Below are 56067 nucleotides of genomic sequence, written 5' to 3'. Positions count from 1 at the left end.
CGGGTGCGAGCATGGATAGCGAGCCCAGACTGCTCGAGACATTGACGACACTTGCGCCGTTCGCCTTCCGCAGCAAGGGCACGAAGGCTTGGGTGACGGCAAGGACACCGAAGACATTGGTTTCCCAGATGGTCCGGACTTCGTCTACCGAGATCAGTGTCGCCCGCGAGCGCTGGATATAGTCCTGCATGGTCTCGCTTTCCGGGCCGTTGGCCCGGGAAATGGCGGCATTGTTGACGAGAATGTCGAGGCGGCCGAACTGCTGCTCGACTTGCGCGACAGCCGCGCGGATCGAAGCCTCGTCGGTGACATCGAGCTGAATGGGATGAACATCGCCGTCAATACCTTGAGCGGCGGCCTTGCCCCGGTCGAGATTGCGCGAGGCGAGCAGCACCGTGAGGCCACTGGCGGCAAGGTCCGTTGCGATCTGAAGCCCGATGCCCTGATTGGCGCCGGTGACGAGTGCGATGCGAGAATTTTCGGTCATGGCATGATCCTGTGCTTGATTGGCCGAACAGGAGATAGTCACAGGCGGTTGGACGTTCTATATTTTATCGTCCAAGATTATTTCGAGTGAGTCCAGAATGGCTGATCCTCTCGCGCAGATTGTTGGCTTGCTGCAGCCGGGCGCGCCGTTTTCCAAATGCGTCACCGGATCGGGGCCCTGGCGGGTGAGGCGGACGCAATCGCCCAACCCCTATTACGTCGCGGTGCTCAAGGGGAGCCTGCGCTACAGGGATCACCAAAGCGGTGAGGTTATCGTCAATGCCGGCGATTTCATTCTGATCCCCTTTGCGCAGGACTTCATGATGTGGAGTGACGTGCCCAGCGCAGACAATGACCTGGTGATCGATCCGGTGATCCTGCCCGGCGGCGGATATCGCGTCGGCAGTATCGATGGCCCGGTCGATATGCGGGCGCTGGTCGGCTACTGCATTTTCCGGTCCGACGATGCGACCCTGCTGTCGTCGCTGCTTCCCAAATTGGTGGTGGTGCGGGGCGAGCATCGTCTGGCCATGTTGATGCAATTGCTGGGCGACGAGGCAGTGGGCAACAAGCCGGGGCGTGAAGTGGTGTTGCAGCATCTATTGGAAGTGCTGCTGATCGAGGCGTTGCGCTCGACTGCCGAGCTGGCCAATTCACCGGGATTGCTGCGCGCCCTGTCGGACGATCGGCTGGCGACGGCAATAAGGAGCATGCACGCAAAGCCCGAGCGCGGCTGGACGGTTGCCGAACTGGCAAGGGAGGCAGCCCTGTCCCGGTCGGGTTTTCATGAGCGCTTCCAGAGCACGGTGGGCATGGCGCCCATGGAATATCTGACCGCATGGCGGCTGGCTTTGGCCAAGAACCTGTTGCGCAAGCGCGAGGGGAGTGTGAGCGAAATCGCCCGAAAGGTTGGATACCGCTCCGCAAGCGCCTTCAGCGTGGCCTTCCTGCGTGACGCCGGCATATCCCCGGCCCGCTACGCACGCGACACCCCGGCAACATCGCCCGGCATGGCGGCGGAGGAATTCGAGGGGGCTATCGCCTGATGGGCTAACGCTTGGCCAAGTGCGCAGTCGGGCGCTGCTCTGCCGTTGGCCGGACGAACTACGAGATGTGATGCTCTCGCATGCGCACCAACGCCCGCACACGGTCGGCATCGTCGCTGGACGCCGGATTGTAGATCACCATGCCGAGTTCGGGACGTCCATCAACGGCGAAGGCTGAGAACTCAAGCTCCAGCAGGCCAACATCAGGGTGGTGAAGGCGCTTGAGCCCCTCGTGATGTGCGGCGATCTCGTTGTCGCGCCATAGCCTGTCGAACACCGGGCTGGTTCGGCAGAGTTCGTCCACCAATTGGGTAATTTCCTCGGTCGCCCCGGCGCGCGCCACGTCGGCGCGGAACGAGCCTACGACGTAACGGGCGACGCTCTCCCAATCCTCCTGTATGGCCCTGATCTGCGAATTGCCGAACATGAGCCGAAGAATATTGCGCTGTTCAGGTGGAAGCTGGCCGTAGTCCGTCAGCACGGCCGCGGCGGCACGGTTCCAGGCAATCACGTCCCAGGTCGCCGTCTTGATGAAGGCCGGGCTGCTATCCAGGGCGTCAAGCACCCGCTGCAGTCTCGGTGTCACTCCCTCAACCGGCTTGTAATGCACCTCGGGCGGACGGCCGAGCCCAAGCATGAAAAGGTGTTCCCGTTCGGGCTCGGTCAGCATCAGGCCCTTCGATATCCGGTCAAGCACATCGGCCGATGGTGCCCCGCCGCGTCCCTGTTCGAGCCACGTATACCAGGTTGGGCTGATGTTGGCGCGCTGCGCCACTTCTTCCCGGCGCAATCCCGGTGTTCGGCGACGACCGCCGATGAACCCGAACGTGGCGGGATCAAGCCGCGTCCGGCGATCTCGCAGATAAGTCCCGAGCGCATTGGCAGTGGGGGAGGGCATGATTATCCTGTTGGCGTTTATACCATGATAAAGTCACTACTTTAACAGGAACGAACATAGGTCCACTTGGCTGATCCAACAATCAGAAAGGTGTTTTCATGCGTGTTTTCCTGACTGGTGCGACGGGCTTTATCGGCTCGAGGATCGTGCCTGAACTCATCGCTGCGGGACATGAGGTTCTCGGCATGACCCGATCGGACCACGGGGCGGAGGCGCTTGCCCGCGCGGGTGCAGAGGTCCACCGCGGCAGCCTGGAGAATCCCGAAACTCTAGCCAGCGGGGCGGCACAAGCCGATGCGGTCATCCACGCCGCCTTCGATCACGACTTCGCCAATTTCCTCGCGAACTGCGAAAAGGATCGCCGCGTGATCGAAGCCATGGGTGACGCGCTCGCCGGATCGAGCAAGCCGTTTCTGATCACCTCCGGTGTCGGGATGGGGAACGGAGCCCCCGGCCAACCGGCAACCGAACAGCGTTTCGATCGCGACAACGCCAATCCGCGTCGCCTGTCCGAGCTGGCCGGAGAAGCTGTGGCGGCGAAGGACGTCAGCGTTGCGGTTGTGCGCCTGCCTCAGGTGCATGATGTCGAAAAGCAGGGGCTGCTCACGCCGATGATCGAGGTCGCCCGCGCCCGAGGGTTTTCAGCCTATGTCGGGGAAGGCAAGGAGCGCTGGTCCGCCGCCCATGTCAGCGACGTTGCTCGATTGTACCGCCTGGCACTCGAGCAGCATGAGCCTGGAGCGCGCTACCATGCCGTCGCCGAGGAGGGCGTCTCGGCGCGCGAGGTGGCAGAGGCAGTGGGACTCGGCCTGGGTATCCCCGTGCGGTCTTTGTCGCCGGAAGAGGTGCCCGGTCACTACGGCCCGCTTGCCCATTTTGCGACCCTGGACCTGCCGGCATCGAGCGAATGGACGCGCGAGAAACTGGGTTGGCAGCCGACCGGTCCCAGCCTTCTCTCCGACCTCCAGCACATGAATTATCATGTGGCAGCAGCCCACTGACGAATGGCGACGCAGCGGCCAGTCGGTTGCGGCGTCGCTGATCATGCGCCGCAATGGGGCATTCCGGCAACCATCCCACCCCGTGGAGTTTGTAGTCCAGAAAGTTTACCGCCTGTTAGCTGGGGTCTTGCATAAGGCATTGTCGTGCAATAGTTACTGCGGACGTGAGGCCACGTGGCGGAGTGGTTACGCAGCGGATTGCAAATCCGTGTACTCCGGTTCAATTCCGGACGTGGCCTCCAAGAAATTCTTCAATAATCGCAAGGGTTTGTAGTCGGGCAGGGTGCTCCGAACCGCCGGTTCATGTCGCAGCTGTGTTGCACGCAAATACCCAGCATTTCCGGGCATTTCCCTAATGGCCCCGCGAATCCATGCGACATGGAATGCGACATAGGAGCAGCGATGCACGTCTACGTTTTCCATGGCCAAGGATCCGTGGTCGCCTACACCTCAGACCTTTCCGGCAGCAATTTGCCGGAGCGCTTTGCGCCTTGGAAGATGATCCGGGCACTGGTTATGTCAGATGGTGAGCTCGATCGACCTGCGGTGGATACCACTGCCTGCCTCACTGATATTGCGTCAATCGGATATCACCTCACCAAACGCGGTCTACGGATCACCGCTGACCAAGCTGACGTGCGGGTCACGGCTCCGGTGCGCCGTACGTCGGCCTGACGTACGCCTCCAGGGCGTCAGAGGCCAGTCGATGAGCATGGGCCTGTCGCAAGTTTATGGACAACGCAGCCCAAATCATTGCACATCGCCGTTGCGCAACGGAGGTCGGGGGACCCGCACCGCACACGTGAAGCAGCCTGCGAGAAAGACCGATGCCTCCAGATTACCTGCTCGCCATTTTTCACTGGCGTGATCGCGCCGGCGATCTGGATGACCAGCACCCAAGGGCAAGCCTTCAAACCTTGTTATTCGGCTGTGAGAGGTGGCTCGAGCTCAATCCCACAGCCTCGGAGACCGATGAAGGTCGCCGGCTGTTAATGATCAAGTGCGAGTTGGAAGAGCTACTTGAGCGCTCCGGGAGGCCGCCGGGCGCCGGCGCCGTCCCGGCTGCAACGATAGCACCTGAGCAAAATGGGAATGACCAATGAGCCTTCAACACTACCTAGAGGGCTCAGCGGCAAGGCGTGTCCTGGTGGCGCTGACAGTCTGCTCATGTCTTACGCCGCCGGTATTCGCAGAGAATCCAGTCCTGACTGTGTGCGGCAACCGTCCGAACACTGCTAACAAGACCTGCTTGGTCGACGGCGACACCCTCTGGCTGCAGGGCGAGAACATCCGATTGAAGGATTTCGACACGCCCGAACCTCAGTCCTCTATTTGTGGCGGACAGGCTGAGAAGGAGCTGGCGCACCAGGCTAGCGCTAGAATGCTCGAGCTGCTGAACGGTAACGAGTGGACCATCGAACGCCTCGGTTATGACAGCACCAGCAGTAAGCGTCGATTGGCTACAATCCGCATTGGCAGTCGAGATGTTGGTGATATCCTGATTGAGGAACGGCTCGCCCGGCATTGGCCCGACGGTGAAGAGTGGTGGTGCGACTGAGAACGTTGTCTACTCGGCCCACCCATGTTCCCGTCTCTCGAAGACGGGCGGCACTGCGTAGCCGTGCTGATTGCTCTCGATTGGAGCGTTAGGTAGGACGAGTAACTCGTCCTACCTCAAGAGATCACTGGAATTATTCCTGGCCCTTAGACGATGTCGAAATCACGCTAGCCACAGCCCCGCGTCATCTGCCTTGATTGTCCGCCCTTCGTGAACTCCGTAGTTCAAAAAGTGGTCGAGCGGGTTTATCCCGGCCAAGAAAACATCCTCATTGTCAGCAAGATAGCTTTTGAGGTCCATCCAAGTTGAAGGGTTGCGACCCTCGTTCCAGCCATAGACTTGGAAATGCTCGTATGCACTAGCAAAGGCGCCCTGAAGCACTCCAGCAGCGACATCCGGATTCTGATCAAGGTACCATTGCTCGTCGAATAGTACGTTGGGGCTACGCCCTTCTGCGGCTCCATGAAGAAGATAATGCTCGAGCGCCGAGCTGAATTCACCGCGCTCGACGGCTAGCGCAACGTCTTCGTTCTGGGACAAATAGAATTGCTCGTCCATAGCAACCATCGGCACCTGGCGACCTTCCGCCATTCCCCATTGCGTATAATGGTCAAAGCCGCTCGAAAACTGGCCCTGTTCAACGGCATCCGCGACATCAGGGTTCTGCGCGAGATAGGCCGTTTCATTGAATGGAATGGAGATCGGCTGACTAATTGGAGCGGACGGTGGGTTTAGCAGTTCAACGCTGTCGTCGAAGCGGATTAGCTCGACGTTCTCAAGGACATCGGTGCCGTAATCGGGGTGCGAAATTGCAAACGTGCCGTCAGCCAGTGGGGTGATAGTCACCTCGTCTCGGTTTGCCGCTACACGGAAAATGTCGGTGCCGCCACCTCCGTTGATCTGGTCATCGCCCGGTGTACCCTGCAGCAGGTCGCTGGAAGGGGTACCAGGCGGCTGTGGCGGCAGCGGAGGTCGTGGCGGTGGCACTACGGGTGCCTGAACATCTAGCGCAATCGTATCTGCGTCGGTTTGAGTGCCGCCACTCCCGCTCAGCCCTAAATCAGAGGTGACAACAGATAGGCTGGCAGGCCCGTGGTAGCCCAGGTTGGGGTTAAAAGACATGCCATCCAGGGCGGCGTTGATGTCGGTCAGTGTGCCCTCAAAGGTCATAGTAAGATCGCCGCTGCCAGAACCCAAAACGAAGGATAGGCCAGCAGTGCTGCTGAGGGTGAGTGCCCCGTTCGAAGCCGTGAGGGAAACGCGCAGCGTACCACCACCAGCATCCACGTCGCTCACCGACACTCCATTTCCGTTAGCGGAGCTAAAGACGAGGGCGGAATCCTGATCAACGCTCTGCGAAGACGGGACTTGGTTGACAGGAGCATCGTTCACCGCGGTTACAACCAACGTGGTCGTGCTCACATCAGCTTCAGAGGTCGCCGTCCCACTCGTGCCGGGATCGGCGCCCGTGTTTCCACCATCGTCGATAGACGCGGTCAGCACTACGTTGCTCGTTGAGTTTTCAGCCGATGTATATCCCAGGCTACCTGCTGCTATGAAAGCGTTGATGTTCGCGATCGTACCGCTGAGTGAGATCAGACCGCTCTCCGATCCGGTTACCCCAACTCCTCCCCCGGAAGATGCAGAGAGCAGCCCGCTCGGTACACTGAAGGTGGCGGTAACAATCGAGGCTCCCGCATCAACATCGCTAAAGCTCATGCCGCTTATGGGCGTTGTGACATCTTCATCTACCGAAATCGAAAGGGGCGCTGTTACAATGGGAGCATCATTGACCGCGTCGACCTGAAGAGACACTGTGGTCTGACCAGTCAGCGCGCCCCCGGAACCGGTGTTGCCGTTATCATTGATGTCGATCGTCAGATCGAGATCGCCTGTCGCATTGGCCGCGGTGACGTAGTTCACGTTGGGCGCCGACAAGTACGTATTGATGGCAGCAATGGACCCGGTGAGCGTAAGCGCGCTCGCTGTCCCTCCCACGGTCACACCACCGCCGCTCGTCGCACTCAAGGATCCACTACTGATCGTGAACGATGCGGTGACTGACCCCGCGGATGCATCGATATCGGAGAATGATATACCTGTGAGCGGGGAAGCGGTGTCTTCCCGAACAGAAAGACTAGCAGGCGCTGCTATGTCAGGAGCGTCGTTGGAGGCTGTGACCGACGTGGATATCTGGGCAGTGGCCGCCGATAGAAAGCTTTCTCCACCGTTGGTGCTCGTATCGATGGTCACCCGCGCTTCCGTCGCATCTCCAGCGGAGAAAGTCGTGACGTTCCCGTCCAATGCGCGGATTGCCAAGGGGGAAGGCGTACCGTTGAAATTCTGGACTGGAACAAACCTTACCAGTGTAGACGCGGATATTGCGAGCGCGGCTCCACTGTCGTTGACAGCACCGACGGCATGCCAGTTGGCTCCGCCATTTGTTGAGTACTGCCACGCGCCCTGGGTCGTTGTATCTGCCGAATTCCCCACAACGGCATAGCCCGCAATGGAGCCTCCATCGACAGCGTCTGTCGCAGCAATGCCCAACGAGTTTAGGGCCGCTCCTGAGGGAGATAGAACATCCTCGGCAATCGCCGTTAGGACGCCACCGCCTGTTAGGACCGGAGCATCATTAACGGAGGTGAAATCCAGCGAAATAGTGCCATCTGCTGGTCCAGAATTTGCTGCATCTCGGACCCTGGTAGTTATGGTGACGTCTTGGTCCCAGTTGGCGGCCGAGTTGAAACTGACCGCGGCCAGTGCGGCGTTGACATCGGCTACGACACCGCTAACCGTCCAGACGCCAGTTCCAGCATTGTAAGTCGATGTTGCTGAACCGTAGGTACCGGTGCTCAGTGCTCCAGCCGCTGAATTGCTCAGGTGGAGCGACGCGGTTATCGCATCCCCGGCATCCCCATCGACGACTACGATATCGGCAAGATCCAGTGAACCACCATCTTCGGATATTTGAAGAGTCTGCGTTAGATTGGAAGCCGTCGGCGCCGCGTTGACAAACATCGTGACGGGGCCCGTAGCAAAATCGATTTGGCGCAAATCAGAATTTGTCGTCACGATCATCACCTGGCCATCAGCATTGATAGCGAAATCGGTGTCTGAGCCGATCACTGCCTCGGTGTTTATCTGCCAGCTTCCTCCGGCTGCCTTGCTGAACAAAGAGGCACTGTCGTCTCCTTTGGCGACCAAGAGATATTCTACATCTGCGGCGCGATAGTAGCCGCGCACCGTAGCTATGTTTTCGGTGTCTTCGATTATCACTGACTTGCTAAATGCACCCTCGCTTCCACTCAGATCATACACGGCTCCGTTAGAGGCGTAGAAAAGGTGAACATTACCGTCGCCGTCCAAAACCGCGTTGGAATAGCTCCAGGGGTTAATCTCACCGTATGTGCCATCTATCTGGGACTCAGCTGTCCAGGGAGAACCTGAAGCTTTTGACTGATAGTAGGGGTTACCTTGCGAGCCATTGATGTTGTCTTCGCGAAAATAGGTGAGATGAAGCGTTCCGTTATCCGCCATATTCAGGATCGGACGATGAATCTCGTTGATACCGGCGTTTACATCCGCCGTGTAGCTGGCTCGCACCTCCGAGGCGAACGAGCCGCTAACGTTTGTCGCATACTTGACATAGTAGTCGTGCGACGTGGCATCGGCGAAATTGTAGGCTATGTGAGCCTTACCTGAGCCGTCTACGACAAGGCTTGGATTATCGAAGTTGTGCCATCCGCTGGGATTGCTCCCTTGGTCGACCCGTGAGAACGACCAGCTAGTACCGTCGAACTCGCCGTATCCAACGCCCCGGGGCTCATCAAAGGGATACTGTCCATCTCCATTGTCGAATTTGAACGCGATGTGCAGTCTGCCATCCGAGGTGGCAACAAGATCAAGGTCATCGGATAGCGAGACATTCCCGGTTTCTGCGGCAGTAAATCCAGCGGCATTGCTCCAGGTCTTCGTGGCTGGGTCATAGACATCCACGGCAATGCCAGTGGAGCCCGTCTTATAGGCCACGTAGAAGCGACCATCGGCCCCAGTGACCAGATCCGCAAACGCATGCGTGTTGGTAGAGTAGGTATGAAGGTCGCCAGTAGTAAGTGCCATAACAGGTTTCCCGCCCAAAATTGTTCTCTCGGCGGTAACATGGGTGCCCTAATTCGACCGCCGACGGCAAGGATTATTGCGACATGGGGGTCCGTCGTTGCGGTTATGATGCACAACAGTGCGGCGACGAAGTTGATGTGCAGACACTTCACCAATGAGATGACTTAGATAAGCAAGTACAAGCGAGAACCGGTTTATCTATTTCTAGAAGGGCTGCAGTAGGCTTCGTCAACCTGCGTCCACTAGCTGTCGAATCCATTCCCATACGGCATCCCTCCATACCCATCAGAGGAGTCACCAGCATGCCACCTTCGAAGCATTCAGCCTGACCGCAATCATCTTTGCAGCCGCTAGCTTGTGCCGCTTGAACGTAGCCAGGCTCCATCCCAGCTGACGGCAAAGAGCCACTTCAGTCATGCCCCTGGACTTGGCGATGATGAAAGCCACCAGGCAGAGCCGCGGGCGCTCGTAGGCCATGAGGTTGCCGTTCAGCCAAGCTGAGTGGCTGCCCTTAGCATCAGTCCAGCCCAGCAATACCATTTCCATTCTGCTGACCTCGACAGACGACGGCCGGCGCTTGACCCGCCACTTCGCGGGCTTGGCTTCCATACGATCGGCAAGGTCGGCCAGGTCTGCGTGGTACTCAGGCCAAAATGCTTTCATTTTCTTCGGCCCGACCCTGCCGGTGGTGACGCTGAGCACGGCAAAAGAATCGATTAGGGCACGGATCACTGCCTGCGGTGTCCAGAGCGTAGCGGATGCTTCAACATCGGCCGTGGGTAGCTTGTAGAGCATCAGCAGGCACCCCGCTGCTCATCCGCCCACCACCCCTTCACTGCACATCTTTCCACGTCAGCTACTCCGTTCAAGATTATTGAACGTAGATAGTCTCATTTGGACGTTTTCGGAACCGACATTTGCAGCGGGCGGAGAGAATTCTGCTTTTGCCTCAACGGCGGGCGCTGGATGGCGCTGAACCCCCTATGAAGAAAAACTTGAGCGATGATGCGCGGTCGGGTGCCGCCCCCATGGCAAATGGTCGAGGTACGGTCCCTAAACCCCCAAAAAGTCCACAGCGCGGGTCACTGGCAGGCGTTAGCACTGTGTCGGTCACTTGCCTCCCACCTGCGCTGCCTCGCCTGGTGGCGCGGCTCTGTGCGTGCGCCCTCTCGACCATCACCATCAGTAGGGCCATGCAGCAGCGCGAGGGTGCAGGGCATCACCCGGGCGGGCACATGTCACACCCTCACCCACCAGGCTGGCCGGGTTAGTCGGGACAAGCGGTCAGCCAGGTCATGTACGCGGAGAGGTCCGGCCTATGGCTGCAATGCGCGCCATGAACAGGTCATTGTCCGTCTCTGCCTCGCTCTGAGAATTGGGGGCGATCAAATCGGGATTACGCCTGTCGACATACAAATCGATAGCATGAAGGTCATAGTTGCCGGTAACTACATCAGCCATGGGAAAGCCGTTCCCCTGCAGCGCTGGAAGGAGATCTCTAAACCTTGCTTCGGTCAAGCCAATTCGCCTGGCGGCACCAGCAGGCGGAACGCAGCGCGGCTTGATGTGAAATCGCATCGGCCACCTTCGCCAAAACAGAGTTCGCTTGCGTCTTGGCTTGCCAGAGTCCTGGCATGGAGACCGGGCGGCACGAATTAGGACCGCGGCTACAAACAGCACCTGAGCCGCATCTATGTGGAGAGAAAGGGAGAAGGCGAATTCTGTAGACATGGCACAGCTCTTTCGAGTTGTGGCACGTCCATGCGCCGGTGTTGAATACCAGAGGGCTAGAGCGATTCTGCACTGCCTTCAACCCACAAGGCTGCTGGCATGCAAGTACTTCAGATCGTGCAAGCTCTTGGCTCAGCGGCCGGGCTCTTGTCCGCCCTCTATCTAGGCTGGCAGTTTATCACTCGGCGGCTGCCGGCAGCCGTGATTGTCGTTCGGAAAGCGTATGAATTTAGCCCAGCCAAGACGCATTTTCTACGCATCAAGAACCCTTCGGATCGTCCGATGATTGTACGCTTCGGCGACAACATAGAGCCTACCGAACTCAGGGTAATCTTGGATGACAGCATCCGAGCTGCAGTGGTTGCGGCCATGGGCGAGAGTGTTGAGGTCGTCATCGATGCCGAAGAAGCCACGGAGTTTCGCCTCGCCAGGCGTACCGACCACGAAACTATAGACCCAGAGAACCACGTGTTTGCGCAGTTTGCGTGGAGATACCCCCAACCTTTCGTCTGGCAACTTGAGCGTCGTCAACGCGTACAGATGCGCCGTCGCGACTATGACGCGCTGATTGCAGATCCCCTTAGAGACGACGACCTCTAGTACCTTCAGCGTTGCTGGGCTTCCGCTGCGACAACCTTGCTTTCTGGCTTTGTGCGTAGGCCGGGCCCCTTGCCATCGTCAGCCAAGAATGTCACCCCTGCAACTTCAAGCGCCGCCTGAAGCGCTTTAAGGGTTGTCTCCCTGGGCCATCTCGCTTCCCGCTCGAAGTCCACGATGGTGCGCAAGTGGATGGACGAGGCTTCTGCTAGCTCTTCTCGTGCCCAGCCAAGCATTGCCCGTGCAGCGCGGCATTGAGCAGCGGAAATGTTTACATTTTCAGTCATTTACTCGCCGATTTACATTGACCCAGACTACGCATGAGTTACACTTTTTATGCACACAATCAAGCGCGATCGGATTTCCTGATGAACATCGATCTGGGTCTTACTGCAGACGGACGGAAGGTTTCACTTCCTCTCAAGTTCGCCAACCGCCATGGCCTGATTACGGGTGCAACTGGGACGGGTAAGAGCTGTTCACTTCAACGCATGGCCGAGCAGTTCTCCGCGGCCGGCGTGCCGGTGTTCGCGGCCGATATCAAAGGCGACCTTTCAGGGATCGCCACCAATGCTCCCGTGACGTTCTGGGACGTCTTCGGCGACAAGGGGCACCCGATCCGGACGAGCGTGCAGGAGATGGGTGCGGTGCTGCTGGCCCGCATGTTGAACCTGAACGAGACGCAGGCCGGTACGCTGTCGATCGCGCTCAAGCGCGCGGAAGACCAAGCCGACTTCCTGCTGACTCTGGATGACCTGCGCTGGCAATTGCAGGACATGCAGGATGATCGGGAAACGGTATGCCAGGTCTATGGCAACATCACCGCTGCCTCTATTGCCACCATCCAGCGCAATGTGCTGACGCTCGAGCAACAGGGCGGAGCAAAGCTATTCGGCGAACCGCCTTTCGAGATCGCCGACTTCATGCGCGCGGCCGATGGCAAGGGCATGGTCAACCTATTGCACGCCGATGGGCTGATGGAAGCACCGAAGCTCTACGGCACGCTGATCTACTGGCTGCTAACTGAATTGTTCCGCAAGCTGCCGGAGGTAGGCGACGTCGAAAAGCCCAAGCTGGTGTTCTTCTTCGATGAAGCGCACCTGCTGTTTGCCGATGCTCCCAAGCACCTCCTGGACGCCATAGAGCGCATTGTGCGCCTGGTGCGATCGCGCGGTGTGGGCGTCTACTTCGTCACTCAATCCCCGTCCGATGTTCCCGACGGCGTGCTGGCGCAGCTGGGCAATCGGATCCAGCACGCATTGCGCGCCTACACGCCCAAGGAGCAGCGCTTCGTGAAAGCAGCGGCACGCGCCTTCCGGCCCAATAAGGACGTGGACGTCGAGAAGGCTGTGCTGGAAATGGGTTTGGGCGAGGCACTGGTTTCCACGCTCATTGATGACGGCGTGCCTATGCCGGTGGAGCGCATCAAGGTGGGGAAGCCTGCCGGGCAGATCGGCGCGCTGTCGGACATCGAACGGCAGACGATCATCGAGCAATCGCCGATGCGCCAAAAATACCCGTCGGTTATCGAAGGGCAACGCCATAGCCACGACTTCCAGAACCGGCATCGCGCAGCGCGTGGGCTGGTGGTGAGGGAATGGCAGGGAGAGCGGTCTCAGTCCGGAATGTCGGTGCGGGAGGCTCTGGCGCCGGTGCATGCGATCGGTGCTCGTCCGGTGAAAAGCTGGCAGAGCGAGCTTTACTGGGGACTGGGCTATCTGACCGTTGCCGGAGCCTTGTTTATGGCGTCAGGCTTCGCCGGTTAGCTCCAAGGAATCAGTCAATGGTTGATCTGTCTCTGCTTGCCGGCGCGGCCTCATCTCTCCGTATCGCCTCCGATGTGGCCTCGAGCTTAGTTGGGCTTCGTGATCATCAGCTGCTTCAAACCAAGGTCATTGAACTTCAGCGCCTGATCCTTGATGCGCAATCTAGTGCCACTTCGGCCCAGATGCAGCAAATGGAACTGGTGCAGCAAATTCGCGATCTGCAGAAAGAGATTGAGGCGTTCAACAACTGGCAGGCTGTGACACAGCGCTACGAGCTCGTTGACATGGGCGGCGACACCTTCAGCTATCGGTTAAAGGGAAATTTGACCGACGAACCGGCTCATCTACTCTGTACCAACTGCTTTGAAGATCGGCGAAAAAGCGTGCTGCAGAGGACCTCTAGCCATGGCACGCAGAAGCAATATCAGTGCCCGGCGTGCAAATCGACTTACTGGCTCGGGCAGCACACCCCTTCACCGCCCAGGCAGGTACGTAGATCCAGCGAGTGGTAAGGAGAGGCTCGAACCGTCGACCAGCTCTGTTCAGCCGGCCGGCGATTACGCCGGCTGGGGCAGATGCAAAGACGGTGTTAAAGCAGCCCGTACTGACGGCAATGCTGGGCGGTGCCTTGTCCGCCGATACCAACGACCGAGAACACGCTAACGCCGTTTTGCCCCCTGAATAACGCGCCCATGTACGCTTCTGCGCCGACGTATGCGCCGAAAGCGTTCTTACCGTTCACAGCACCGCAAACGTAAACCATGTCGCTGGAACGGTCGATGACAGCTCGTGCCCCGCCGAAAATGGGAGAGGTCGGATCTCTCAGGTTGTTCGCTACTTCTTGTTGTATAGCGGCCATTTCAGCTTGGGTGAGCTGATAATACTCCATCGCAGTCACCGGCGACGAAGCGAGAAAGCCAAGAGCTGTTGCAACGATAAGTTTTCTGAGAAGCATGGAAGGACCCGATCACACGTTGCGTCTGATCATGATGGTCGCAATCGTGTATCGGTTGAATAATTTGCTTGGTATTTGAACAAAATACCAGGCGCCCGGGAATAGGTGCGTTGACGATGTGGCAGCGATGATCCTGAGAAGTCCGCGGTATCCAGGGGGTTGGCGCCTCTTGCCGGCCTCGTCAGTGTCACGAGCTGGTCGGCTTGTTCTTGGTTCAGGCGGGACTCAATGCACCCGGCCTCACCTTGAAACTGAATGGCTGACTTGCGGCATGTGCGAAATATTCGCGCAGTACCCGTAAACTAGGCGCCCTGATACTTTCCGTCCGTCACTGCGTCGTAAAGATCATCCAGGATCAATGCGGACTCCAGAACCTGGCAGATCAGCTCATCGAGGCTGAGGCCGCGGGCTTCAGCATGCCGGCTGAGAATGTCTCGCCACCAGTGCGGCACGTTGATCGGAATCACTGCGCGCAGGGGAACGTCCGACAGAACACCTGCTTTGCGGATTTGACCTCTCACGGTTGCCTCGCTCGTGCCCTCTCCAAGCTTCTCCGCTATCACCCGGGCCGAGTAACCGCGGCCGTGCCAGTAACCCAGCCGCACAGCCCAGAGATTTGAGCGGCGGGGCAGTGGCTTGCCCCGCTCGTCCATCTCCACCGCATTCCCGCGCACCATGACGGTGGTCAAGGCGCAACCCCGTAGTCCGCGTAGGAGGCGTTGACCTGGTCGCGCACACTTGTCGACTGGCTCTGCATCAGCCCGCCTATGCCCTGCAAAGCAGCTGACAGGCGGTTTGCAAGCAGGAGAGCATGCTGCAGGTCCGTTGTGTCGACTTTCGGGACAAGCGTTCCATTGAGCACCTGAAGCTTCCCAGCGGCAGTGTCTGCCGCCGTTCCGGCAGCGTCGATCTGGCCTGTGTCTACCTGGGGCCCAGCACCCGACCCGAACTGCGAGTCCAGCGAAGCACCCCATCCTGGCGAGCCTGGCATGACGTCGGCACCCGCGGGGCTTAGGTCATCATAGGGTGACGGAAGGGGTGGAGGGGGTTCAGCGCTACCCGTACCAAGCACGCTGTTGACCATGTCCCACAGCTGCGTCTTGATCCGACCTTGCTCTGCTACTTGGGCTTCGTATTCCTCCATGGATCCGGGCTGCCCAGTCACCAGCTCGGCGGCGACTGCTGGCGCCGCAACAACACCTGCACCTTTCAGCCAGGTGAGAGCAGCTGCAAGCCAGCCTTGGTTGCTTGCTGCTCCAGCAGCACCCGCTGCGGCTCCTGTACCACCAAGCGAGGTTGCCGCGCCTTGGAGCATCACTGCGGCGGTCTGGAGGGATGGGCCTGCCGTGGTCAGAGCAATCATTCCAGCCCCAACCTTCCATGCACCCAGAAGGCCAAGCCCCACGCCACCAGCTGCGAGCCCGAAAGCCCCACCAGGCATCTCGCGGATGCCGGCGGCCATGGAGTTGATGGTGTCTGCGAGGCTATTCATTGCCGGGATAATCACAGGGAAGATGTGGTTGCCGGCGGCACCACTGAGATTTTCCAGCGAATCCACCAGGCCGTCCAAGGTGGCGAACGGGTTCACGTCCTGTATGTCGTCGGCAGCTGCAAGGCCGGCCGTGCGCGGTAGGTTTTCGACAAGCCTTTGCTTCTGGTCCCAATTGGTGATGGCACTGAGAATGAAGTCTCGAGCAAGCCGGTTGCTGGCCACATCGTTGAGCACCTGGGCAAGCTGAACATTGTCTTTGGTGTTGACGCCGGCGGCTTCAAGCGCAGGAACTAGACGCTCGTTGATCCATCGTTCGGGATTTTGGAGCAACTCGGCAGCATAGGCCATGGTGCCGTCTTCGTTGCGGACGCCAATCTGGGTCTGATAGTCCTCGACTTTGTCAGTGGCGGTGCCGCCGATCGTGTTGTCAGAGAAGGCTCGCAGCTGGGTACCTGCATCTGAGCCGCCGACCTCCGCAATACGGAAGGGTAGCCATTGAAACAAATACTCATCTGAGAAGATTTTGCCAGCAGCCCGTGAGTACTTGATAGCCTCGGCAAACGCCGTGGGATCCATGTCTGCGCCGGTCATCTGCTGGGCTCGAATATAAGCCTCCAGCGACTTGTGATATTCTTCCGGAGTGATGTTCTGGACATTGTCCATGGCTCGGTTAAAGCCACGCAGGCCGTTCACCGCACCATCTGCACCCAAAGTGTTGGACAGGTAGAGCAGTGCCTGGGCCATCGCGTCCGACACGGCAATGGCATCGTCCGTGGTCTCCATCGCAAGCGCTGCTTCGCGTAGCATCTGAAACACCAACGCGTTGTTCAGCCGGCGCTCGCCCGCTAGCTTGACTGATTGGTTCCAAAGGGCATCGCGCTCCTCCTCTGGCAAGCCGGAGTATCGGGCTTCAGCCTTCTGCCGCCATTCCTCAGACGCTGCCGTCGCACCGCCGTGGACGGCCCTTGAGCCCATGTAGAGGCCACCCACACCGCCAAAGGTGATCAGCCCCATGCGGACCATCTTACCCACCGTGGTATGGAAGCGCCTGGCACTGGCATTCGCCTCATCGATGCCAGTGCGGACGGCCGCGAAATGCCCAAGAGTGGCGTGTCGCCAAGTTGCTAAATCGGCCTTGGCGATTTTGCCGTTGATGTCCCGGGCTAGCAGGCCATAGCTACTGGAAATTGCCGCGCGTTCGGCTGGGGTAAGCTTCAGCTTGTCGAGCTGCCGATCGAATGCCGCTCCCCACGGGGCACTGCCAAGACGGTTGGCGGCACCCTGGATTGAAGCAAGCGCCCGATTGATCTCGGGCGCCTTCTGAGTGACATCCTGTCTGAGCAGGATTTGCAGTATGCCGACTAGGGTGCGTGCCATCAGTTTATCCCTTCATCCGGGCGCCTGCCATGATGGCAGCTTGGCGTTTCAGATCGATCGCATCAGCGAAGCGATCGAGGATCTCGTCCCAAGACCATGAGAGGATCTCGCTCATGGGTTGATGGAGTTCGCTGGCGATCAGGCTCGTAATGGATCGCCAGTGTGCGAGTTGTCGTCTTCCTTTGAGCCCTGAACTTTCTCCGCCAGCGCGCCCAGGGCTCGGAAGCGGGCGGGCAAAAAAACTTCTACGGCCTCGTCGATGGCATAGACATCGTCATCATCAAGGGCTGAATAGCCTTCTGCCGAGATGTCGATTCCCGGAAACATGGGCTCGATTCTACCCGCCTGGGCTGCGAGCAAGCTGGCCTGAGCGAAGTGCTTGGCTTCAAACCCGCGTAGCCGGCGCACGGTGACTTCCCGAACTTCCACTCCGTTCAGCTCGAAAGGGTGCTGGAGCGGGATGGTGACGGAACGTGGTGTGTCGGCCAGGTACCTGGGCCCGATGGGCGCCGCCTCGGCGGCCGGGGTTGTGCTGTCGGTCACGGTTTGAGCCTCCATCATCGTACCTCTTCCACACCGGCTCGGTCGTCCGGGTAGGGGGCGCTCCGCGCTGCCTTCTCCTTGGCACGCCGCTCCAGAATTGCTTTGGCCTCTGGAAGAGGGTTCCCCAACGGATCATGTGTCAACGATGCCGGTATGCCGGGCGCGCTGTATGTGGGAGCAATTTTGTGTGGGGGTTGCGAAACGGAGACCACTCGGCGGGGCGCTCGAACTTCTTCTGACTTCAGGCTGGCCGCGCGGCGGAGAGCTTGGACTGCCTCGTCGGCGGAGGCCGCCACAGTGGGAGACTTCTGCTCTGGGCTCGACTGAATGGCGTTATTGGAGAGCCATTCCCCGATTTCAGAAACGTAGCGCGGTGCGCTCCAAGTCAGCCCAAGGTCGTACTGTGAAAAAGCCGCGAGCTGGATCAGGCGAACCCCTTCGGCCGCCGTCGCCCGTGCCGCTTCGGTGACGTTTGCTTTCCAAGCGGATAGCAGATCATCCAATTTGTCGTGACGCTCGGCGACTTCGGCCTGGGCTTTTCGCAGCTCGTCCGTCAGCACCTCATCGCGGCCGGCGATACCCTGCAGGGCCTCGCTGGCTGCCTGGTGCTCCTTGCGAGCCGTGGCAACATCTTCTGCGGTGGTGTTGCCAATTTCGCTCAGAGCCTGTGCTCGGATAAGGACCTTCCTGGTCTCTGCCTCCCGCTCAACGGCACGGGTCTCAATCGTGTCGTCCTGGAGAGTTTCCCGGATGGAAGAGTACCGCTTTGTAGCAGCTTGCAGTGCTGCAAGAGCAGTGGCGACGTTGGGGTCAGTGGCAAGAGCCGCCTTCAGGCGCTGTTCGGGGGTACTTTCCGACGATTTGTTTGTCAGTAACTTCATGTGAGTCTCCTATCGCCGATGGCGCTGCCGCTCGGCATTATGCTCGGCGATGACTTCATCCCAGAGGCTGGTGTCGCCGGGGCGGTGATCATTGGACGTGTGATTTGCAGCGGGCTTCTCGCACTTCGTGCCGAGTACCTCAGCCCAGGAGTCGCCGTACTCCGCTGGCTTCTGGGCCGGGCTGCTGTTGGCGCTGCCTCCGCCCGTGCTCGATAGGTTGGAAGCTAGGGGATCTGTTGAACCGCCACCTGCCAACTGCAGATCGGTCAGCCGATTGGCTTCAGCATGGGCGCCGTGGGTGTCCTCTTCGAAACGTTCGGACTCAATCAGCGCTCGGAAATGCTGGCTGAAAATGCATGCGCGTTCCTGGCTGAGCTCATATGCGGTCTTCTTGGTCATGCGACCGTCCTTTCAGATAAGTTGGGCCCGCGGAAATCGCCCGCGGGCCCATGCCAACAGCGCGCCGGCGCGACCCGAGCTGCTGCTGCTGGTGTTCATGTTCTTCGTCCAATGCTGGGCACCCGCGCCGGTCGCTCATGGGGCCAGATGATCTCCGCGAGCACTTCGGCGTACGGGTTCCGCAGAGCTAACTGTGCTTCGGCAGCTTCACGTATCTCGGCAGCCTCGAGGACCTGCGCCGGTGTCGGGAGCATCGGCTGAAAGGGGTGGGTGCGGGCGAGCTCGGCTACGCGAACCAGTTCCGGTTTCATCGTGCAATGCCCAACTGGTCCAGATCACCGGGCTCGAATACGCCAGTGAACTGCAGGCCACGCTGGGCCAGGCGTTCGCCAGCGGCGCGGATGATGACCTCGTTTACGGACTGACCAGAGCGGTTGCTCTCTATGATCAGTGCCTCGCAAAAGTCTTCAAGAACATTGCCGCCGCGAAGCGGCAGTCGGCGGGTTTGGGCCATGATTGATGCCTCCGTTGAGAAGCATCAAATCACGCTAGCGGTCCGGTTTGCAGCCGCCATAGAGGGCTTCAATGTACACAGACGGACATGGTGTACTTCAAACTGTGGATGCTTGGATGAACAGCTGAACCTCTGGATCATCCCGCTTCCCTTGGGCGTATAGATCCAACAAATCAGCGCGCCCCGCGCGTGACATCAACACTGCGGGTAGACTGAGTTCAATGCGACCACCGGCGAGTGGTCGACGGCCGATCCTTGGGTCGTCCCGATACCAGCGGCGCAGGGTGCGCTCCTCAAGTTTGAAGATGGCCGCGGCCTCTTTTACTCCAACGTACTCTCCAGGGCGGAGGATGTCATCGATCATGCAGCACCGCCATTGACCGCTAGCTTCCGCCTGTTGCCTATTCGACGCTGGGGATTCGGGGGCAGTCGATGAATGTTGGTGAGGGTGCTTCCGGGGCGATACTGTTTGGCGCTGGTGTCCTTGGCGGTGTGATGTTGGTGGCGATGCTGCCGGGCATGCCCTGGATTGCAAGCGTGCCCGACCCCGCCAACAATCTTGATCTTGGGGCGCAGCGGAGTATGGCTGCTGCAGCTTGGTGGATGGTCGTGATCACCGCTGCTTCGGCTGTTGTGGGCGCGGGAGGCCTCTACCTGATCTACCGTACTCTGCGGGAGGCTAAGCGCAGCGCTGACGCTGCGGATAAAGCAGTTGCGGCATCGTTGGCTGCTGTTGAGGGGGCGAGAGATATCGGGCAAGCGCAGGTCCGGGCCTACATCATCATCTCCCGGGCGATCGTCGCTCACATGTCGAGTGGTGAATACGAGATCCAGTTTTCGTTCGTGAATGCGGGACAGACCCCCGCAACGGGCATTTGGGTCGAGTACAAACTCTTTTTGGGCTCTGTAGACGGTGAGAGCCCCCTCGAGAGTGAAGATGGGGAAAGCCGCTCCGACCTCGCGCCAAATGATGCTCGGGCGGCAGATTTCGATCTCGCGCCGTCTGTAAGAGACAAGTTGAACGTGGTGAAACAGGCCAAGTCCGATGAAGTGTTTCTGGAGATCGAGATCTTCTATGACGACGTGTTCGGCGTCACTCATGCTGCGAAGGCGTCCTACTACGGCTTCGGGAGTGACGTGGATGAGGATGGCAGCGTTCGGCTCTATAGGGATCTTGGAGAATGACGAGCAGGTGCTTGCATGATCCATCTTCAAGCCGCACCTCCTGGTTGCTGGTGAGTGGCTCGGCTAAGTTCTGCTGATACTGCAAAGTAGAAGGCCTGCAGCTGGCGATCGACCTCAGCCTGGTCAGCACCGTATCGGCGAAGCTCAGCACCAAGCTTGTTGATCGTGTTCGTCCAGTATGACTGCTGACCCTCGGTGGTTTTGCGGGCCAGTATTGTGCTGACGGTCTTGAGGATCAGCTTTCGGCGGCGGGCGATGGGGAAAGGCAACAGCAGTGCGCAAGCGGTTGGATTTTTCGGAGTTTCCCGACAAAGGTCGAGTTGGGTCACTTACTGCCTCCTTCTGATCTGGTGCTGGTTGGACCAATTCTGTCCGCGTTCCCCATGAGGACTGGTGCGCTACGCGCAGGCGGTCCAAAAGTTGGACTAGAAGCGTCCGCGTTCCCCGGCGTTGGACTGTTTTTGTCGGCGTTCCCCTCTACAGTGGAAACGCCGACGTTTTTGGTCCAAGTCTGTCGCTGGTAGTAGTAGGTGGACTTCGCCATTCCCAATTCCTCCCAAGGCTTTACGGCCTTGGAGGCGGCGCGCTCAGCGCGCGCAGCTGCCTTACGATCCCGGTCCTTTCGTCGACGACGATCTTCCGTTGACTCGTTGAAGGCTAGGATTTTCTTAACTCTGAGATCATCCCGCTCGCGCCAATCGAGCTTGATCATTTGCCCAATCTCCTTGCCCGTAAGGGGTTGGTAATCAGGCAGACTGCGCAGCGCTGCTGCGCGCCTGAAAAACGGGAGCAGCTTGGCACGATCCAAATGATCTAAGCCGATGTAGAGTGCTTGACCCTCAACATGGCGTAGGGTCATCCCCGGCCCGAATATGCAGGCTGCAATGTCCGCTGCTACCGCTGCCCAGGAGCCATCATCCTCAATAACCACCCCTTGTTCGCGACGGTACGAAACTATGGCGCGGAGAGCCTTTCGGTTGCCCAGTCCAGTCATTTCTAGAAGGGTGAACCGTTGGCGGGCGCCCTGCGCCCCGCCGATAGTTGCCGGCATCTTGGTGTAACCTAGCACGCAGTTGCCGACGCGCTGTACCTCTGCATGGGCCGGCACGGTGTTCGCAACGTCCGCCGATCTCGGGTCATTGTCGAAGAGCACTGCTGCGGGGAGGGAGCGCCTCATGGGGCGCCCCCGTGTTCTATCTGACCAGCCTTGTGAAGCTCGAATAGTGCTTTTCGTGCGGCCTCCAAGCTTGGATAGGTCGCTAAGTACTGGTCCAACGGCCCGAAGGTTTCAAAGCCGCGATCCGTGCAGTTCACGAGACCGATCGTTGTGGTGCCGGCGGTGATGTACTCGGTTCGGCGGGTGAGCTTGTTCATGCCGACACCCACCCGACGACGGTGATGACGTAGGCGACAGCCAGCAGCAGGCCGGCGCCGGCGGCGAGATCATGTAGGAGGTTGGTCATCGGCTTCCCTCCAGCGTTGAAAGCCGGCGGAAGAACACATCGACGACGAACAGGATCACTTCGTCGGCGGTGGCCTGATCAAAGCCATTTGAGAACGCCACGTCTTGGACGGCTAGTGCGAGCTGCTCTGTTCCGCCCTTCAGCTCTCGCCGGTACTTTCGTCCGCGAAAGCCCATAGCATGGAACCGTTCGGCACTCTTCTGTGCGCTCTCGGCTCCGGCGGCTTTCAGTTCAGCCAGCTGTGCTACTGCCCCGATCATGCTGCTTGCCCCTCGAAGCGCTCGCGCAGCTTCTTGCGCGAAGCGACCCATCGCCGGCCGATCTGAGTTGCTTCAGGCAAATCACCGGCCTCAAGCATGTGGAATGTGGCCCGTTCAGTGCAGCCGAGCACCTTGGCGATGTTCTTGGCGCCCCAGACGAGATCCAGGCTTTCGGTCTGCTCGTTCATGATGCAGCCCTCACGAGTTTGATGTCGTAATCAGGGTCGGAGAGGTGCGCGAACGCAGAGGCCTTGACGTTCACGTAGGTGAGCTGGTCGACTTCATCGGTGATGTCCCGGCGGTCGAGTTCGAGCACTATGGCTAGGAGCTCGGCATCGAGCCGCTCGAACTGTTCATTTGCCCAGTTACGACGGGCATCGAGACCGTCATCAGAACCCTTGAACCCGTGACTGGTAGCCGCGGTCACCATGATGTGGCGAGCGGCCAAGACAGCTTTCTCAGCACTGCAGAGGTCATCAACGGACATCGTGGAAAGCATTGGCGGGCATAGCGTGGGGCTGCCTGTCTTCAACATGGCGTTGTGCACGATGTTTTCGATCTTGGCCCTAACGGCCTCGATCTTGTTCATCGAGTCGCCGTTTACCTGCATGATCGCACCACCTTCTTCGGGGTGAAGGGTCTGTGCTGCCATTGTCACAGCGAATATGGCCGAGCACACCCGGCCCAGTTCGTCGCTGATGTCATTGAGAGTGGTCGGAGAAATGCTTATCGTTGCGCCTGAGGGGCGCGAAGTGCTATGACTTTTCATCGTCATCTCCATGCATTGGTTTGACATTGGGGCGCCTGCCAGGGCGCTCGCTGAGAGGGTCGAGGTGCCAGCCTCGGCCCTTTTTATTGCAGTATTCATGCCCGACCCGCTTGGACCAACGCTTCGTCGAGAAGGTCGTCCGGGTGAAGGTAGCCAGGCTCTAAGCCGACCTTGGCAACCGTTTCCGACAGCGCGTTAGACATGTCTGCTGCGCGTTCGGGATCTTCGATCAGTGCCGCGTACTCGGACATCAAGCCCGCGTCATAGTCGCCGGCGGCAAACTGATCGGCCAATTCGTGGAGCAACAGAATGGCGTCCACGGAACGTCCACCTAGCTCGTCGCTTGGCTCTACGAGGGATGAGAGGACCCGCTCTTCTGCAGCCTGCTTAAGCGCCTGCGATATCTGTTCTTGATAGCTCATGCGGCTTCTCCTGTGTTGTGGGTGGCCTCGGCTTCGAGGCCTTTTGCTATGAGCTGACGAACGGCCTCAGTCTGAGATGGTATGCGGTTCTTCCAGCGGTATTCTGCGACCGCTTCGGCCTCTTGATCATTCAAGAGCAGTGGGAAGCGGCGCTGACGCAGATCTCTATCGGTCACATTCGAACTCCGTTGATGGTCGTGAGAAACATGATCATGTTTAGCACTATTGTCACGTTGCCTTTTGAGGCGAGCCGTGTCAACTGTTCTTGTGAGAAACATGATCATGTTTAGCAGGAGCGTGGGAATGGCCGACGAGTTGAAGGATCAGCGCATCATCACGTTGATGACGCCGACAGAACTCGAAGCCATTGATGAGTGGAGCTTCGCCAATCGCATCAGGTCGCGCGGTGAAGCGATACGCCGCCTTTGCCAGATCGGGCTGTCGGTAGCGGAGCAGCGGCAAGTATTCGAGAATACGGCGAGCCAATCCGTAAAGCTGACGCTGCGCTTGGTTCAATGGATGAAGGACGCCAGCGAGGAAAAAGCGACGGAAGATGACCCCCTGGAGATTGCCTTTGACATGATGGAGGTTGTGCTTGCGGCGGGAGAAGCAGCGGGTTCCGTACACGGCGATCAGGTGATCTGGAGTGAACAGGGGGAGTTGAACGCAGTACTGGCGCTTGCAAAGGAACTCAAGAAAACCAGGGAAGGCGCGCGAGATGCCGAGGGCAACAAATGAGCCTCCACAAAAGCACATGGACTCCTAAGCTCCGCGCATTCCTCTTCGCTTCTACGGTCTGCATTGCTGGCTCAATGTTGGCTGCTCCAGCAGCTGCCGATGATATTTACGATCGCTGCCTTGAAGACTCAGACGGCACCAACACAGCCTGGTCTGCGTGCGGCGGCGATTATCTGGACCGCTTGGATGGCCAGCTAAACGACACCTGGCAGCAGGTGTTCCCGGAGCTAACACCTGAGGGGCGGACACTGCTGCGCACCGAGCAGCGCGCCTGGAACGCCTTCAAAGAGGGTTCCTGCCTCTACTACGGCAACGGTGATTACGGCCGTGAGGGTCAGGTGCTGCACTTTCCCATCTGCCAAGGTCAGATCATTGAGCAGCGCATCGAATACCTGAACCAACTTGGCGACTTCGCCAGCCCGCGTGAGGAGTAATCGTCGTGTGTGACGTCCAAGCCACCAGGCGTAGCGAGATGCTTCAACGTGTTTGAGCTCATGGCGACTAAAGAGTTCTGGACGCCTGTTCTAACAAGCACCGCGTTTCTCGGGGTCGTCGGCGCAATCCTGTCACCATGGTACCGCGGGACGATCGAACGCAGTATCCAGCACAAGTTCGATCGTCAAATTGAGGACCTAAGGGCCAGCTTTCGACGGGAAGAGGAACATCTTAAAGCGGAACTCAGCGCGCAGGAAAGCGCCCTCAACGCATTGCGCGCTGGTGCCCTCTCGCAACTCTCAGCGCGTCGTACCTCCTTGGACAACCGGAAGCTGGAAGCGGTGGAAAAGCTCTGGGCGGCGGTGATCTCTATGGGGCCTGCGCGAGCAGCCGTTGAAATTACCTCCCGGCTCCGGATGGAGAAATTGCTGAATCCAAGCAGCATGCATGCCGAAGGAGAGAGTGTCACGCGCATGGGTGAAATGCTTTGGAAAATGGTAGGAGCAGACAAGCTCACAGATGGCGGTTTGCCGAAGGGGGATCTTGAGCGGCCTTTTGTTTCACCACTTACTTGGGCACTTTTCTCCGCCTACACCTTGGCTGTTATGTACCCAATCGCCCAGATCATGGCTCTGAAATCCGGGCTCGACGGTAAGTCGCTAAATAACTCAGAGGTTGTTCTCAAGCCGATTCGAGAAGCCCTTCCTGAGCTTGCCGGGTTTATCGATGAGTTCGGTTTGTCCGGGATCAAGGTCATGGTCGATGAACTCGAGAAGAAGCTGCTTTCCCAGATGCGATTGGATCTGGACGGAAACGGCCATGACGGCCAAACCGTGGAGCGAGCCGCCAAGATACTGCAAGCCGCAGACGCCGCTGCGCAATCTTTGAAACCAACCCCAGACATTCCCGACAGCTACCGTGCGGAGAAGCTCAATGTCAGTCCGTAAGCGGGTATCCAAGACCGATCCTTCCAAGTTCTCCTGGGTTGTAGACTACAAGGATGGGCAGGGCACGCGACGGCTTAAGACCTTCGCGAAGAAGAAGGACGCTGATGCATTCGCCGCCACGGCACACGTCGAGGTGCGCGAGGGCGTGCACGTTGCCGACGGCGCCAGCTGCTCGGTGCGCGAAGCTGGCAAGCTCTGGATAGCGGCTCGGGAGCGGGCAGGGCGCGAGCGCACCACCATTGCCCAGTACCAGAATCACCTCGATCTCCACATCTACCCGCACCTAGGCAGCGAGAAGCTGACATCGCTGTCGGTGCCGCGTGTGCGCACCTTCGAGGAATGGATGCTCGACAATGGTCGCTCGCCAGCAATGGTGCGGAAGGTGCTGGTGAGTCTTGGCTCTCTGCTTGCAGATGCTCAGGAGCGTGGGCTGGTGGCCCGCAACGTTATTAGGGATCTGCGCGGCGGCCGCGGCGCCAGCGATCACCGGGCTCAGAAGCGAGCCAAGGGTCGTCTGAAGATCGGTGCTGATATTCCGACCCCGGCCGAGATCCGGAGTCTCATTGCCGTTCTAACGGGCAAGTGGCGGCCCGTGATCTTGACGGCAATTTTCACCGGCATGCGAGCTTCGGAGCTGCGCGGGCTGTCTTGGGATGCGGTAGACTTCGAAAAGAAGATCATCCGAGTTTATCAGCGCGCCGACAGCTATCGCGAAATCGGAAGGCCCAAGTCGGAATCGGGTGAGCGGGAAATACCCATGACACCTATGGTCGCCAATACGCTCAAGGAGTGGCGCTTGCAGTGCCCAAAGGGCAAGCTCAACCTGGTGTTCCCTAACACCAAGGGCGGAGTAGAGGGGCACTCATATCTGGCCCATGCTGGCATCGAGGCCGCATGGAAGAGGGCAGGGATCGTCAGAGACACTGGTCAGATCGACGAAAAAGGTCCGCCGGTCATCGCCCCCAAGTACACCGGCATGCACTGCCTACGGCACTTCTACGCCAGCTGGTGCATCAACCGGCGGAGCGATGGTGGACTCGAGCTCCCGCCTAAGGTCGTGCAAGAGCGCCTGGGCCATAGCAGCATCACCATGACCGTGGACGTCTATGGGCACTTGTTTCCAAGGGGCGATGACGCCGCCGAACTGGCGGCTGCAGAAGCTTCGTTGTTTGCATGAACGGCGAAGATAACTCGACGCTTTGGACCTTTGTGTCCTTGGCAGCCTCCGCTGGCATTCTAAGCGCCCTTGTGACTGGTGCCATTGGCTGGTCGATTTCCTTTTTCGATCGACGAGCAAAGGCGTCTTACTTGGCGCTTCGCCTGTCGATCGCACTGGAACGCTTCGCCGCGAGCGTCGTCCAAGCGCTCTTCGCTGACCAGAACGCAAAAAGCAGCGGGGGACAAATCGGTGATGATCTTCTCTATGTTCCGCCGATCGAGGAGTACCCGGAAGCGGAAGAAGTTTGGCCGACCTTGAACCTGCATTTGGCGAACCGTGCCCTAACGTTCCGCCTCATGATCCAACAGTCTAACCGGGGGATCAGAGAGACATACGAAATACTCGGCGAGGAAGGACAGGATCTTGCCCTCAAAGACGCTTCGCGCCTTGCTCATGAAGCGGTCATCCTCTCGCGTGATCTACGGCATTCCTACAGCTTGGCGCAGTCGGAGCTGTCTGGAGACCTTCTGCAGGTCTGCGCTGATATGAGATGTCGCTACAAAGATGCTTGATGCAACATGGATGCAACACGGATAGCTGAAAGCCCCAGCTGTGCTGGGCTTCGGTGAGATTGCAAATCCGTGTACTCCGGTTCAATTCCGGACGTGGCCTCCATTAAAATCCTTGGCAAATTCAAAAACTTAACTCAGGATGAGTTGGCGCGTTAGGTGCCACCCTGTGCCACCACTAACCCATTGCAAACGCATCGAGCCCTTAGTGCAGCCGCGAGTAGCTGGCACATTGTTGGAGCGTAGCGCTTCAGGGTTGGCCCCCTTGAGCTTGCAGCGTGGTGAGGAACGCCCCTAGGCTTGCAACGAAGCGCGACGGGTCCACTTTGTAGGATTGAATGTGATCGGAGCCGGTCCTGAGGTACTCAGTGACGTGGGTACGCTCGGAAACCAGAGTGTCGCTACTGCTGATCGGTACGACGCTGTCGGCGAACCCGTGTGAAAGAAAAACCGGACCTGGATAGGAAGCAAGCTCCGCCGTCGTGTCGGCGTCCCCCAGGCGGATTGGTGTTTTCCAATCACTGATGAGTAGCGCTCCTCTGGCCAAGACACGGGCCAGGGGGAGGTGCATGTGATCCATTTGTCTCGTGAGTAGCGCGAGAAAGTCGATAGCGGGTGCATCAAGGATAACCGCTGAAGCGGTGTCTGCCACATCGGAGTGGCGAAGAAACTGACCCACGATGCCGCCGCCCATAGATTCAGCAACGAGAACGACCGATGGGGCGCCGTTTGCCAGGGCATACCGCACCGCCGTATCGAGGTCGCGCCATTCCGTCAGGCCAAATGCATACATGGAGCTCGGATCGGCCGCAGCATCGCTGTCGTTCCGATAGCTGACCATCAGGACAGGAAGGCCCGCTTGCCGGAGTGCAGGCAAAAAGCGGTAGCCGTTCTCACGGCGGCCGCCGATGCCGTGCACGAATATTGCCCACGGAGCGGAAGCCTCAGGGCGTTGGGGAGATATCAACCAAGCCGGAAGATCGCCGAGTTCGCCTGACAGAGTGACATTCTCAAAGGTGTAGCCATAGGCCTGTCTTGGATCGCCCTCGTAACCAATGTCCACCGGTTCTTCGGGGGCAGGCCATCCACTGCTCTGTGCCGTTGGGGCACCAACCCGCAATGTGCTGTCGAGAAGGTTGGCCGCCTGCCAACTTCCAATGACCACATAGGCTAGGGAAAGGGTAGCGACGGCGGCGGCGCTCCAGCCAATTATCCTCTTTCCCTGCACGATGCCGCTCCACATAACCCCACCTGGGCCAGGTTATCGGCACACCCATAACAACTGATGACCAAATGGTAGTTGACCGATCCCGAGCAGTCCAAGTCAGAGGTCAGGAAGACCTGACTTCGGCGTTGCTCACGGTTTGACCAGCACAGCGCTTCCGCCATTCATTCAGCTAGCCATCAGCTACAAAGCCAAGCTGTAACGCGGGTATTCGTTCGCGATAGGCGCTATTCACTTGGCCGGCGGATGATCCGTCACATTGAAGATCAGCCAGGTGACGGCTGCGGCAGCAGCGGCCAGTCCAAAGATGTACAATTCGGGCATGTGTTGTCCTCATCTAAACAACCTCGAGCCCCTCGGTGAGCATGGGTCGTTAACCTCAACAAACACCTAACGCCCGACGGAGAGATTCAGCACTATGCGGCGTGAAAATTCTCGGCTGCCGTAGAACCCCTCACTATGCAGCGCCCGCCCGCCAATACATTTGAATGTGCGGTGTTGTTGGAGTAGGGCCCTCCGCGCCCTCAAATGGACAGCACGCAGGACGGGAATATGAGCTATGTTGAAGCACCGACGCGAAAAGGCTTGTTGCGCGCTTGCCAAGTTGCATGCGGCATTGATACTCACGTCCAGCATATGAATTTGGGGCAGCGCTACCGATGACCGATTTCACGCGCGCACGTGCGCACATGATCAACAGCCAGCTGCAGACCAGCGGCGTCACCGACAAGCGCATTCTGGCTCGCATGGGTGCCGTCCAGCGCGAAATGTTCGTGCCCGAGTCGCGCCGCGCCACCGCCTATATCGACAGCGTACAATGGTTGGAAAAGGTTGGTTCCGGCCGTTTCATCGCCCCTCCCGCCACGTTCGCCAAGCTGTTGCAGCTGGCCGAAATTACCGTCGATGACACCGTCCTCGATGTGGGCGCCGGCACAGGCTATTCAACCGCCGTTATCGCCGGGCTTGCCGCAGGCGTTGCCGGGTTCGAACCCGACGCCGAACTTGCCGCCACCGCGCGCCAGAACCTTGAGCGGCTCGGTCTCTCGAACGCAAAGATCGTGCCGGAAATCGGCAAAAATCTATATGACGTGGTCTTCGTCGAAGGCGCGCTCCACACCGTGCCCGACCAGTATTTCGCCGCCCTCAAGGATGGCGGCCGGCTGATCGCCCTGGTCTGGACTGGCGGCGTTTCCGTCGCCAAGGTTTTCGTCAAAACCGGCAAGGGGATTGCCGCCCGCAGTGAGTTCAATGCCTGGCTGCCGCCAATGCTCGATGCGCGACCTGTCGAAGAGTTCGTATTCTAGATCATTCAGTGCGGTGTGTTGCCCGTCGGGTACGCTTCATAAAGATTTTAAGCAGTATAGTTCACAAGGCTTGCGCCTGTCGGATTCTTCCCGGACACCGCAAGCCACGTTGTAAGACTTGGAGCCGGGTATGAGTTTTCGCGGAAAAGTGGTTGCCAGTGTATTAGCGCTGAGCCTCGCTTCACTGGCCGTGACAGGCGCTCAGGCGCAGTCGATCACCCAGGCTCTCACCAGGGCATATGAATATGCGCCTGATCTGCAATCGGCCCTGTTGGCTGCCAAGTCCGCCGCGGAAAACGTGGCTCTGGCGAAATCGGGCCAGCGGCCGACCATCGGCGCTTCGATTGGCGGCACCTATTCCGGTTCCCTGGTAAACGGGGATTTTAGCGGCGGCAGCGCCATCACCACCGGCCTTTCCTACAACCAGACCATTTACGACAATTTCCGCACCGACGCCGAGATCGAAGCCGCCCGTGCTGGTGCCGAAGCCGCCGAGTTTCAGATCCGCAACACCGAGCAGAACGTCCTTCTCTCCGTGATCCAGGCCTATATGTCGGTCCTGTCCGATCGCCAGCTGGTGGCTCTGCGGCGCGAAAACGTCAACTTCTTCAGCGCGCAGCTGCAATCGTCCGAAGACCGGCTCGAAGTGGGCGAGGGCACCCGCATCGACGTTGCCCAGGCGCGCGCTCGTCTGGCGCAGGGCCAGGCAACCTACGAAGCCGCCGTCAACAGCCTCGAAATCAGCGAAGCAACCTTCCAGCGCTATGTTGGCGTGGCGCCGCAAACCCTTGATAGCTCCCACGGTTACGGCCGTCTGGTTCCCTCCAATCTGCAGGCTGCCATCTCCGAAGCCGAAGTCGGGCACCCCGCGATTCTAGGTGCCAAGGCCGCGATCCGCGCAGCTCAGGCCAATTCCGATGGCGCCCAGGCCGAGTTCGGCCCCACCGCTTCGGTGACCGGTCAGGTCGGCTCGAGCTGGAGCCAGCCCAATGCCGGGCAGGACGGGTTCACCGCTTCGCTCGGCTTCCAGATTACCGTGCCGATCTACGCCGGCGGCGCCATCGGTGCTACGGTGCGCCGCGCCAATATCGAGCAGATCCGCTCCGAAGTGGACGCCATGTCCGCCTATGACCAGATCCGCGAGGCTGTAATTTCGGCATGGGCCGGCATCCAGAGTGCCGATGCACAGATTTCCGCCGCCAACGCCGCTGTTTCAGCCGGCCGCGAAGTGGTCGAGGGCGTCATTCAGGAACGCGACCTGGGCACCCGCACCACGCTGGACGTGCTCGACGCCCAGGCCGAACTGACCTCCGCCCGCGAAGGCCTCATCACCGCCTCGTCCAACAAGGTGGTCGCAACGTTCTCGCTCTTTGCGGCAATGGGTAACCTGACCGCGACCGATCTGGGTCTCGCCGTCGAGGTGAAGTCCGCGGTTCGCTACAACCAGGCCGTCGAAGACGTCTGGCAGGAACTACGCACCGTCGCCGAGTAGGTTCTTCTCCCCTTATCGCACCTTCCATCGTGGCTGGGCTTTGCCCGGCCACAAGTTTTAGTGGAAGACGGCTTTGTCCATTGCCTCCCCGATTCACACTGGGGCCCGCTGGGGTTAAGGTGTTGGTCACGAATCAGGTCGCGGCCAAGGCGGTTGGCCGTCCGCTGGTCCGAGCGCGCATGAGTAAGAGGCAGTGATGAACAAGCCGGCACCAAAAGAACCTTCTATGGACGAAATCCTGTCGTCCATCCGGCAGATCATAGCGGATGACGACGCAGCAGGGGTTCCGCGTCGCCCCTCCATCCAGGCCGCGCCCCCGCCCATGCAGGCAACTCCCGCGCGCCCGATCGGCGAGTCTGACGACCGCGACCTCAGCGATATGCTCGATGATATCGAGCCCCTGGCGCTCTCGCCCTCGCAGATCATCGAGCGTCCCGAGGACGACGATGTCGGCGGTTTCAGTTTCGACTCGATCCTGGCCGACACCGCTGCCGAGGAAGAAGACGAAGAGCCAGCTGCCGCCACCCGGCTGGTCGATCCAGAAGACATCGGCTTCGCCGCGGATGACAATGATGACGATGACGGCCTGCCGTCATTCGATCCGCAGCCCATGCGTGCCGCGATTCCCGAAGTGCGGCCCGAGCCCGCACCCGTAGTATCGCTCCGCCAGCCCGAACCGCAGCCCGAGCCAGAGCCACAAATCGAGGCGGTTCGCCCAGCGCCGCGCCCGCAGCCAACGCCTGCACAGGCGGCGCCGCTCCCCGATCCCAAGCTCACCGCCGACCTCACCGCGCAGCTGATCGAGCCCGCGACGCAAGCCGCCGTTCGCAGCTCCATCACCAAGCTTAACGGCCTGGGGCTGGGCAATTCCGGCGCCACCATTGAATCCCTGATGCGCGACATGCTGCGCCCCATGCTCAAGGAGTGGCTGGACGAAAACCTGCCCTCTGTCGTCGAGCGCATGGTCGAAAAGGAAATCGCCCGCGTCGCCCGCGGCGATTGATCGCCTGCCAGCTGTCTGTTCCTCCCATCGAGGGGAGGGAGGAGCCAGCACCAAGTTTCAATTTTCACCGCGTCATTCCCGCGAAGGCGGGAATCTCACTTCCCTTCGGCACAAAAGTGGGATTCCCGCTTTCGCGGGAATGACGACGCGGCTGACAAAGACCCCGCATTCAGAGTTCGAGTCAAACACACCCGGGGAGGTTAGTTGGCGCTCTCCCAACGGCCATCCGTAGCTGCCTGTTGACCCGCCCTCCCGCATTTGCTTGAAGTCTGCCCAAATTCTTATCCGGCCTGCCATGTACAACCTGGCGGGTCGCTGCTGTTGGACCTGATCTATGCTTGAAAAGACCTATGAGCCCGGCGCCGTCGAAACGCGCATCTTCGCCGAATGGCTCAAGGCCAATGCCTTTGCGGCGGGCGCGGGTGCGGCTCCGGGCGCCGAGCCCTTCACCATCGTGATCCCGCCGCCCAACGTAACCGGCTCGCTCCATATCGGTCACGCGCTCAACAACACGATCCAGGACATTCTCGTGCGGTTCAACCGCATGCTGCACAAGGATGTGCTCTGGCAGCCCGGCATGGACCACGCCGGCATCGCCACCCAGATGATCGTCGAGCGCCAGCTTGCCGAGAGGCAGATGAACCGCCGCGACATGGGCCGCGAAAAATTCATCGAACGCGTCTGGGAATGGAAGGGCGAGTCGGGCGGCACCATCATGAACCAGCTCAAGCGCCTTGGCGCTTCGGCTGATTTCTCGCGCGAGCGCTTCACCATGGGCGACAACGGCGCCCCCGACGACCAGATGGTTCGCGCCGTCACCAAGGTTTTCGTGGAACTGCACAAGCGCGGCCTGATCTACCGGGCCAAGCGCCTCGTCAACTGGCATCCGGGGCTGGAAACCGCCATTTCCGACCTCGAAGTCGAGAACATCGAGATCAAGGGCCACATGTGGCACCTGCGCTATCCGCTGGCCGATGGCGTAACCTATCAGTTCCCCATTGCTCACGATGAAGAGGGCAAGCCCACCGAGTGGGAAACCCGCGACTACATCATCGTCGCCACCACCCGCCCCGAAACCATGCTGGGCGATAGCGGCATTGCCGTGCACCCCACCGACGAGCGCTATGCTTCGCTGGTCGGCAAGTTTGTCGACCTGCCGCTGGTCGGCCGCCGCATTCCGGTGGTTGCCGACGAATATGCCGATCCCGCTCTGGGCACCGGCGCGGTCAAGATCACGCCCGCGCATGATTTCAACGACTTCGAAGTCGGCACCCGCAACAATCTCGAGCAGATCAACGTCTTCACCACGCGCGGCGAAATTCGCTCGGACGAGAATATCCCGGATCGCTTCTGGGGCCTCGATCGCTTTGTTGCCCGCAAGGCCATCATTGCCGAACTCACCACACTTGCTGAAGAAAACCCGCTGCGTGGCCTCGATCACATCGAGGACAAGAAAATCATGGTTCCCCATGATGAAAAGTCCAAGCTGGTCGTCATCGAGCCCTTCCTGACCGATCAGTGGTGGGTCAAGGCCGATGTGCTGGCCCAGCCCGCCATGGCGGCGGTCCGCGAGGGCCGCACCAAATTCGTGCCCCAGCAATACGAAAACACCTATTTCGCCTGGCTGGAAAACATCAAGCCATGGTGCATTTCCCGCCAGCTCTGGTGGGGTCACCAGATTCCGGCCTGGTATGGCCCGGATAATCACGCCTTCGTCGCCTATGATGAGGCCGAAGCCTTGCAGATGGCGGCCACGCATTACCGCCAGACCGCTGGCGACAACGGGCTTTTCAAAAGCGTCGATGATTTCGACGATTTTCTGAAGCAGCCAGCCGCAAGCAGCATGTTGCGTCGCGACGAAGACGTGCTCGACACCTGGTTCTCGTCCGCCCTCTGGCCCTTCTCGACCATGGGCTGGCCCGACCAGACGCCCGAGCTGTCGCGCTATTATCCCGGCAGCGTCCTCGTCACCGGCTTTGACATCATCTTCTTCTGGGTTGCCCGCATGATGATGATGGGCCTCGAATTCCTCGAGGAAGAGCCCTTCCACACCGTCTACATGCACGCCCTGGTTCGCGACGAAAAGGGCCAGAAGATGAGCAAGACCAAGGGCAACGTCATCGACCCACTGGCGCTCATCGACCAGTACGGCGCGGACGCAACCCGCTTTACCCTCGCGGCCATGGCTGCGCAGGGGCGCGACTTGAAGCTTTCCATGTCCCGCGTCGAGGGCTACCGCAACTTCGTCACCAAGCTTTGGAACGCCTCGCGTTTCCTCGAAATGAACGAGTGCCGCCGCGTCGAGGGCTATGATCCCAAGGCCAACCGCCTTTCGCTCAATCGCTGGATTGTCGGCGCCACCGCGCGCGCCGCTGCTGCTGTTACGCAGGGCATCACCGACTACAAGTTCAACGAAGCCGCCAACGCCGCCTATGATTTTGTCTGGGGCACGTTCTGCGACTGGTATGTGGAGTTCGCCAAGCCCGTCTTCATGGGCGAGGACGAAGCCGCCAAGGCCGAGACCCGTGCCACGGCCGCCTGGGCGCTCGACCAGATCCTGGCCATCCTCCACCCCTTCATGCCCTTCGTCACCGAAGAGCTGTGGGCGGAAACCGGCAAGTTTGGCCCAGCGCGCCAGAACATGCTGATCCTCAGCGACTGGCCCAATCTGGCAGGCCTCAAAGATGCGGCCGCCGATGCCGAACTCAACTGGCTGATCGACGTCATCACCAATGTGCGCTCGGTCCGCAGCGAAATGAATGTGCCGGCCAGCGCCAAGCTGCCGCTCGTTGTTGTGGGGGCAGGGGAGCAGACCCTGGCGCGCCTCGTCGCCGGCACTTCGCTCATTACCCGCCTTGCCCGCCTCGATAGCATCTCGCCGCAATCCGCCATCCCCGGCGAGTCGGCGCAGTTCGTCGTCGGCGAAGCCACCTGGGCGCTGCCATTGGCCGAGTTCATCGATATCCCAACCGAGCGCGCCCGCCTCGAAAAGGAAATCGGCAAGCTCGATGGCGAAATCACTGGGATCGACAAGAAACTCGGCAACGAACAATTCGTCGCCAAGGCGCCCGAAGAGGTCATCGACGAACAAAAATCCCGCCGCACCGCCGCCTCCGACCGCCGCACCCGCATCGCCGAAGCGCTCGAACGCTTGAAGTAGGCTGTGAGCCAGACCTCGTGGCTACCAAAAGCCACGAGGTCTTCACATGCTCATCACCCCTCGGGCAGTTCATTCCGGCACTTACTGGCTTCCCCATTCTCACTGTGTCATTCCCGCGGAAGCGGGAACCGCCGTTTCGAAACAGGGCTTCCCGCTTTCGCGGGAATGACACAGTGGATGGAACTGACAAGAAACGAGAAGTAAACTCCTCCTCCCAAGGGCAGGGCACTCCCCCACCCCCCAAATGTGCTGATTCCGCAACAACCCCATTGAATCGATTCCCCTTCCGTTCTCGGCAACGATTTGGCGATGTTTGTCGCCACAATCTCACCCTAAACCAGACGGCAACAGGCATCTGGGGGCGGATGGCCACGAGCATTTCGGCACGCGCTGAAGTCGCGTCTGTGTACTCCGCTTGAATTTGTCGAAGCCGGCAAGCTGGCCGCCACGATCTGCTCGAGTCAGCAGGTTGGCCGGGCGTCCAGCTGTTGGTGAAAGGGTAGGAATTGATCGTGACCACAGCATTTGTCGTAAGCGCCCAACTGCGCCGCCCGATCACCGGAAAGGCAGGCGCAATCTCGTGATCACTTCGGCTTCAATGCGGTCACAAACCGGGTTTACCTATCTCTTAACAAAAGCTTTCCGCAGAGCGCTGCTTGAGGAAAACTTACCGGAACACACAGCGGACGCTGCCGCTTCTGCAGGCGCGTCCCGGCGGAACCCGTATGGCCGGACCCGCCAATTCATGTTCGTTCGCGTCGTCGCGAACAAAAGGAGTATGATGCGGACCATTAGGGGCAACTCCCTGATTTCCGTGGCTATGGCGGGTTTGATGGGGCTGCTTGCCTCCAGCCTGCCCGCACACGCCCAGACAGCAGCCGACGCCGCGCTCAACATGGCCAACATGCTCGATGGGGCAGGGGGCGGTGTATCCAGCGGCGACCTGCTGGCGGCACTTGAAAATGCGGCCGACGCTGGCCAGCCCATGGCCATGTGGCAGCTCGGCACCATGTATGAAAACGGCGAAGGCGTCGCCAAGGACCCGGCTAAGGCTTTCGGCTACTTCGCCCAGATCGCCAATCAGCACGCGGACGCCGCGCCCAAGGGCGTCGAGGCTGACATTGTCGCGCGCTCGTTCGTCAAGGTTGGTGACTACTATCGCGAGGGCTTGCCCGACGCCGGTATTCCCGCCGATGCCAATCGTTCCCACGCGTTGCTGCTGCACGCCGCCACCTATTTCGGCGACGCCGATGCGCAATATCGGGTGGGCCTGCTCTACACCAAGGAAAACGAACTCGGCATCAATCCCCTCCAGAGCGCCCGCTGGTTTTCCTTGGCCGCCCGCAAAGGTCATTGCCCGGCACAGGCTCAGCTCGGCAATCTGATCTTCGGCGGCGTCGACGGCATCGAAGCCCAACCCGTCGAAGGCCTGATGTGGCTCAACATCGCCCAGGAACGCTGCGCCGGCACGGCAGACGCCAGCTGGATCGAAGAAATGCGCAACAACGCCCTGGGGCTGTCCTCGGCCGAAGAACAGGCCGAAGCGCAGGGCCTGGCGGACAACATCGCACCGCAGTTCGCCGGGTTTTAAGGCGCTTGCATCCACAGAACTAGTTCCCTCGCCCCTCAGGCGAGAGGGCTAGGGTGAGGGGGCCAGCGTAAGAGTCGCTAGAAGCAGCAGGCCCAACCCCAAAGCCTTACAAACTAAACTGCCCCTCAACCGGCACATGGTCGCTCGGCTTGTCCCATCCGCGCACATCCTTGTGCACGGTGACCCCATCCAGCCGGTCAGCCGCCTGTGGCGACAGCATCAGGTGATCGATGCGAATGCCCGCATTGCGTCGCCACGCGCCCGCCTGGAAGTCCCAGAACGTATACGACGGCTCCGACGTCGTTGCCCGCAACGCATCCGTCATTCCCAGATTGCTCAGCGTCCGCCAGCGCTCCAGGCTCTCCGGCCGGTAAAGCGCATCGCCCCACCAGCCCTCGGGATTGTGCGCATCGATGGGTTCGGGGATGAGATTGAAATCCCCCAGCAGCACGAACGGCTCTTCCAGCGCCAGCCGGCCTTCAACGAAAGTCTCCAGCCGCCGCATCCAGTTGAGCTTATAGGGAAACTTCTCCGAATCGACCGGATTGCCATTGGGCAGATAAATCCCACACACCCGCACGACGCCGGTTTCCACCGAGAACACGCCCTCGATCAGCCGCGCCTGCTCGTCGCTGTCATCGCCCGGCAGACCACGCGTCACCTCGTCGAACGGCAGCAGCGACAGGATGGCGACGCCATTCCAGCTCTTTTGGCCATGGGTTTCCACATTATAGCCAAGCGCCTCGATCTCGGCGCGGGGAAACGCCTCGTCGACCGATTTGATCTCCTGCAACACCACGATGTCCGGCTTTTCCTGGGCCAGCCAGGTCAGCAGGATATGAAGGCGTGCCTTGATGCCGTTGATGTTCCAGGTCGCGATGCGCATTCAATGCCTCCGGTTGGCCCGAAACTACAAGCTGGCCAGCCCTTCGGCAACCGCTAGAGGCCGGCATACACAGCGTCGCGCACCTGGCCTTGAACGGCCCGTCGCAGCCTTCGAGCCCCGTATTGCTCATCGAAATCACCGACAATTCCTGGCTCGGATCGAAGAACCAGTTGTGCCCATAAATGCCGCCCCAGCGATTGGTGCCCTGCGCCGCGGGCGAGCCCGCCAGCGCCGGGTCATCGAGCCACGCGCCGAAATAGCTAAAGCCCCAGCCTGGAGCTTGGGACTGCGTCAGTTGCGGCGTCTGGTTGGCGAGCCCCATGGCAAGCGTCGCTGGCTTGAGGATAGCGCCGCCACCGGATCGAATCGTCTCCAGCAAGTTCACGAAATCGGGTCCTGTTCCCGCCATGCCGCCGCCGCCGGACTGGAACGCCTCGGCGTCAAATATCCGGCCGGGGTCATAAGTTGCAATGCCGCCGAATGGGTTCGGCACGCTATGCGGATCGCCCATCAGCACCGCGCCATTGTCCTCGTTCGCATAGGCTGCCGCCAGGCGGCTGGCGTCGGTGACCGTAAACCGCGTGTCACTCATGCCGAGCGGATCGGCAACGTATTGGCGGATCGCATCCTCGAGCGTACCGCCCACCAGATTTCCCGCAATCACCCCCAGAACGTCGATCGATGGCCCATAGGACCAGCCGGTCCCCGGCGCAAATAACAGCGGCATATCAGCCATACGCCGCAGGATTTCTGCCGTGTCCAGACGCCATTTGTTGACGCCCGCTGCGGTCTCTTCCTCGCTCAGGATCGAAGCACTGCTCAGCCCCGACGTATGCGTCAGCAGATGATGGATCGTGATTTCCGGCGTACTGTCATCAGCCATGCGCGGCCTGAACTCCGGCAGATGCCGCGTCACCGGATCATCCAGCCGCAGCTTGCCCGCATCCACCAGCGCCAGCACGGTGGCGGCAACGATCGGCTTGGTCAGCGACGAGAGCCGAAAGATCGCATCCATCTGCATGGGCCGGCCTGCTTCCCGGTCAGCCATGCCCAATGCCTTTTCATACAGCACTTCGCCCCGCCGCCGCACCATCAGCACCGCACCAACGATGCGCCGTTCCGCCCTGGCCGCATCGACCACTGCGTCCAGCCGCTGCTCCAGATCCATGTTTGTTCCCCCCACAAAGAAATCCCCGCTCGCGCGGGGACATCAAACTCTAAACTGGATTCGGCTTAAACGGCAAAACTGGTTCCGCACCCACAGGACGCCACCGCATTGGGGTTGCGGATCTGAAAGGCTTGCCCGATCAGATCGTCCACGAAGTCGATCTCCGATCCCCCCATGAATTCCAGACTCATGGAATCGATCAACACCACCGCATCGCCCTTTTGCAGAACGATATCGTCGCTGCCAGGTTTTTCCTGTACGAGGTTGTATTCATACTGGAATCCCGAGCAGCCACCGCCCGAAACCGAGATCCGCAACACCGTGCCTTCCGGTTCCTTGGAGAGGATCCGCGAAACACGCTTTGCAGCCCGATCGGTGAGTACGACGTTGGGGGAGGCGAGTGCAGTATCGGTCATTTCTGTGTATCCGCGCCGTAATGTCATAACGGTAAGGCTAAAATAGTAACTCTTGCCCAAAATGAAAAGGGCCTTGTCACCCATGGCGCAAACCGCCCCCTATGCCAGCGAGCCCGAACACACATTGGGCCGCCTCCACGGCACCGGCCCGAGCCCCACGCGCAGCGAGTTTCAGCGCGACCGCGACCGCATCATCCACTCCACTGCCTTTCGCCGCTTGCAGAACAAGACGCAGGTGTTTCTCCAGCATGGCGGCAAGCACTTCCGCAACCGGCTGACCCATACGCTCGAAGTCAGCCAGATGGCCCGCTCCATGGCCCGTGCCCTGCGCCTTGACGAAGACCTAGCCGAAGCCATCGCCCTGTCGCACGATCTGGGGCACACTCCCTTCGGCCATGCCGGCGAACGCGCGTTGCACCGCGCCATGACCCCCTATGGCGGGTTCGACCACAACATCCAGGCCATGCGAGTCGTGACACTGCTGGAAAACCGCTACGCCGACCATGATGGCCTCAATCTCACCTGGGAAACCCTCGAAGGCATCCTCAAGCACAACGGCCCGCTGACCAACCCGGACGGCACCCACTATGGCAAATACGCCGAGGAGGGCCTTCCCGCGGGGTTCGACAACATCCCCGCGCCGGCCGATCTGCGCCTTTCCAGCTTCGCCTCCCTCGAAGCGCAAACCGCTGCCATCGCCGACGACATCGCCTACAACGCCCACGATATCGACGACGCCCTGCGCGCCCATCTCATCACCCTGGCCGACCTCGCCGACGTGCCGCTTGCCGGTCCCATCGTGCGCGAAGTCGCCCGCCGCTATCCGACTGCGGCCGCAAAGCGCCAGGCCCACGAGGTGCAACGCCGCCTCATCACCCGCTCCATCGAAGACGTCATCACCACCACCCAAGCCAACATCGAAGCCGCCGGCATTGAGTCCGCCGAGGACGTCCGCACCGCCGGCCGTACCCTGGTCACCTTCTCGCCGGATATGGCCGAGGGCGAAAAAGGCCTCAAGAGCTTCCTCTTTGACCGCGTCTATCGCCACGAAACCGTCATGGCCCCGGTGCGGGAAAGCGAAATGGTGGTCACCCAGCTTTTCGCCAGCTACATGGCCAATCGCGATCTGCCCGGCCGCTGGGGCGCCGCCGCCATGTCAGCGGACGGGCCCGCGCTCGCCCGCACCGTCTGCGACTTCATCGCCGGCATGACCGACCCCTACGCCCTCGACGAATATGCCCGCCTGTTTGACGCTAGGCCGGATTTCCTCTAACCCCCCATTTCGAGTGAATTGGGCGAAATTCTCACCCATATTCACCGGGCTTCCCTCGGGCTTGACCCGAGGGTCACTCTCAATTTGGCATGCGCGGTGAATGGCCCTCGGGTCAGGCCCGAGAGCAGCCCGGCATAAGCGTTGGATCGATGCGATCCAGCATATTGGTTTGGTCAGGTCTATCATGGACGTTTTCGCCCTTTTCTCCGCGCGCGTTGCTTCGGCGATGCAGACCCTCTTCCCCGAAGCCGGTGCCGATCTGCTGGCCCGCATCGTGGTCGAGCCGCCGCGAGATGCCGCCCATGGCGATCTGTCCACCAACGCCGCCATGGTCGTGGCCAAGCCGCTGGGCAAGAACCCACGCGAGGTTGCAACGGCCCTGGTCGAGCACTTCAAGAATGATTCCGATGTCACCAGCGTCGAGATCGCGGGACCCGGCTTCATCAATTTCCGCATCGCCAACCCCGTCTGGCACGAAGTCCTGCGCTCCATCGGCACGCAAGGTGCCGACTATGGCCGCTCGACCCTGGGCGGCGGCGAAGCCATCAACATCGAATATGTCTCGGCCAACCCTACCGGCCCCATGCATGTCGGCCACACGCGCGGCGCCGTATTCGGCGACACGCTGGCCGCGCTGATGGCCTATACCGGCTACAACGTCACCCGCGAGTACTACATCAACGATGCCGGCAGCCAGATCGACACGCTGGCCCGTTCGTCCTTCCTGCGTTACCGCGAGGCTTTGGGCGAAGCTATTGAAATTCCATCCGGTTTCTACCCTGGCGATTATCTGATCCCGGTCGGCCAGGCGCTCAAGAACGAGTTCGGCGACACGCTCCTCTCCATGCCGGAAGCCGAGATGACTGCCCTGGTCAAGGACCGGGTGCTTGCCGCCATGCTGGCGCTCATCAAGTCCGATCTGGCCACGCTCAACATCCACCACGATGTGTTCTTTTCCGAGCGGACGCTGCACGGGCAGGGGGGCGATATCGACACCACGCTCGCCTGGCTGCGCGAAAAGGGCATGGTCTATGAAGGCCGGCTCGAACCGCCAAAGGGCAAGACCCCCGACGAATGGGAAGACCGCGAACAAACCCTGTTCCGCGCCACCGACTTCGGCGACGATGTCGATCGCCCGTTGGTCAAGTCCGACGGCTCCTACACCTATTTTGCCGCCGATATCGCCTACCACCGCAACAAATATCTGCGCGGCTTCAAGCACATGATCAATGTGCTGGGCGCCGACCATTCCGGCTACGTCAAGCGCCTGCAGGCCGCCACCAAGGCCGTGTCGCTGAACGAAGCCGATATGGACGTGCGCATCTGCCAATTGGTCCGCCTGCTCAAGAATGGCGAGCCATTCAAGATGAGCAAGCGTTCCGGCGATCTCGTCACCCTTGTCGACGTGGTCGAGGAAGTGGGTGCCGATGCCACGCGGTTCATGCTGATGTACCGGCGCAATGACGCCGCCATGGATTTCGATTTCGCCCTGGTGAAGGAGCAGACCAAGGACAATCCGGTCTTTTACGTCCAGTATGCCCATGCCCGCGCCTATTCGATCTTCAAGACCGCCGCACGTGATCTGCCGGACCTCGAGGTGTCGCCGCAGGCGCTCGCGGCTGCCGATGTAAGCCTGCTCCAGACGCCTGCCGAACTGGACCTCGTCCGCGTGCTTGCGGCCTGGCCACGCACCGTCACCGCCGCTGCCATTGCCCATGAGCCGCATCGCGTTGCATTCTACGTGCACGAGCTGGCTGCGGCCTTCCACGGCTTCTGGGCCAAGGGCAAGGATGACCCCTCGTTACGGTTTGTTAATGCTGAGGACCCAAAGCTGACATTGGCTCGACTCGCCCTGGTTGATGCCGTCCGTCAGGTTATCGTGAACGGGCTTGGAATTCTGGGCGTCTCCGCACCCGAAGAGCTTTCATAATTCGGGCGCATTACTATGATGACTCGCCGCAAAATGCTCAAGCTTTGGGCACTGTAGCAGGAACCTAGAGGGCGCTGCCTATGACAGCGAAACCGCAGCCAATGGCCGGACAATCCCAAGCCCCTGACGATCTGATCGCCGAACTGGCCAAGCTGATGGCGCAGGACGCGCAGGATACGCCCGCGCCAAAGCCGGCAGAGCAGTCGCCCTTTACCGTTCGCATTCCCGGCGAGCCGGCCAATGCGGCTGCGCCCCGCCAGAGCGAACCTGTTCGCATTCCGCAGGCGGCTCCTTCGCCACCGCAGCAACCCGCCGCGCCGCGTGCGGCCGAGCCCGTCCGCCAGGAACCTGTGCCACAGCCCACGCCTGCTGCAACTCAGCCTGCGCAAGCTCCATCCCAGCCGAACGATCCTGCTGATCCCTTTGCCTTTGCCTTCAATCTCGGCGCGCGGCGCGAGCCCGCAGCGGCCGTAGTGCCGCCCGCCCAGCCAGTGGCAGCACCTGCACCTGTGGCAGCGCAGCCCGCCGCACCAGTAACTGTCCAGCCAGCTGCGCCCCAGCAGCCGCCTGAGGATTTTGGCCACGACAGCATCGCCGATCTGATCGCCGCCGAGCTAGCGATGGACTCCCAGTCCGCGCCAAAGCCCGTTCAAGCTGCAGCACCGGCGCCGGACAAGGCTCCCGAGCAACCCCAGCCCAGCCCGAACGATGGCTGGGCTCCAGTCAACACGGCGCCGAACCTAGCCGGGCAGGAACGTTCCGCCCAGCCGCAGCCGCGCCCGTCCAACCCGCAACCGGCTCCGCGCCAGGATGCGCCGCGCGCCGAGCAGGACAAGTTCCGGGTTCCCCCCGTGTTTGGCCTTGGCACCACGCCGGCTGCAAGGCCGGCCGAGGCGAGGGCGCCCCAACCCGCTCGCGTTGAGCCCTTGACCGTACCGGTCGAACCAGGCTTTGCCCGGGCACCCGCCCAACCTGCGCCCACGCCGGACATCGAAACGCCCCCCGCCGCCTCGCGCGAAACCATCGTTTCGGACGACAATGTCGGCCTTGATCCCATCGACGAGATCGAGAGCTTGATCGGCCGTGCCATGCGTGTCGGTTTCGAGCGGCCTGAACCCCAGCCTGACGAGTCTGAGCAGCGCCCCGCGCCGCGCAGCCTCGCGACTCCGCAACTACCCAAGCAGTCTGCCCCAACTCCGCGTAGCGTCTCAAGCGCCGATGAAGCAATTCTGGCCGCCGCCCAGGCTTCCGGCGCAGAAATCGGCTGGGTTGATGCCCCCGAACCGGTCCAGGCCGCACCCCGCCGCAAGCGTGAGCGGCGCCAGTTCGCCATGCCCCGTATCGGCTTCAGCCGCGCCGTGGCCGGGCCGTTGATCGCCGTCACCCTGCTGCTTGCCGCCGGCTTTGGCCTCTATTGGGTGCTTGGTTTGGGCGGAAGCGCTCAGGATGGCCCGCCGCCTTTGCTGACGGCCGACGCCACGCCCGTCAAGGAAACGCCACCGGCGCAACCCGACGCGGCCGCCGACCAGTCCATCGTCTTCAATGAAATCAACGGCGTTGTGCCGGGTGCCGAGGAGCAATTGCTGTCTCGCGACCAGACCGACGTCAATGAGGTTACACAGGCCGCAGCCGCGCCGGACGTGAGCGCCGAAGGTCTGGCCAATCGCAAGGTCCGCACGGTCACCGTCCGGCCTGATGGCACCATCGTCAGCGGCGACAACAGCCTTGCCGGCAGCACGATCCTGCCCGTTGACCGGCCCAATGTTCCAGCCGTGCCCGGCGCCGAAACCGCAAGCCCGGAACTCCTGGCCAGCACAAGCCCGGACGCGACCGTTCCACCTGCTGCCAACGCACCAGCTGCGGACCCCGCCGCGCTTCCGGCAACGGACCCCACTGCGACGCCGGCTCCCGCTGTCGCGGCTATTCCACCGGCCGCGCCTGAAACCCCGGCTCCAGCGGCGTCGCCCGCAACGCCCGGCGCAACTGTTCCCGCCGTGGATGCCACCGGCAACCCGCTCCCCGGCAAGACCGCGGTCATCCCGCTGCAGCGTCCAACCACCTTCCGGCCGCAGCCGCTCGCCTCGGCCGAGCCGACCTCGCCGGTCAACGCCGTCATCCAGACGGAAACCGCTCCCGCGGGCCAGGCTTCAGTCGCCGTTCCCGGTGCAACCGAAGTCGAAGCCCTCTCCAATGACGCGCCCGCCTATGTGCAACTGGCCTCCCAACGCACCGAAGCCGACGCTCGCACCACGGCACAGCGCCTCGTCTCCCGCTTCGGCCCGCTCTTTGGCGGCGCCAACATGGAAGTCCAACGCGTTGACCTCGGCTCCCGCGGCATCTTCTACCGCGTTCGCGTCCCCGCCAATTCGGTGCAGGAAGCCAGCACCATGTGCAACAACGTAAAAGCCGCCGGCGGCGACTGCTTCACGATGTAGGTGGGGCATCAGGAGTGGGGGCGCCCAGCGCGGGCCACCCACCGCCTCACCTCGCCCCCGAAGGCGAGGGGACGATAGAGCCCCCACCACGCTTGACGCTGCCAACCCAACCATCCAAGGATGCGCGAAAGTTTCCCGCAGCGCGCCCTGAACCATGACCGATACGCAAACCGACTGGTTCGACACACCGGCTCCTCCCGCGGCCGATGACGTCATGTATGTCGACGTGGGCGGCTATGAAGGCCCGCTCGATCTGCTGCTCGATCTCGCCCGCCGCCAGAAGGTCGATCTTGCCGCCATCTCGGTTCTCGCGCTCGCCGAGCAATACCTGGCCTTCATCGACACCGTCCGCGAAAAACGCATCGAGGTTGCTGCCGATTATCTCGTGATGGCCGCTTGGCTGGCCTATCTCAAGAGCCGCCTCATGGTGCCCAAGGCGCCATCCGACGATGAGCCCAGCGGCGAAATGCTGGCCGCCATGCTGCAGTTCAGGCTCAAGCGCCTGGAAGCCATGCGCCATACGGCCAACCAGCTGATGAACCGGCCACGCCTTGGCTATCAGGTCTATGCCCGTGGCATGCCCGAACCCATCGAGATTGCCCGCAAGAGCCTGTGGGAAGCCTCGCTCTACGATCTGCTCAAGACCTATTCCAACCAGCGCGAACGCGGCTCGATCACCGAATACACGCCGCTACAGCGCACCGTCTGGTCCCTGCAGGACGCCCGCGACATCCTGCAGCGTCTGATCGGGGAGAGTTTCGACTGGGTTCCCATGGATACCTATCTGGCGGAATATCTCACCATTCCCACCGAACGCGCCACCGTCCGCGCCTCAAGCTTCGCCTCGAGCCTTGAACTCGTTCGCCAGGGCAAGATCGACCTGCGCCAGACTGAAACCTTCGGCCCCCTGTTCATGCGCCGCCGTCGGACCGAAACGCCGTGAGCGAGCACAGCGAAGTCACCGAGCGGCAGCTGCGCATCCTCGAAGCCCTCCTGTTCGCCTCCGCCGAACCGCTGGCAGCCAGTCAGATGGCGACCTATCTGGGGGAGGGTGCCAATGCCAACGAACTGCTCAAGACCCTGCAGCAGCGCTACGCCCGGCGCGGCGTCAATCTGGTTCGCCGGGGCGAAAAATGGGCCTTCCGCACCGCCGAAGACCTTGGCTTTTTGCTTCGCCGCGAAGAACAGGAAACCCGCCCGCTCTCCCGCGCCGCGCTCGAAACGCTCTCCATCATCGCCTATCACCAGCCCGCCACCCGCGCCGAGATCGAAGAGGTGCGCGGCGTCGCCACCGGCAAGGGCACCATCGATCTCCTGATGGAAGCCGGCTGGGTCCGCATGCGCGGCCGCCGCCGCACGCCCGGCCGCCCCGTCACCTACGGCACCACCGACGCCTTCCTCGACCATTTCGGTCTCGAAAGCCTGAGCGATCTGCCCGGTCTTGAAGAGCTCAAGGGCGCCGGCCTGCTCTCGGGCCGCTTGCCACCCTCCATGCAGATCCCGCTGCCCTTCTACGGCGCCCTGCGTGAAGACGAAGACCCTCTGGACCCCGATGACACCGATGACTGAAGAACCCATTCATTGGGGCACGCGCGGCACCACCGGCGTCAGCTTCGCCGCGACCCTCGGTTTCGATGCCGTCCAGGTGCAACTCGGGGGCAGGGTGGTTCTCGATGATTTTACGCTCACGCTCCGCCCGGGGGAAATCGTCTGCCTGCTGGGCGAATCGGGCTCCGGCAAATCCACCGCCTTGCGTGTTGCCGCCGGCATCCAGCCGGTTCACTCAGGGACCGTTCGTATCAACGGCGAAATTGTATCGTCCTCCACCGGAACGCTGCCGCCCGACCGCCGTGGTATCGGGCTGATGTTCCAGGATTTCGCTCTTTTCCCCCACCTCACCGTCCTGCAGAACGTTCTTTTCGGCGTCAAAAGACTGGGGCGGAGCGCCGCCTTAGCGCAAGCCACCGCCGCCCTCCGCCGCGTCGGCCTCGCCGATCGTGCCGCCGATTACCCCCACATGCTCTCCGGCGGCCAGCAGCAACGCCTGGCCCTGGCCCGCAGCGTCGCCCCTCGCCCCAGCGTCCTGCTCCTCGACGAACCCTTCTCCAGTCTGGACGCTCGCCTGCGTGAGACGGTGCGCGAGGAAACCCTTGCCGTGCTTAGAGAAACACACGTCACGAGCCTTATCGTCACCCACGATCCGGAGGAAGCAATGGTGCTCGGAGACCGGGTTGCACTGCTTCGCCATGGCCGCATCGCCCAGATCGGCACTGCCAGCGAAATCTACCGCCACCCCGTCGACCTCAACGCCGCCCGCTTCTTTTCACCACTGAGCGAAATCCCCAGCACCGTCGTTTCCGGCCGCGCGTCAACCCCTCTTGGCTCGATCTCTGCACCCGGAATTGCCGAGGGAACCCCCGTCACCGTGGCCATCCGCCCAGCCGGCGGCGCCCATATCCACCAAAGCGGCCCCGGCACACCGGGCCGTATAGTCGGCAAGCGCGACACCATCGGCATCGACATCTGCGAGGTCAAAGTGGAAGGTCTCGACACCCCAATCGGCATCCGCCAACCTGCCAATGCTGCAATCAGCGTGGGACAAGATGTCTTCGTGACCCTCAACGAGGAACACGTTCTTGTGTTTGTGCGCGATTAAACCTATTTCTGACCTACATTTCGCGTGTAACGCGTACTGAGTTACTAGGGAGAACAAAATGCACGCGCCAGGAATTTGGGGCATTCTCGTTGTCGCCGTCGTGGTTATCCTGCTGTTTGGCCGCGGCAAGATCTCCGGCATGATGGGTGAAGTTGCCTCCGGCATTAAGGCCTTTCAGAAGGGCATGAAGGACGATGAAGATCGTCCTGTGGAACGTGTCGCTACCACGACCGAGACGCGCGAGACTGAAAAGAAAGACGCTCTCTAACGTTCTGCCGCACACGCCCGTGCTCTGAAGGAATAAGACTATGCTCGGCTTGGGCTGGACGGAAATGATGGTGATCGGCATCGCCGCGCTGATCTTTATCGGTCCTAAGGATCTGCCCGTGGTGATGAACCGCGTGGGCAAGGTCGTGGGTCAGATCAGGCGGATGGGGTCCGATTTCCAGCGCGAAATCAACAAGACCACAGGTCTCGATGAAGTGCGTAACCTACGCAATTCGATCACCGCGCCCTTGAAGAAGACCAGCGAAGAAATTCGGCGGGAATTCAATACGATGACGCCCACGGGCCCCAAGCCCAGCGGCGTTATCAAGCCCGCCGATCCGAAGGTTGAAAGTGTCGTCGATGAAATCCGGGCGCAGGCCGGTATCGCCGAGCCCAAGCCAGCGGTGCCTGCGACGGCCGCGGCGCCCGCAACCACGTCTGTGCCGGCGGGTGACGCCCCGGCACCATCGGAGGTCAAAGCCGTGAAAAAACCCGTCAAGGCCAAGGCGTCTCCCACGCGCCCAGTTGTCACCACCGAGCTTCCCGCGCTTGAAGCTGTGCCGGCTCCTGCCGAGGCACAGCCGGTCAACATGGATGAACCGGCCAAAAAGCCCCGCAAGAAGGCCCCGGCCAAGGCCGAGGTGCTTCCAAATGAACCTGCCGATTCCCCGGCCACGCCTACGCCAAAGGCTCGCGCGCCACGCAAGCCAAAGCCGAAGCCTGATACCAGCGACAACGCCGGAAACGAATAAGTCATGGCCGAAGCCAAGCAGATCGAAGACAAGTCCGCGGCCGCCGAGGACGAACTCGCTGGTAGCGAAGCGCCGCTCCTCGAACACCTTATCGAGTTGCGCAAGCGTCTGATCTATTCCGCGGTCGCCATCGTGGCGCTCATGGCCTTCTGCTTCATCTTCGCCAGCACGATCTACGATTGGCTGCTGATCCCCTATATGCGGGCGGTTCCAGGCGCCAATCTGATCTTCACTGCGCCGCAGGAACTGTTCTTTACCTATCTGAACGTTGCCCTGTTCGGCGCCATCTTCCTTGGCTTCCCGATCGTTGCCAGCCAGATCTACATGTTCGTGGCGCCGGGCCTCTACAAGCACGAGCGCAAGGCGTTCATCCCGTATCTCATCGCGACGCCTATCTTCTTTATGGCCGGAGCTGCTCTGGTCTATTTCGTCGTCCTGCCCATGGCGTTGCACTTCTTTGCCGGCATGCAGACCGAGGATATTCAGATGCTGACCAGCGTCAGCGAGTATCTTGGCCTGGCAATGCTGCTGATCCTGGCCTTCGGCATCTGCTTCCAACTGCCGGTTATCCTCACCCTACTGGCCCAGATCGATCTGGTGCATGTCGACCTGCTCAAGAAGGGCCGGCGCTACGCGATCGTGGGCATCCTGATCTTCGCCGCCTTCATCACGCCGCCCGATCCGATCTCCCAGATCGGTCTGGCCCTGCCGATGTACCTGCTCTACGAGCTGGCCATCGTCTCCGTAAGGATGGTCGAAAAGAAGCGCGCCGCAGCTTTGGCAGCGCAGGAAGCCGAATTGACCGGAACTTCATCCGACAGCTAGCATCGCCGGCTTCCACTGCGTCATTCCCGCGAACGCGGGGAATCGCACGTCCCACCAATCGGGCATGAAACTCGATCCGTACCTTCCACCGGACAAATCCCTTCGCCCCTTTGGGGAGAGGGCTAGGGTGAGGGGGCGATCTCTCAGCTACATCCAGCGCCCGCCCTGCCACCTGAGCCAAACGGACAGTTTGGGGATTGCGGCCCATCCCCTTGCCCCTTAGACAATCCAGACCCCAATCAAGAGGCGGGCACCAACCCGTAGCAACCTATGTTCGATATCAAGTGGATCCGAGCCAACGCCGACGCCTTCGATGCTGCCGTTTCCCGGCGCAAGGGTGCTTCCGTGCGCGCTTCCGATCTCTTGGCCATCGATGACCGGCGCCGCGACATCATCGTTCGCCTCAATGACGCACAGGAAAAGCGCAATTCGCTCTCCAAGCAGATTGGCCAGGCCAAAGCCCAGAAGGACGAGGCCAAGGCACAGCAGTTGATGGCCGACGTTGCAGCGCTCAAGGAATTCATTCCACAGGGCGAGGCGGAAGAACGTGCCGTTGATGCCGAGCTTCGCAGCGCCCTTTCGGTGATCCCAAACCTGGTGTTCGACGATATCCCTGATGGGATCGATGAGCGCGATAACGTCGAATATTTTGGTCGCAACGGCACGGCTGAAACGGCCGCCAAGGCGCGTGCACCCAAGCCCAGCTTCAGCTTCGCTCCGAAAGAACACTATGAACTCGGCGAAGCCATGGGCCAGATGGACTTCGAAACCGCCGCCAAGCTCTCCGGCAGCCGCTTCGTGGTGCTGAAGGGGCAGGTGGCCCGGCTCGAACGCGCGCTCGGCCAGTTCATGCTCGATCTGCACACCAACGAGCACGGCTACACCGAGGTGCAGCCGCCTTTGCTGGTACGTGACGAGGCCCTGTTCGGCACCAACCAGCTGCCCAAGTTTGAAGACGATCTGTTTTTCACGCCACACGGCGAAAGCCGCTTGGCGCTGATCCCGACCGCCGAAGTACCGCTCACCAATTTCGTGCGCGAATCCATCCTCGCAGAAGAAGAACTGCCCCTTCGCCTCACGGCCTTGACCCCTTGTTTCCGCTCGGAGGCCGGCTCTGCCGGGCGTGACACGCGCGGCATGCTGCGCCAGCACCAGTTCAACAAGGTCGAGATGGTTTCCATCACCACGCCCGAAACGTCAGTGGACGAACACGAGCGCATGCTGGGTTGCGCCGAGGCCGTCTTGCAGAAGCTGGGTCTGCATTACCGCGTGATGAACCTCTGCACCGGCGACATCGGTTTCGGCGCCAAAAAGACTTATGACCTCGAAGTCTGGCTGCCGGGGCAAGATACCTATCGCGAGATTTCCTCGGTCTCGGTCTGCGGTGACTTCCAGGCCCGGCGCATGGATGCCCGCTATCGTCCGTCTGGCGAAAAGCAGCCGCCGCGCTTCGTGCACACGCTGAACGGCTCGGGCACAGCCGTTGGCCGTTGCCTGATCGCCGTGATGGAAAACTACCAGCAGGAAGACGGCTCGGTAGCGATCCCCGCAGTCTTGCAGCCCTATATGGGTGGCCTGAAATCCATCGGCGGCCGCTAGATGAGCCTGCGCATCCTCATCACCAATGATGATGGTGTGGATGCGCCCGGCATCGCCATCATGGCCGATATCGCGCGTAGCCTGAGTGAAGACGTCTGGATCGTTGCGCCGGACGGCAACCAATCCGGGGCAGGGCACCGCTTCACCCTCGGCCACGAGCTTGCGATAGACCAGCGCGACGCACGCACCTTCGCCGTGATCGGTGGTTCCCCCGCCGATTGCGTCGTCGCGGGGATGACCCATGTTCTCGGCAGTCACCCCGCCGATATCGTGCTGTCCGGCGTCAACGCCGGGCAGAACCTCGGGGACATCATCAACTGCTCAGGCACCGCCGCCGGTGCAAGGGAAGGGGCCCTGCAAGGCGCCATCGGCATCGCCATGAGCCAGGGCGTCAACTACGAGTACGGGCGGGAGGTTGACTGGTCCAACGCGCGTCACCACGGGCTTGCCGCCGCTCGCACCATCATCGCAGCTGCCGGCGCCGGCCGGGAGCACTACTACAACGTCAATTTCCCGTTCTGCAAACCCAGCGCGACCAAGGGCATCGAAGTCGTCCCTCACCAACGCTTCTCCCGCTCGCCGTTCCGCTATTATCCCAGCGACAACGCCGGCAAGTTCTTCGTAGCCATCCCGGACACGCCGCTGCCGCTCGATCGCGCTGCGGATTTCGAGGTAATGCGCCGCGACGGCTACATCACCGTCACCCCAATGCTCCTGCAGCAGACGGACATGGCGGTCGTCGAGCGCCTCAAAGGCACGCTCTCGCTTTAGTCCTCAGCTGCGCCAGCCGACCCCCAAATACCCGCACCCACCACGTCATTCCCGCGAAAGCGGGAATCCCACTTCCATTTCCTGCCAAGATCCGATTTCCCCTTTCGGGCACCCCCACCCTTAACCTTACCCATTCCAGAATCCGCTCTTCACGATTTTGCTCAAATCGCATTCGCCTTAAACTCGTCTTTACCTTACCGGCCTAAATTCAATCTCGTGTTGAGTACCTGCGTACGAGTAAGCTGATGAATATCCGCGTATGCCGTCGAGCGCCGAAAAGCGCCGTTGCAATGGCCGGTTTGGTAACTGCCGCTATTGCTCTTTCCGGGTGTTCCAGCCTGGGTAGTCGCGCCTTCAGCGACAATACCACCACCGGCTCGGTGCAGCAGTCGGCACCACCCCCCATGAACCAGAGCATGCCATCCAGCCTCGGCGCGCCGCAGGCCATGGTTGCCGAAAATCAGTTCCTGCCACCAGCGCCCCTGGGCAATGGCGGCATGTGGAACAGTCAGCCTGCGGCGCAACCCGCATGGAACCAGCCATCTCCAGCGGCCTATTCTCAGCCGCTGGCGCCCCTGCAGACGGGCGGCTCAACGCCCTCCGTCCAGTCCCAAGACCTTCCAGTATTGAGTTCCTCGTCCCAGGGATCCCTTCCACCCATGCAAGCACAGCCCGCTTTTGCATCGGCCGCCCCGATGCCGTCCCCCGCCACCCTTGGCAGCCTTCCCACCAACAGTTCCGTGCCGACCATTGCGTCGACGCCAACACCGGCGCCATCTGCCGCAGGCGGCACCTTCAAACACACCATCGCCAGCGGCGAGTCGCTCTACACCATCGCCCGCCGCTATGAAGTGACGACCCAGGCGATCGTTCAGGCAAATGGCCTGTCCTCGCCCGACAAGATCGTCGTCGGCCAGTCGGTGATTATTCCAGGCCGTGCTGATCTGCTCGCGGCCAAGGCACCAACACAGGTCGCCAGCGCGACGCCAGCGGCGATGCCGGTGCCTGCGCAGCAGACCTTGCCGGCTGCGACACCTAATACCTTGCAGCAGAGTGCTGTCGCTCCTGCCGCGGCACCTGCACCACAAGCTGCTCCGGCTCCTGCCGCTCCGACGCAGGTGGCGACCGCTCCAGCAAACGAGCCCGTGGCATCGGGCAGCGACAAGTTCCGCTGGCCTGTCAGCGGGCGCATCCTGACCGATTTCGCCTCGTCCAAGGGCACCGGCATCAATATCGAGGCGTCCGAAGGCTCCGCCGTCAAGGCTGCCGAGAACGGCACCGTGATCTATGTCGGCTCGGGCGTTGAGGGTTATGGCAATCTGGTCCTGATCCGCCATCCCAATGGCTACGTGTCCGCCTATGCGCATCTCGGCTCGATGAGCGTCACCAAGGGCGCCAATGTTGCCCGCGGCGACACTATCGGTGCGGCCGGCATGACCGGCTCGGTCACCAAGCCGCAACTGCACTTCGAACTGCGCAAGGGCGCGACCCCGGTCGATCCAGTGCCGCTGCTCGCAAGCTGACTGCCAGAACTACGGAGTGAGACCCCCGCGAAAGCGGGGGTTTTGCGTTTGAGGATGTCCCGCAGAACAGATTGACTCAGCAGACCTCATGGTGAGCCTGTCGAACCACGAGGTCGTGGCACCCAGGCCCCCACTCGCTCGATCTCACCTGAGGTCCATCGAAGAAATTCACCTTACGCGCGCTTCCCCAATTCACCGGCCAGCGTCCGCACCAGTTGCACCGCCACGCGCCCCGAACGCGCACCACGTGTGGCTGCCCATTCGATAGCCCGCGCGCGTAGCGTCTCATCGTCGATTTCGAGTCCGAAATGGTCGGCATAGGCCCGCACCATGGTCAGGAATGTCGGCTGGTCGCAATTGTGGAACCCCAGCCACAGTCCGAACCGGTCCGACAGCGATACCTTTTCCTCGACTGCCTCGCCCGGGTTGATAGCCGTCGAACGCTCGTTCTCGATCATGTCGCGCGGCATGAGATGGCGCCGATTCGATGTCGCGTAGAACAGCACGTTGTCCGGCCGCCCCTCGAGCCCGCCATCCAGAATCGTCTTGAGCGATTTGTAGCTGGTTTCGCCATTGTCGAAGCTGAGGTCGTCGCAGAACACGATAAACCGCGCCTGCTCCTGTCCAATCCGGCGCATCAGGGCAGGGAGGGTGTCGAGGTCCTCCCGCGCGATCTCGATCAGCACCAGGCGCTCGAAGCCGTCGCGCTCCGCGATGTCGCCATGGATGGCCTTGACCAGCGAACTCTTGCCCATGCCGCGAGCGCCCCACAGCAGCGCGTTGTTCGCGCCATGCCCGCGGGCAAACTGTTCCGTGTTGCGTAGCAGGATGTCCTGAACGGCATCGATCCCCTTGAGCATTGCCAGTGGCATGCGGCTGACGACCGGCACAGCCATCAACACTCCGGCATCACCATCCCAATGATAGGCATCGGCATCGCTCAGAACCGGAATCGGTTTCTCAGCCCCCGGAACCAACGTCTTGAGTGAGCTTGCGATTTCCGCCAGCGTTGCGGCGATCTCGGCGAGGTGGTCTTTGCTGGTCAATGTCGTCAAATCCTATGGTCGGCGCGGCAATTTGCGACCCCCGGAATGGCTTTGCAATCAGATGGGTGCAAATGTATAGTCCGGCCGATTTTGACCGGGGCGCAAGTGCAGCTAGCCCCATATGCGTCCAGTGGCCTTGATAGACGATGCTGGTGCCTGGCGCTGTCCCTCAATAAACCCAAGAAGAAAAACAAGGAACTCGCCTCATGTTTGTAACGCCCGCTTTTGCCCAGGCAGCCGGCGCCCCCTCCACGGGTGGCGGTATCACCGATATTTTCATCCAGCTCATGCCCATCCTGCTGCTGGTGGTGATTTTCTGGCTCTTGATCTTCCGCCCTCAGCAGAAGCGTCTCAAGGCACAGCAGGCGATGCTTTCGGCCATCCGTCGTGGCGACACCGTGGTCACCACCGGCGGCATCGTCGGCAAGGTGACCAAGGCTGTTGATGGCGAAGACCTCGAGGTCGAAATCGCCCAGGGCGTCAAGGTGAAGCTGGTACGCGGCATGATCAGCGACGTGCGCTCCAAGGCCGAGCCGGTCAACGACAACAAGCCTGCCTAACGCAGCCTCCGCCTTTCGCCGGAGCCCACGGGCTCCGGTTTTTCCGTTCAGGACCTATCCATGCAGTTCTCGCCGATCCGCACCGCAATCATCGCCTTCGTCGCTCTAATGGGCGTGCTCTTTGCCGTTCCCAGCTTCCTGCCGGAAAACGTGCGCGACGCCTGGCCGGGCTTCCTGCCGAAGCAGACCGTGGTGCTGGGGCTTGATTTGCAGGGCGGCTCGCATCTGCTGCTTCAGGTCAACGAGGAAGGCATCGTCTCCGAGCGCCTGCAAGGGCTGCGCCGCGACGTCCGCAATACTCTGGCGAACCAGAACGGCATCGGCAATCTCATCACCACCGATGAAGCCGCCAATTCCCTGACTATCGAGCTGACCGATCCTTCCCAGAAGGACGCGGCGCGCACCGCCGTCCAGGCGCTGCAAAATACCGTCAGTAATTCCCTGATCGCCGTCGGCGGCGTCAATGAGCTCGCGTTCGGCGAAACACCTGACGGCAAGCTGACCGTCTCCCTTACGCCTGAAGGCATCGAGCAGCGCATGTCCGCGCTCGTCGCTCAGTCGATCGAAGTTATCCGTAACCGCGTCGACGAACTGGGTACCACCGAGCCCTCCATCCAGCGCCAGGGCACCAACCGCATTCTCGTACAGGTCCCCGGCTTCGGCGATTCGACACGCCTCAAGAACATTATTTCCCAGACAGCGCGCCTGACCTTCCACATGGTCTACCCCGGCATGACCGCAGCCCAGGCTCAGGCCCAGGGACTGCCGGCTGGCACGATGATCCTGCCTTCGCAGGATGGCGGCGAAGAGCTGCTTTATGAGGACGTCGCGCTCGGTGGCGAGTCGCTGGTCGACGCACAGCCAAGCTACGA

Annotated in this window: 59 protein-coding genes and 1 tRNA gene (2 of these 60 running past the window's edge); 33 read left to right on the top strand and 27 right to left on the bottom strand. The window is 60.8% G+C overall.

The annotated features are described in order from the left end of the window. Nucleotides 1-487 carry the 5' portion of an SDR family NAD(P)-dependent oxidoreductase gene (locus C8264_RS12800; RefSeq protein WP_108461375.1) on the bottom strand. Its footprint begins 272 nt before the window's first position, so only the first 487 of its 759 coding nucleotides appear in the window; the start codon lies at nt 485-487; its stop codon lies beyond the left edge, outside the window. Nucleotides 488-584: 97 nt separating this feature from the next. Between C8264_RS12800 and C8264_RS12795 the strand changes: the two genes are divergently transcribed. Next, the gene (locus C8264_RS12795) at nt 585-1532 is read left to right on the top strand and encodes an AraC family transcriptional regulator (protein WP_108461374.1); all 948 of its coding nucleotides are present in this window, start codon (nt 585-587) and stop codon (nt 1530-1532) included. A 58-nt stretch (nt 1533-1590) separates the two neighbouring features. Here the strand turns inward: C8264_RS12795 and C8264_RS12790 are convergent, their stop codons facing one another. Beyond that, nucleotides 1591-2430, bottom strand: a complete 840-nt coding sequence (locus C8264_RS12790; RefSeq protein WP_108461373.1) for a helix-turn-helix transcriptional regulator — start codon at nt 2428-2430, stop codon at nt 1591-1593. Nucleotides 2431-2528: 98 nt separating this feature from the next. On the opposite strand from C8264_RS12790, the gene C8264_RS12785 reads away from it, so the two are divergent. The 4 genes from C8264_RS12785 (at nt 2529) to C8264_RS12765 (ending at nt 4989) form a co-directional block, all read left to right on the top strand. Beyond that, a complete protein-coding gene (locus C8264_RS12785) occupies nt 2529-3431 on the top strand; it encodes an SDR family oxidoreductase (RefSeq protein ID WP_108461372.1) in 903 nt (300 codons plus the stop codon). A 168-nt stretch (nt 3432-3599) separates the two neighbouring features. After that, nucleotides 3600-3673: transfer RNA gene (locus C8264_RS12780), tRNA-Cys, on the top strand. A 160-nt stretch (nt 3674-3833) separates the two neighbouring features. Continuing rightward, on the top strand, nt 3834-4106 hold the full coding sequence (locus C8264_RS12775; RefSeq protein WP_108461371.1) for a hypothetical protein: 273 nt from the start codon (nt 3834-3836) through the stop codon (nt 4104-4106). Between the two features lie 574 nt (nt 4107-4680). Then, nucleotides 4681-4989 carry a thermonuclease family protein gene (locus C8264_RS12765; RefSeq protein ID WP_162783621.1) on the top strand — a complete coding sequence of 103 codons (309 nt, stop codon included), beginning with the start codon at nt 4681-4683 and terminating at the stop codon, nt 4987-4989. 162 nt (nt 4990-5151) lie between these two features. On the opposite strand, the gene C8264_RS12760 is transcribed toward C8264_RS12765, so the two are convergent. The 3 genes from C8264_RS12760 to C8264_RS12750 form a co-directional block, all read right to left on the bottom strand. Then, a complete protein-coding gene (locus tag C8264_RS12760) occupies nt 5152-9111 on the bottom strand; it encodes a beta strand repeat-containing protein (protein WP_108461368.1) in 3960 nt (1319 codons plus the stop codon). A gap of 294 nt (nt 9112-9405) precedes the next feature. Further along, the gene (locus C8264_RS12755; protein WP_108461367.1) at nt 9406-9906 is read right to left on the bottom strand and encodes a sigma-70 family RNA polymerase sigma factor; all 501 of its coding nucleotides are present in this window, start codon (nt 9904-9906) and stop codon (nt 9406-9408) included. A gap of 498 nt (nt 9907-10404) precedes the next feature. After that, nucleotides 10405-10572 carry a hypothetical protein gene (locus C8264_RS12750; RefSeq protein WP_162783620.1) on the bottom strand — a complete coding sequence of 56 codons (168 nt, stop codon included), beginning with the start codon at nt 10570-10572 and terminating at the stop codon, nt 10405-10407. A 369-nt stretch (nt 10573-10941) separates the two neighbouring features. Between C8264_RS12750 and C8264_RS12745 the strand changes: the two genes are divergently transcribed. After that, the gene (locus C8264_RS12745; protein WP_108461365.1) at nt 10942-11442 is read left to right on the top strand and encodes a hypothetical protein; all 501 of its coding nucleotides are present in this window, start codon (nt 10942-10944) and stop codon (nt 11440-11442) included. A gap of 5 nt (nt 11443-11447) precedes the next feature. Here the strand turns inward: C8264_RS12745 and C8264_RS12740 are convergent, their stop codons facing one another. Further along, entirely contained in the window at nt 11448-11726 is a 279-nt protein-coding gene (locus C8264_RS12740; protein WP_108461364.1) for a helix-turn-helix domain-containing protein, read from the bottom strand. An 81-nt stretch (nt 11727-11807) separates the two neighbouring features. Between C8264_RS12740 and C8264_RS12735 the strand changes: the two genes are divergently transcribed. Together C8264_RS12735 and C8264_RS12730 are read left to right on the top strand one after the other, a co-directional pair. After that, a complete protein-coding gene (locus tag C8264_RS12735; RefSeq protein WP_108461363.1) occupies nt 11808-13205 on the top strand; it encodes a helicase HerA-like domain-containing protein in 1398 nt (465 codons plus the stop codon). Nucleotides 13206-13222: 17 nt separating this feature from the next. Then, nucleotides 13223-13717 carry a hypothetical protein gene (locus tag C8264_RS12730; RefSeq protein WP_108461362.1) on the top strand — a complete coding sequence of 165 codons (495 nt, stop codon included), beginning with the start codon at nt 13223-13225 and terminating at the stop codon, nt 13715-13717. Between the two features lie 77 nt (nt 13718-13794). On the opposite strand, the gene C8264_RS12725 is transcribed toward C8264_RS12730, so the two are convergent. The 8 genes from C8264_RS12725 to C8264_RS12685 form a co-directional block, all read right to left on the bottom strand. Beyond that, nucleotides 13795-14160 carry a hypothetical protein gene (locus C8264_RS12725; RefSeq protein ID WP_108461361.1) on the bottom strand — a complete coding sequence of 122 codons (366 nt, stop codon included), beginning with the start codon at nt 14158-14160 and terminating at the stop codon, nt 13795-13797. A gap of 302 nt (nt 14161-14462) precedes the next feature. Next, entirely contained in the window at nt 14463-14849 is a 387-nt protein-coding gene (locus tag C8264_RS12720) for a hypothetical protein (RefSeq protein WP_108461360.1), read from the bottom strand. Beyond that, nucleotides 14846-17029, bottom strand: a complete 2184-nt coding sequence (locus C8264_RS12715) for a hypothetical protein (RefSeq protein WP_108461359.1) — start codon at nt 17027-17029, stop codon at nt 14846-14848. The genes C8264_RS12720 and C8264_RS12715 overlap by 4 nt, the downstream gene beginning before the upstream one ends. Nucleotides 17030-17167: 138 nt before the next feature. Beyond that, entirely contained in the window at nt 17168-17572 is a 405-nt protein-coding gene (locus tag C8264_RS12710) for a hypothetical protein (protein WP_162783619.1), read from the bottom strand. A 14-nt stretch (nt 17573-17586) separates the two neighbouring features. Further along, entirely contained in the window at nt 17587-18453 is an 867-nt protein-coding gene (locus tag C8264_RS12705; protein WP_108461357.1) for a hypothetical protein, read from the bottom strand. A gap of 9 nt (nt 18454-18462) precedes the next feature. Further along, nucleotides 18463-18852 (bottom strand): hypothetical protein, encoded by a 390-nt coding sequence (locus C8264_RS12700; RefSeq protein ID WP_108461356.1) that lies wholly within the window; start codon nt 18850-18852, stop codon nt 18463-18465. A 307-nt stretch (nt 18853-19159) separates the two neighbouring features. Next, nucleotides 19160-19366, bottom strand: a complete 207-nt coding sequence (locus C8264_RS12690) for a hypothetical protein (protein ID WP_108461354.1) — start codon at nt 19364-19366, stop codon at nt 19160-19162. A gap of 97 nt (nt 19367-19463) precedes the next feature. Beyond that, entirely contained in the window at nt 19464-19730 is a 267-nt protein-coding gene (locus C8264_RS12685; RefSeq protein ID WP_108461353.1) for a hypothetical protein, read from the bottom strand. A gap of 68 nt (nt 19731-19798) precedes the next feature. Here C8264_RS12685 and C8264_RS12680 point away from each other — a divergent pair, with 68 nt between their 5' ends. Continuing rightward, a complete protein-coding gene (locus C8264_RS12680) occupies nt 19799-20551 on the top strand; it encodes a hypothetical protein (RefSeq protein ID WP_108461352.1) in 753 nt (250 codons plus the stop codon). Between the two features lie 26 nt (nt 20552-20577). Here C8264_RS12680 and C8264_RS12675 read toward each other — a convergent pair whose 3' ends face one another. The 8 genes from C8264_RS12675 to C8264_RS12640 form a co-directional block, all read right to left on the bottom strand. Further along, nucleotides 20578-20880, bottom strand: a complete 303-nt coding sequence (locus tag C8264_RS12675) for a DUF6074 family protein (RefSeq protein ID WP_108461351.1) — start codon at nt 20878-20880, stop codon at nt 20578-20580. Beyond that, nucleotides 20877-21728: a hypothetical protein gene (locus C8264_RS12670; RefSeq protein ID WP_108461350.1), complete on the bottom strand. Its 852-nt coding sequence runs from the start codon at nt 21726-21728 to the stop codon at nt 20877-20879. The genes C8264_RS12675 and C8264_RS12670 overlap by 4 nt, the downstream gene beginning before the upstream one ends. Continuing rightward, nucleotides 21725-21925, bottom strand: coding sequence for a hypothetical protein (locus C8264_RS12665; RefSeq protein ID WP_108461349.1), 201 nt, complete (start codon nt 21923-21925; stop codon nt 21725-21727). The genes C8264_RS12670 and C8264_RS12665 overlap by 4 nt, the downstream gene beginning before the upstream one ends. Before the next feature lie 85 nt (nt 21926-22010). Continuing rightward, the gene (locus C8264_RS12660; RefSeq protein ID WP_108461348.1) at nt 22011-22274 is read right to left on the bottom strand and encodes a hypothetical protein; all 264 of its coding nucleotides are present in this window, start codon (nt 22272-22274) and stop codon (nt 22011-22013) included. Then, a complete protein-coding gene (locus C8264_RS12655) occupies nt 22271-22462 on the bottom strand; it encodes a hypothetical protein (protein WP_108461347.1) in 192 nt (63 codons plus the stop codon). Before C8264_RS12655 ends, C8264_RS12660 begins: the two co-directional genes overlap by 4 nt. After that, on the bottom strand, nt 22459-23043 hold the full coding sequence (locus tag C8264_RS12650; protein ID WP_162783618.1) for a hypothetical protein: 585 nt from the start codon (nt 23041-23043) through the stop codon (nt 22459-22461). Before C8264_RS12650 ends, C8264_RS12655 begins: the two co-directional genes overlap by 4 nt. A 95-nt stretch (nt 23044-23138) precedes the next feature. Continuing rightward, nucleotides 23139-23465 (bottom strand): hypothetical protein, encoded by a 327-nt coding sequence (locus C8264_RS12645; RefSeq protein WP_108461345.1) that lies wholly within the window; start codon nt 23463-23465, stop codon nt 23139-23141. Beyond that, a complete protein-coding gene (locus C8264_RS12640; protein WP_108461344.1) occupies nt 23462-23641 on the bottom strand; it encodes a hypothetical protein in 180 nt (59 codons plus the stop codon). Before C8264_RS12640 ends, C8264_RS12645 begins: the two co-directional genes overlap by 4 nt. Nucleotides 23642-23768: 127 nt before the next feature. Here C8264_RS12640 and C8264_RS12635 point away from each other — a divergent pair, with 127 nt between their 5' ends. Genes C8264_RS12635 through C8264_RS12615 form a run of 5 tightly spaced genes read left to right on the top strand, consistent with a single transcriptional unit; the run spans nt 23769 to nt 27316 of the window. After that, nucleotides 23769-24203: a hypothetical protein gene (locus C8264_RS12635; RefSeq protein WP_162783617.1), complete on the top strand. Its 435-nt coding sequence runs from the start codon at nt 23769-23771 to the stop codon at nt 24201-24203. After that, entirely contained in the window at nt 24200-24637 is a 438-nt protein-coding gene (locus C8264_RS12630; RefSeq protein ID WP_245893148.1) for a lysozyme inhibitor LprI family protein, read from the top strand. The genes C8264_RS12635 and C8264_RS12630 overlap by 4 nt, the downstream gene beginning before the upstream one ends. 48 nt (nt 24638-24685) lie before the next feature. Next, nucleotides 24686-25585: a hypothetical protein gene (locus C8264_RS12625; protein WP_162783616.1), complete on the top strand. Its 900-nt coding sequence runs from the start codon at nt 24686-24688 to the stop codon at nt 25583-25585. Continuing rightward, nucleotides 25572-26762, top strand: a complete 1191-nt coding sequence (locus C8264_RS12620; protein WP_108461340.1) for a tyrosine-type recombinase/integrase — start codon at nt 25572-25574, stop codon at nt 26760-26762. The genes C8264_RS12625 and C8264_RS12620 overlap by 14 nt, the downstream gene beginning before the upstream one ends. After that, complete coding sequence (locus tag C8264_RS12615; RefSeq protein WP_108461339.1) at nt 26759-27316, top strand: hypothetical protein; 558 nt, start codon at nt 26759-26761, stop codon at nt 27314-27316. Before C8264_RS12620 ends, C8264_RS12615 begins: the two co-directional genes overlap by 4 nt. 247 nt (nt 27317-27563) lie before the next feature. Here C8264_RS12615 and C8264_RS12610 read toward each other — a convergent pair whose 3' ends face one another. Then, nucleotides 27564-28556, bottom strand: coding sequence for an alpha/beta hydrolase (locus C8264_RS12610; RefSeq protein ID WP_108461338.1), 993 nt, complete (start codon nt 28554-28556; stop codon nt 27564-27566). A gap of 641 nt (nt 28557-29197) precedes the next feature. Here C8264_RS12610 and C8264_RS12605 point away from each other — a divergent pair. From C8264_RS12605 to C8264_RS12585, 5 genes are all read left to right on the top strand, one after another. After that, nucleotides 29198-29842: a protein-L-isoaspartate O-methyltransferase family protein gene (locus C8264_RS12605; RefSeq protein ID WP_108461337.1), complete on the top strand. Its 645-nt coding sequence runs from the start codon at nt 29198-29200 to the stop codon at nt 29840-29842. Nucleotides 29843-29972: 130 nt separating this feature from the next. Next, nucleotides 29973-31334, top strand: a complete 1362-nt coding sequence (locus C8264_RS12600) for a TolC family outer membrane protein (protein ID WP_108461336.1) — start codon at nt 29973-29975, stop codon at nt 31332-31334. A 196-nt stretch (nt 31335-31530) separates the two neighbouring features. Next, nucleotides 31531-32337, top strand: coding sequence for a PopZ family protein (locus C8264_RS22730; RefSeq protein ID WP_108461335.1), 807 nt, complete (start codon nt 31531-31533; stop codon nt 32335-32337). Nucleotides 32338-32671: 334 nt separating this feature from the next. Next, nucleotides 32672-35497 carry a valine--tRNA ligase gene (locus tag C8264_RS12590; protein WP_108461334.1) on the top strand — a complete coding sequence of 942 codons (2826 nt, stop codon included), beginning with the start codon at nt 32672-32674 and terminating at the stop codon, nt 35495-35497. A 778-nt stretch (nt 35498-36275) separates the two neighbouring features. After that, entirely contained in the window at nt 36276-37088 is an 813-nt protein-coding gene (locus tag C8264_RS12585; RefSeq protein WP_162783615.1) for a tetratricopeptide repeat protein, read from the top strand. A gap of 106 nt (nt 37089-37194) precedes the next feature. Here C8264_RS12585 and xth read toward each other — a convergent pair whose 3' ends face one another. The 3 genes from xth to C8264_RS12565 form a co-directional block, all read right to left on the bottom strand. After that, nucleotides 37195-37920 carry an exodeoxyribonuclease III gene (gene xth / locus C8264_RS12580; RefSeq protein ID WP_245893155.1) on the bottom strand — a complete coding sequence of 242 codons (726 nt, stop codon included), beginning with the start codon at nt 37918-37920 and terminating at the stop codon, nt 37195-37197. Then, entirely contained in the window at nt 37817-39142 is a 1326-nt protein-coding gene (locus C8264_RS22540; RefSeq protein ID WP_162783614.1) for a serine hydrolase domain-containing protein, read from the bottom strand. Before C8264_RS22540 ends, xth begins: the two co-directional genes overlap by 104 nt. A 65-nt stretch (nt 39143-39207) precedes the next feature. Next, nucleotides 39208-39558 (bottom strand): HesB/IscA family protein, encoded by a 351-nt coding sequence (locus C8264_RS12565; RefSeq protein WP_108461331.1) that lies wholly within the window; start codon nt 39556-39558, stop codon nt 39208-39210. A gap of 82 nt (nt 39559-39640) precedes the next feature. Between C8264_RS12565 and C8264_RS12560 the strand changes: the two genes are divergently transcribed. The 12 genes from C8264_RS12560 to C8264_RS12505 all read left to right on the top strand — a co-directional run bounded on the left by C8264_RS12560 (nt 39641) and on the right by C8264_RS12505 (nt 53589). After that, the gene (locus C8264_RS12560; protein WP_245893147.1) at nt 39641-40831 is read left to right on the top strand and encodes a deoxyguanosinetriphosphate triphosphohydrolase; all 1191 of its coding nucleotides are present in this window, start codon (nt 39641-39643) and stop codon (nt 40829-40831) included. Between the two features lie 184 nt (nt 40832-41015). Next, nucleotides 41016-42761 (top strand): arginine--tRNA ligase, encoded by a 1746-nt coding sequence (gene argS / locus C8264_RS12555; protein WP_108461329.1) that lies wholly within the window; start codon nt 41016-41018, stop codon nt 42759-42761. Between the two features lie 80 nt (nt 42762-42841). After that, nucleotides 42842-45196 (top strand): SPOR domain-containing protein, encoded by a 2355-nt coding sequence (locus C8264_RS12550; RefSeq protein ID WP_108461328.1) that lies wholly within the window; start codon nt 42842-42844, stop codon nt 45194-45196. Between the two features lie 154 nt (nt 45197-45350). After that, complete coding sequence (locus tag C8264_RS12545) at nt 45351-46139, top strand: segregation and condensation protein A (protein ID WP_108461327.1); 789 nt, start codon at nt 45351-45353, stop codon at nt 46137-46139. Then, nucleotides 46136-46765 (top strand): SMC-Scp complex subunit ScpB, encoded by a 630-nt coding sequence (scpB, locus tag C8264_RS12540; RefSeq protein ID WP_108461326.1) that lies wholly within the window; start codon nt 46136-46138, stop codon nt 46763-46765. Before C8264_RS12545 ends, scpB begins: the two co-directional genes overlap by 4 nt. After that, nucleotides 46722-47852 (top strand): ABC transporter ATP-binding protein, encoded by a 1131-nt coding sequence (locus C8264_RS12535; protein WP_245893146.1) that lies wholly within the window; start codon nt 46722-46724, stop codon nt 47850-47852. The genes scpB and C8264_RS12535 overlap by 44 nt, the downstream gene beginning before the upstream one ends. Nucleotides 47853-47910: 58 nt before the next feature. Beyond that, nucleotides 47911-48120 carry a twin-arginine translocase TatA/TatE family subunit gene (tatA, locus tag C8264_RS12530; protein ID WP_108461324.1) on the top strand — a complete coding sequence of 70 codons (210 nt, stop codon included), beginning with the start codon at nt 47911-47913 and terminating at the stop codon, nt 48118-48120. A 40-nt stretch (nt 48121-48160) separates the two neighbouring features. After that, nucleotides 48161-48871, top strand: coding sequence for a Sec-independent protein translocase protein TatB (tatB, locus tag C8264_RS12525; protein WP_108461323.1), 711 nt, complete (start codon nt 48161-48163; stop codon nt 48869-48871). Between the two features lie 3 nt (nt 48872-48874). Next, complete coding sequence (gene tatC / locus C8264_RS12520) at nt 48875-49696, top strand: twin-arginine translocase subunit TatC (RefSeq protein ID WP_108461322.1); 822 nt, start codon at nt 48875-48877, stop codon at nt 49694-49696. Between the two features lie 270 nt (nt 49697-49966). Then, complete coding sequence (serS, locus tag C8264_RS12515; protein ID WP_108461321.1) at nt 49967-51295, top strand: serine--tRNA ligase; 1329 nt, start codon at nt 49967-49969, stop codon at nt 51293-51295. After that, a complete protein-coding gene (gene surE / locus C8264_RS12510; protein WP_108461320.1) occupies nt 51296-52066 on the top strand; it encodes a 5'/3'-nucleotidase SurE in 771 nt (256 codons plus the stop codon). Nucleotides 52067-52356: 290 nt separating this feature from the next. Further along, nucleotides 52357-53589, top strand: a complete 1233-nt coding sequence (locus C8264_RS12505) for a M23 family metallopeptidase (RefSeq protein ID WP_162783613.1) — start codon at nt 52357-52359, stop codon at nt 53587-53589. 173 nt (nt 53590-53762) lie between these two features. On the opposite strand, the gene C8264_RS12500 is transcribed toward C8264_RS12505, so the two are convergent. Further along, a complete protein-coding gene (locus C8264_RS12500) occupies nt 53763-54635 on the bottom strand; it encodes an ATP-binding protein (RefSeq protein WP_108461318.1) in 873 nt (290 codons plus the stop codon). A 206-nt stretch (nt 54636-54841) separates the two neighbouring features. Here C8264_RS12500 and yajC point away from each other — a divergent pair, with 206 nt between their 5' ends. Together yajC and secD are read left to right on the top strand one after the other, a co-directional pair. Then, the gene (gene yajC, locus C8264_RS12495; RefSeq protein WP_108461317.1) at nt 54842-55195 is read left to right on the top strand and encodes a preprotein translocase subunit YajC; all 354 of its coding nucleotides are present in this window, start codon (nt 54842-54844) and stop codon (nt 55193-55195) included. A gap of 60 nt (nt 55196-55255) precedes the next feature. Next, nucleotides 55256-56067, top strand: the 5' portion of a protein-coding gene (secD, locus tag C8264_RS12490; RefSeq protein ID WP_108461316.1) for a protein translocase subunit SecD. 1735 nt of this gene lie beyond the right edge of the window; only the first 812 of its 2547 coding nucleotides appear in the window; it begins with the start codon at nt 55256-55258; the stop codon falls past the right edge of the window.

The organism is Devosia naphthalenivorans (assembly GCF_003056355.1).
GTDB classification, from domain to species: domain Bacteria; phylum Pseudomonadota; class Alphaproteobacteria; order Rhizobiales; family Devosiaceae; genus Devosia; species Devosia naphthalenivorans.
The sequence above is the reverse complement of the archived record's forward strand: the minus strand, read 5'-3'. Positions and strand labels throughout refer to the sequence as shown.

Coding starts and splice junctions, on each gene's coding strand:
- C8264_RS12735 (WP_108461363.1), top strand. CDS start 11,808: ATGAACATCGATCTGGGTCTTACTGCAGACGGACGGAAGGTTTCACTT.
- tatA (WP_108461324.1), top strand. CDS start 47,911: ATGCACGCGCCAGGAATTTGGGGCATTCTCGTTGTCGCCGTCGTGGTT.
- C8264_RS12725 (WP_108461361.1), bottom strand. CDS start 14,160: ATGCTTCTCAGAAAACTTATCGTTGCAACAGCTCTTGGCTTTCTCGCT.
- C8264_RS12590 (WP_108461334.1), top strand. CDS start 32,672: ATGCTTGAAAAGACCTATGAGCCCGGCGCCGTCGAAACGCGCATCTTC.
- argS (WP_108461329.1), top strand. CDS start 41,016: ATGGACGTTTTCGCCCTTTTCTCCGCGCGCGTTGCTTCGGCGATGCAG.
- C8264_RS12670 (WP_108461350.1), bottom strand. CDS start 21,728: ATGAGGCGCTCCCTCCCCGCAGCAGTGCTCTTCGACAATGACCCGAGA.
- C8264_RS12705 (WP_108461357.1), bottom strand. CDS start 18,453: ATGAAGTTACTGACAAACAAATCGTCGGAAAGTACCCCCGAACAGCGC.
- C8264_RS12665 (WP_108461349.1), bottom strand. CDS start 21,925: ATGAACAAGCTCACCCGCCGAACCGAGTACATCACCGCCGGCACCACA.
- C8264_RS12645 (WP_108461345.1), bottom strand. CDS start 23,465: ATGAGCTATCAAGAACAGATATCGCAGGCGCTTAAGCAGGCTGCAGAA.
- C8264_RS12585 (WP_162783615.1), top strand. CDS start 36,276: ATGATGCGGACCATTAGGGGCAACTCCCTGATTTCCGTGGCTATGGCG.
- C8264_RS12755 (WP_108461367.1), bottom strand. CDS start 9,906: ATGCTCTACAAGCTACCCACGGCCGATGTTGAAGCATCCGCTACGCTC.
- C8264_RS12740 (WP_108461364.1), bottom strand. CDS start 11,726: ATGACTGAAAATGTAAACATTTCCGCTGCTCAATGCCGCGCTGCACGG.
- C8264_RS12690 (WP_108461354.1), bottom strand. CDS start 19,366: ATGGCCCAAACCCGCCGACTGCCGCTTCGCGGCGGCAATGTTCTTGAA.
- C8264_RS12750 (WP_162783620.1), bottom strand. CDS start 10,572: ATGGCTGATGTAGTTACCGGCAACTATGACCTTCATGCTATCGATTTG.
- C8264_RS12630 (WP_245893148.1), top strand. CDS start 24,200: ATGAGCCTCCACAAAAGCACATGGACTCCTAAGCTCCGCGCATTCCTC.
- yajC (WP_108461317.1), top strand. CDS start 54,842: ATGTTTGTAACGCCCGCTTTTGCCCAGGCAGCCGGCGCCCCCTCCACG.
- tatB (WP_108461323.1), top strand. CDS start 48,161: ATGCTCGGCTTGGGCTGGACGGAAATGATGGTGATCGGCATCGCCGCG.
- C8264_RS12660 (WP_108461348.1), bottom strand. CDS start 22,274: ATGATCGGGGCAGTAGCACAGCTGGCTGAACTGAAAGCCGCCGGAGCC.
- C8264_RS12795 (WP_108461374.1), top strand. CDS start 585: ATGGCTGATCCTCTCGCGCAGATTGTTGGCTTGCTGCAGCCGGGCGCG.
- C8264_RS22540 (WP_162783614.1), bottom strand. CDS start 39,142: ATGGATCTGGAGCAGCGGCTGGACGCAGTGGTCGATGCGGCCAGGGCG.
- C8264_RS12650 (WP_162783618.1), bottom strand. CDS start 23,043: ATGAAAAGTCATAGCACTTCGCGCCCCTCAGGCGCAACGATAAGCATT.
- C8264_RS12745 (WP_108461365.1), top strand. CDS start 10,942: ATGCAAGTACTTCAGATCGTGCAAGCTCTTGGCTCAGCGGCCGGGCTC.
- C8264_RS12790 (WP_108461373.1), bottom strand. CDS start 2,430: ATGCCCTCCCCCACTGCCAATGCGCTCGGGACTTATCTGCGAGATCGC.
- C8264_RS12560 (WP_245893147.1), top strand. CDS start 39,641: ATGGCGCAAACCGCCCCCTATGCCAGCGAGCCCGAACACACATTGGGC.
- C8264_RS12620 (WP_108461340.1), top strand. CDS start 25,572: ATGTCAGTCCGTAAGCGGGTATCCAAGACCGATCCTTCCAAGTTCTCC.
- C8264_RS12785 (WP_108461372.1), top strand. CDS start 2,529: ATGCGTGTTTTCCTGACTGGTGCGACGGGCTTTATCGGCTCGAGGATC.
- C8264_RS22730 (WP_108461335.1), top strand. CDS start 31,531: ATGAACAAGCCGGCACCAAAAGAACCTTCTATGGACGAAATCCTGTCG.
- C8264_RS12605 (WP_108461337.1), top strand. CDS start 29,198: ATGACCGATTTCACGCGCGCACGTGCGCACATGATCAACAGCCAGCTG.
- C8264_RS12715 (WP_108461359.1), bottom strand. CDS start 17,029: ATGGCACGCACCCTAGTCGGCATACTGCAAATCCTGCTCAGACAGGAT.
- C8264_RS12600 (WP_108461336.1), top strand. CDS start 29,973: ATGAGTTTTCGCGGAAAAGTGGTTGCCAGTGTATTAGCGCTGAGCCTC.
- C8264_RS12635 (WP_162783617.1), top strand. CDS start 23,769: ATGGCCGACGAGTTGAAGGATCAGCGCATCATCACGTTGATGACGCCG.
- C8264_RS12615 (WP_108461339.1), top strand. CDS start 26,759: ATGAACGGCGAAGATAACTCGACGCTTTGGACCTTTGTGTCCTTGGCA.
- C8264_RS12760 (WP_108461368.1), bottom strand. CDS start 9,111: ATGGCACTTACTACTGGCGACCTTCATACCTACTCTACCAACACGCAT.
- C8264_RS12550 (WP_108461328.1), top strand. CDS start 42,842: ATGACAGCGAAACCGCAGCCAATGGCCGGACAATCCCAAGCCCCTGAC.
- C8264_RS12730 (WP_108461362.1), top strand. CDS start 13,223: ATGGTTGATCTGTCTCTGCTTGCCGGCGCGGCCTCATCTCTCCGTATC.
- serS (WP_108461321.1), top strand. CDS start 49,967: ATGTTCGATATCAAGTGGATCCGAGCCAACGCCGACGCCTTCGATGCT.
- C8264_RS12610 (WP_108461338.1), bottom strand. CDS start 28,556: ATGTGGAGCGGCATCGTGCAGGGAAAGAGGATAATTGGCTGGAGCGCC.
- C8264_RS12775 (WP_108461371.1), top strand. CDS start 3,834: ATGCACGTCTACGTTTTCCATGGCCAAGGATCCGTGGTCGCCTACACC.
- C8264_RS12505 (WP_162783613.1), top strand. CDS start 52,357: ATGGCCGGTTTGGTAACTGCCGCTATTGCTCTTTCCGGGTGTTCCAGC.
- C8264_RS12700 (WP_108461356.1), bottom strand. CDS start 18,852: ATGACCAAGAAGACCGCATATGAGCTCAGCCAGGAACGCGCATGCATT.
- C8264_RS12685 (WP_108461353.1), bottom strand. CDS start 19,730: ATGATCGATGACATCCTCCGCCCTGGAGAGTACGTTGGAGTAAAAGAG.
- tatC (WP_108461322.1), top strand. CDS start 48,875: ATGGCCGAAGCCAAGCAGATCGAAGACAAGTCCGCGGCCGCCGAGGAC.
- C8264_RS12565 (WP_108461331.1), bottom strand. CDS start 39,558: ATGACCGATACTGCACTCGCCTCCCCCAACGTCGTACTCACCGATCGG.
- C8264_RS12655 (WP_108461347.1), bottom strand. CDS start 22,462: ATGAACGAGCAGACCGAAAGCCTGGATCTCGTCTGGGGCGCCAAGAAC.
- C8264_RS12680 (WP_108461352.1), top strand. CDS start 19,799: ATGAATGTTGGTGAGGGTGCTTCCGGGGCGATACTGTTTGGCGCTGGT.
- C8264_RS12545 (WP_108461327.1), top strand. CDS start 45,351: ATGACCGATACGCAAACCGACTGGTTCGACACACCGGCTCCTCCCGCG.
- surE (WP_108461320.1), top strand. CDS start 51,296: ATGAGCCTGCGCATCCTCATCACCAATGATGATGGTGTGGATGCGCCC.